This window comes from Thalassospira sp. MCCC 1A02898 (assembly GCF_001618185.1).
GTDB classification, from domain to species: domain Bacteria; phylum Pseudomonadota; class Alphaproteobacteria; order Rhodospirillales; family Thalassospiraceae; genus Thalassospira; species Thalassospira tepidiphila.
In genome coordinates, this window is sequence record NZ_LPXK01000014.1 from 57,122 (window position 1) to 114,792 (window position 57,671).

General features: G+C 54.8%; 55 protein-coding genes, 2 tRNA genes and 1 other RNA gene (2 of these 58 running past the window's edge). 26 read left to right on the top strand and 32 right to left on the bottom strand.

Features of this window, described 5'->3' with window-relative positions:
• Positions 1–418 carry the end of a DUF1513 domain-containing protein gene (locus AUQ41_RS19685; RefSeq protein WP_063090242.1) on the top strand. It extends 722 nt beyond the left edge of the window, so the window shows 418 of its 1,140 coding nt (coding positions 723–1,140); its start codon lies off the left edge, out of view; it ends in the stop codon at positions 416–418.
• A 458-nt stretch (positions 419–876) separates the two neighbouring features.
• Here the strand turns inward: AUQ41_RS19685 and AUQ41_RS19690 are convergent, their stop codons facing one another.
• Together AUQ41_RS19690 and AUQ41_RS19695 are read right to left on the bottom strand one after the other, a co-directional pair.
• Positions 877–1,635 (bottom strand): IclR family transcriptional regulator, encoded by a 759-nt coding sequence (locus AUQ41_RS19690; protein ID WP_063090244.1) that lies wholly within the window; start codon positions 1,633–1,635, stop codon positions 877–879.
• Positions 1,636–1,676: 41 nt separating this feature from the next.
• The gene (locus tag AUQ41_RS19695; RefSeq protein WP_063090246.1) at positions 1,677–2,063 is read right to left on the bottom strand and encodes a RidA family protein; all 387 of its coding nucleotides are present in this window, start codon (positions 2,061–2,063) and stop codon (positions 1,677–1,679) included.
• A 313-nt stretch (positions 2,064–2,376) separates the two neighbouring features.
• On the opposite strand from AUQ41_RS19695, the gene AUQ41_RS19700 reads away from it, so the two are divergent.
• Together AUQ41_RS19700 and AUQ41_RS19705 are read left to right on the top strand one after the other, a co-directional pair.
• The gene (locus AUQ41_RS19700) at positions 2,377–3,423 is read left to right on the top strand and encodes a D-TA family PLP-dependent enzyme (RefSeq protein ID WP_063090248.1); all 1,047 of its coding nucleotides are present in this window, start codon (positions 2,377–2,379) and stop codon (positions 3,421–3,423) included.
• Positions 3,424–3,444: 21 nt separating this feature from the next.
• Positions 3,445–4,356, top strand: a complete 912-nt coding sequence (locus AUQ41_RS19705; protein ID WP_063090250.1) for a sugar kinase — start codon at positions 3,445–3,447, stop codon at positions 4,354–4,356.
• Between the two features lie 81 nt (positions 4,357–4,437).
• Here AUQ41_RS19705 and AUQ41_RS19710 read toward each other — a convergent pair whose 3' ends face one another.
• Both AUQ41_RS19710 and AUQ41_RS19715 read right to left on the bottom strand, forming a co-directional pair.
• Positions 4,438–6,858 (bottom strand): heavy metal translocating P-type ATPase, encoded by a 2,421-nt coding sequence (locus tag AUQ41_RS19710; RefSeq protein WP_063090252.1) that lies wholly within the window; start codon positions 6,856–6,858, stop codon positions 4,438–4,440.
• Positions 6,859–7,037: 179 nt separating this feature from the next.
• Entirely contained in the window at positions 7,038–7,472 is a 435-nt protein-coding gene (locus tag AUQ41_RS19715; protein WP_063090253.1) for a helix-turn-helix transcriptional regulator, read from the bottom strand.
• A 177-nt stretch (positions 7,473–7,649) separates the two neighbouring features.
• Here AUQ41_RS19715 and AUQ41_RS19720 point away from each other — a divergent pair, with 177 nt between their 5' ends.
• The 4 genes from AUQ41_RS19720 (at position 7,650) to AUQ41_RS19735 (ending at position 9,852) form a co-directional block, all read left to right on the top strand.
• Positions 7,650–8,204: a DUF2975 domain-containing protein gene (locus AUQ41_RS19720; RefSeq protein WP_063090255.1), complete on the top strand. Its 555-nt coding sequence runs from the start codon at positions 7,650–7,652 to the stop codon at positions 8,202–8,204.
• The gene (locus AUQ41_RS19725; RefSeq protein ID WP_063090256.1) at positions 8,204–8,413 is read left to right on the top strand and encodes a helix-turn-helix transcriptional regulator; all 210 of its coding nucleotides are present in this window, start codon (positions 8,204–8,206) and stop codon (positions 8,411–8,413) included. Before AUQ41_RS19720 ends, AUQ41_RS19725 begins: the two co-directional genes overlap by 1 nt.
• A 130-nt stretch (positions 8,414–8,543) precedes the next feature.
• The gene (locus tag AUQ41_RS19730; protein ID WP_063090258.1) at positions 8,544–8,960 is read left to right on the top strand and encodes an MAPEG family protein; all 417 of its coding nucleotides are present in this window, start codon (positions 8,544–8,546) and stop codon (positions 8,958–8,960) included.
• 133 nt (positions 8,961–9,093) lie between these two features.
• Positions 9,094–9,852: an SDR family NAD(P)-dependent oxidoreductase gene (locus tag AUQ41_RS19735; RefSeq protein ID WP_063090260.1), complete on the top strand. Its 759-nt coding sequence runs from the start codon at positions 9,094–9,096 to the stop codon at positions 9,850–9,852.
• 227 nt (positions 9,853–10,079) lie between these two features.
• On the opposite strand, the gene guaA is transcribed toward AUQ41_RS19735, so the two are convergent.
• Positions 10,080–11,633: a glutamine-hydrolyzing GMP synthase gene (guaA, locus tag AUQ41_RS19740; protein WP_063090262.1), complete on the bottom strand. Its 1,554-nt coding sequence runs from the start codon at positions 11,631–11,633 to the stop codon at positions 10,080–10,082.
• A 290-nt stretch (positions 11,634–11,923) separates the two neighbouring features.
• On the opposite strand from guaA, the gene AUQ41_RS19745 reads away from it, so the two are divergent.
• The gene (locus AUQ41_RS19745) at positions 11,924–12,217 is read left to right on the top strand and encodes a hypothetical protein (RefSeq protein ID WP_063090264.1); all 294 of its coding nucleotides are present in this window, start codon (positions 11,924–11,926) and stop codon (positions 12,215–12,217) included.
• A 131-nt stretch (positions 12,218–12,348) separates the two neighbouring features.
• On the opposite strand, the gene AUQ41_RS19750 is transcribed toward AUQ41_RS19745, so the two are convergent.
• From AUQ41_RS19750 to AUQ41_RS19770, 5 genes are all read right to left on the bottom strand, one after another.
• Positions 12,349–13,686 carry an RsmB/NOP family class I SAM-dependent RNA methyltransferase gene (locus AUQ41_RS19750; RefSeq protein WP_008892167.1) on the bottom strand — a complete coding sequence of 446 codons (1,338 nt, stop codon included), beginning with the start codon at positions 13,684–13,686 and terminating at the stop codon, positions 12,349–12,351.
• Positions 13,687–13,885: 199 nt separating this feature from the next.
• Entirely contained in the window at positions 13,886–15,352 is a 1,467-nt protein-coding gene (gene guaB / locus AUQ41_RS19755; RefSeq protein ID WP_063090266.1) for an IMP dehydrogenase, read from the bottom strand.
• A 197-nt stretch (positions 15,353–15,549) separates the two neighbouring features.
• Positions 15,550–16,074 (bottom strand): PAS domain-containing protein, encoded by a 525-nt coding sequence (locus tag AUQ41_RS19760; protein ID WP_040824713.1) that lies wholly within the window; start codon positions 16,072–16,074, stop codon positions 15,550–15,552.
• 188 nt (positions 16,075–16,262) lie between these two features.
• Positions 16,263–17,069, bottom strand: coding sequence for an RlmE family RNA methyltransferase (locus tag AUQ41_RS19765; RefSeq protein ID WP_082923611.1), 807 nt, complete (start codon positions 17,067–17,069; stop codon positions 16,263–16,265).
• Positions 17,070–17,129: 60 nt separating this feature from the next.
• On the bottom strand, positions 17,130–18,320 hold the full coding sequence (locus tag AUQ41_RS19770; RefSeq protein WP_232308479.1) for a Ppx/GppA phosphatase family protein: 1,191 nt from the start codon (positions 18,318–18,320) through the stop codon (positions 17,130–17,132).
• A 245-nt stretch (positions 18,321–18,565) separates the two neighbouring features.
• Here AUQ41_RS19770 and AUQ41_RS19775 point away from each other — a divergent pair.
• The 3 genes from AUQ41_RS19775 (at position 18,566) to AUQ41_RS19785 (ending at position 19,280) form a co-directional block, all read left to right on the top strand.
• Positions 18,566–18,639: transfer RNA gene (locus AUQ41_RS19775), tRNA-Gln, on the top strand.
• Positions 18,640–18,719: 80 nt separating this feature from the next.
• Positions 18,720–18,793, top strand: a tRNA-Gln gene (locus AUQ41_RS19780).
• A gap of 121 nt (positions 18,794–18,914) precedes the next feature.
• Positions 18,915–19,280: a GFA family protein gene (locus tag AUQ41_RS19785; protein ID WP_063090268.1), complete on the top strand. Its 366-nt coding sequence runs from the start codon at positions 18,915–18,917 to the stop codon at positions 19,278–19,280.
• A 23-nt stretch (positions 19,281–19,303) separates the two neighbouring features.
• Here the strand turns inward: AUQ41_RS19785 and AUQ41_RS19790 are convergent, their stop codons facing one another.
• The 3 genes from AUQ41_RS19790 to AUQ41_RS19800 all read right to left on the bottom strand — a co-directional run bounded on the left by AUQ41_RS19790 (position 19,304) and on the right by AUQ41_RS19800 (position 21,221).
• Positions 19,304–19,975: a 5-formyltetrahydrofolate cyclo-ligase gene (locus tag AUQ41_RS19790; RefSeq protein WP_063090270.1), complete on the bottom strand. Its 672-nt coding sequence runs from the start codon at positions 19,973–19,975 to the stop codon at positions 19,304–19,306.
• A 141-nt stretch (positions 19,976–20,116) separates the two neighbouring features.
• Positions 20,117–20,323 carry a cold-shock protein gene (locus AUQ41_RS19795; RefSeq protein ID WP_008892097.1) on the bottom strand — a complete coding sequence of 69 codons (207 nt, stop codon included), beginning with the start codon at positions 20,321–20,323 and terminating at the stop codon, positions 20,117–20,119.
• Between the two features lie 199 nt (positions 20,324–20,522).
• Positions 20,523–21,221: a hypothetical protein gene (locus AUQ41_RS19800; RefSeq protein WP_063090272.1), complete on the bottom strand. Its 699-nt coding sequence runs from the start codon at positions 21,219–21,221 to the stop codon at positions 20,523–20,525.
• 622 nt (positions 21,222–21,843) lie between these two features.
• Here AUQ41_RS19800 and AUQ41_RS19805 point away from each other — a divergent pair.
• On the top strand, positions 21,844–22,818 hold the full coding sequence (locus AUQ41_RS19805; RefSeq protein ID WP_232308480.1) for a GGDEF domain-containing protein: 975 nt from the start codon (positions 21,844–21,846) through the stop codon (positions 22,816–22,818).
• A 211-nt stretch (positions 22,819–23,029) separates the two neighbouring features.
• Positions 23,030–24,064, top strand: coding sequence for a hypothetical protein (locus tag AUQ41_RS19810; protein ID WP_063090275.1), 1,035 nt, complete (start codon positions 23,030–23,032; stop codon positions 24,062–24,064).
• A gap of 85 nt (positions 24,065–24,149) precedes the next feature.
• On the opposite strand, the gene AUQ41_RS19815 is transcribed toward AUQ41_RS19810, so the two are convergent.
• Positions 24,150–24,482: a hypothetical protein gene (locus tag AUQ41_RS19815; protein ID WP_008892093.1), complete on the bottom strand. Its 333-nt coding sequence runs from the start codon at positions 24,480–24,482 to the stop codon at positions 24,150–24,152.
• A 130-nt stretch (positions 24,483–24,612) separates the two neighbouring features.
• Entirely contained in the window at positions 24,613–25,236 is a 624-nt protein-coding gene (locus tag AUQ41_RS19820; protein WP_008892092.1) for a LysE family translocator, read from the bottom strand.
• Between the two features lie 630 nt (positions 25,237–25,866).
• On the opposite strand from AUQ41_RS19820, the gene AUQ41_RS19830 reads away from it, so the two are divergent.
• From AUQ41_RS19830 to rodA, 7 genes are all read left to right on the top strand, one after another.
• Positions 25,867–27,417 carry a 2-isopropylmalate synthase gene (locus AUQ41_RS19830; RefSeq protein ID WP_008892090.1) on the top strand — a complete coding sequence of 517 codons (1,551 nt, stop codon included), beginning with the start codon at positions 25,867–25,869 and terminating at the stop codon, positions 27,415–27,417.
• 116 nt (positions 27,418–27,533) lie between these two features.
• On the top strand, positions 27,534–28,457 hold the full coding sequence (locus AUQ41_RS19835; RefSeq protein ID WP_063090279.1) for a S9 family peptidase: 924 nt from the start codon (positions 27,534–27,536) through the stop codon (positions 28,455–28,457).
• A 182-nt stretch (positions 28,458–28,639) separates the two neighbouring features.
• Positions 28,640–29,680: a rod shape-determining protein gene (locus AUQ41_RS19840; RefSeq protein WP_008892088.1), complete on the top strand. Its 1,041-nt coding sequence runs from the start codon at positions 28,640–28,642 to the stop codon at positions 29,678–29,680.
• A gap of 126 nt (positions 29,681–29,806) precedes the next feature.
• Positions 29,807–30,802: a rod shape-determining protein MreC gene (mreC, locus tag AUQ41_RS19845; protein WP_008892087.1), complete on the top strand. Its 996-nt coding sequence runs from the start codon at positions 29,807–29,809 to the stop codon at positions 30,800–30,802.
• Entirely contained in the window at positions 30,799–31,314 is a 516-nt protein-coding gene (mreD, locus tag AUQ41_RS19850) for a rod shape-determining protein MreD (RefSeq protein WP_008892086.1), read from the top strand. The genes mreC and mreD overlap by 4 nt, the downstream gene beginning before the upstream one ends.
• Before the next feature lie 165 nt (positions 31,315–31,479).
• A complete protein-coding gene (gene mrdA, locus AUQ41_RS19855) occupies positions 31,480–33,396 on the top strand; it encodes a penicillin-binding protein 2 (protein WP_063090281.1) in 1,917 nt (638 codons plus the stop codon).
• A gap of 3 nt (positions 33,397–33,399) precedes the next feature.
• Complete coding sequence (rodA, locus tag AUQ41_RS19860; RefSeq protein ID WP_063090283.1) at positions 33,400–34,563, top strand: rod shape-determining protein RodA; 1,164 nt, start codon at positions 33,400–33,402, stop codon at positions 34,561–34,563.
• A 52-nt stretch (positions 34,564–34,615) separates the two neighbouring features.
• Here rodA and AUQ41_RS19865 read toward each other — a convergent pair whose 3' ends face one another.
• The 5 genes from AUQ41_RS19865 to AUQ41_RS19885 form a co-directional block, all read right to left on the bottom strand.
• Complete coding sequence (locus AUQ41_RS19865) at positions 34,616–36,082, bottom strand: GGDEF domain-containing protein (RefSeq protein ID WP_063090285.1); 1,467 nt, start codon at positions 36,080–36,082, stop codon at positions 34,616–34,618.
• A gap of 47 nt (positions 36,083–36,129) precedes the next feature.
• The gene (locus tag AUQ41_RS19870) at positions 36,130–37,215 is read right to left on the bottom strand and encodes an ABC transporter substrate-binding protein (RefSeq protein WP_232308481.1); all 1,086 of its coding nucleotides are present in this window, start codon (positions 37,213–37,215) and stop codon (positions 36,130–36,132) included.
• 308 nt (positions 37,216–37,523) lie between these two features.
• Positions 37,524–37,724, bottom strand: a complete 201-nt coding sequence (locus AUQ41_RS19875; RefSeq protein WP_063090451.1) for a hypothetical protein — start codon at positions 37,722–37,724, stop codon at positions 37,524–37,526.
• Between the two features lie 237 nt (positions 37,725–37,961).
• Entirely contained in the window at positions 37,962–38,303 is a 342-nt protein-coding gene (locus AUQ41_RS19880) for an Hpt domain-containing protein (RefSeq protein ID WP_063090289.1), read from the bottom strand.
• An 86-nt stretch (positions 38,304–38,389) separates the two neighbouring features.
• Positions 38,390–39,283: a phytanoyl-CoA dioxygenase family protein gene (locus AUQ41_RS19885; RefSeq protein ID WP_232308482.1), complete on the bottom strand. Its 894-nt coding sequence runs from the start codon at positions 39,281–39,283 to the stop codon at positions 38,390–38,392.
• Positions 39,284–39,400: 117 nt separating this feature from the next.
• On the opposite strand from AUQ41_RS19885, the gene cobD reads away from it, so the two are divergent.
• Positions 39,401–40,501, top strand: coding sequence for a threonine-phosphate decarboxylase CobD (gene cobD, locus AUQ41_RS19890; protein ID WP_232308483.1), 1,101 nt, complete (start codon positions 39,401–39,403; stop codon positions 40,499–40,501).
• A gap of 6 nt (positions 40,502–40,507) precedes the next feature.
• Here cobD and AUQ41_RS19895 read toward each other — a convergent pair whose 3' ends face one another.
• Positions 40,508–42,118, bottom strand: coding sequence for a sigma-54 dependent transcriptional regulator (locus AUQ41_RS19895; RefSeq protein ID WP_063090293.1), 1,611 nt, complete (start codon positions 42,116–42,118; stop codon positions 40,508–40,510).
• 182 nt (positions 42,119–42,300) lie between these two features.
• Here AUQ41_RS19895 and AUQ41_RS19900 point away from each other — a divergent pair, with 182 nt between their 5' ends.
• Positions 42,301–42,606 carry an STAS domain-containing protein gene (locus AUQ41_RS19900; protein WP_063090454.1) on the top strand — a complete coding sequence of 102 codons (306 nt, stop codon included), beginning with the start codon at positions 42,301–42,303 and terminating at the stop codon, positions 42,604–42,606.
• A 3-nt stretch (positions 42,607–42,609) separates the two neighbouring features.
• The gene (locus tag AUQ41_RS19905; RefSeq protein ID WP_063090295.1) at positions 42,610–44,667 is read left to right on the top strand and encodes a SpoIIE family protein phosphatase; all 2,058 of its coding nucleotides are present in this window, start codon (positions 42,610–42,612) and stop codon (positions 44,665–44,667) included.
• Between the two features lie 12 nt (positions 44,668–44,679).
• On the opposite strand, the gene AUQ41_RS19910 is transcribed toward AUQ41_RS19905, so the two are convergent.
• The 4 genes from AUQ41_RS19910 to AUQ41_RS19925 form a co-directional block, all read right to left on the bottom strand.
• A complete protein-coding gene (locus tag AUQ41_RS19910) occupies positions 44,680–45,291 on the bottom strand; it encodes a hypothetical protein (protein WP_063090297.1) in 612 nt (203 codons plus the stop codon).
• Between the two features lie 164 nt (positions 45,292–45,455).
• Positions 45,456–47,408: a bifunctional diguanylate cyclase/phosphodiesterase gene (locus AUQ41_RS19915; protein WP_063090299.1), complete on the bottom strand. Its 1,953-nt coding sequence runs from the start codon at positions 47,406–47,408 to the stop codon at positions 45,456–45,458.
• A gap of 140 nt (positions 47,409–47,548) precedes the next feature.
• Positions 47,549–47,905, bottom strand: coding sequence for a TfoX/Sxy family protein (locus AUQ41_RS19920; protein WP_063090300.1), 357 nt, complete (start codon positions 47,903–47,905; stop codon positions 47,549–47,551).
• Positions 47,889–48,593 (bottom strand): YafY family protein, encoded by a 705-nt coding sequence (locus AUQ41_RS19925; protein WP_008892071.1) that lies wholly within the window; start codon positions 48,591–48,593, stop codon positions 47,889–47,891. The genes AUQ41_RS19920 and AUQ41_RS19925 overlap by 17 nt, the downstream gene beginning before the upstream one ends.
• Positions 48,594–48,717: 124 nt before the next feature.
• Between AUQ41_RS19925 and AUQ41_RS19930 the strand changes: the two genes are divergently transcribed.
• Positions 48,718–49,155: a VOC family protein gene (locus AUQ41_RS19930; protein ID WP_063090301.1), complete on the top strand. Its 438-nt coding sequence runs from the start codon at positions 48,718–48,720 to the stop codon at positions 49,153–49,155.
• A 67-nt stretch (positions 49,156–49,222) separates the two neighbouring features.
• Here the strand turns inward: AUQ41_RS19930 and AUQ41_RS19935 are convergent, their stop codons facing one another.
• Complete coding sequence (locus AUQ41_RS19935) at positions 49,223–49,969, bottom strand: alpha/beta family hydrolase (protein WP_232308484.1); 747 nt, start codon at positions 49,967–49,969, stop codon at positions 49,223–49,225.
• Between the two features lie 117 nt (positions 49,970–50,086).
• Here AUQ41_RS19935 and AUQ41_RS19940 point away from each other — a divergent pair, with 117 nt between their 5' ends.
• Complete coding sequence (locus AUQ41_RS19940; protein WP_232308485.1) at positions 50,087–51,202, top strand: AbrB family transcriptional regulator; 1,116 nt, start codon at positions 50,087–50,089, stop codon at positions 51,200–51,202.
• 18 nt (positions 51,203–51,220) lie between these two features.
• Here the strand turns inward: AUQ41_RS19940 and AUQ41_RS19945 are convergent, their stop codons facing one another.
• From AUQ41_RS19945 to AUQ41_RS19970, 6 genes are all read right to left on the bottom strand, one after another.
• Positions 51,221–52,654, bottom strand: coding sequence for a methyl-accepting chemotaxis protein (locus tag AUQ41_RS19945; RefSeq protein WP_063090302.1), 1,434 nt, complete (start codon positions 52,652–52,654; stop codon positions 51,221–51,223).
• A gap of 232 nt (positions 52,655–52,886) precedes the next feature.
• Positions 52,887–53,807 carry a DMT family transporter gene (locus AUQ41_RS19950; RefSeq protein ID WP_063090304.1) on the bottom strand — a complete coding sequence of 307 codons (921 nt, stop codon included), beginning with the start codon at positions 53,805–53,807 and terminating at the stop codon, positions 52,887–52,889.
• A 152-nt stretch (positions 53,808–53,959) separates the two neighbouring features.
• Positions 53,960–55,576 carry a fumarate hydratase gene (locus AUQ41_RS19955; RefSeq protein WP_063090306.1) on the bottom strand — a complete coding sequence of 539 codons (1,617 nt, stop codon included), beginning with the start codon at positions 55,574–55,576 and terminating at the stop codon, positions 53,960–53,962.
• A gap of 180 nt (positions 55,577–55,756) precedes the next feature.
• Complete coding sequence (locus AUQ41_RS19960; RefSeq protein WP_008892065.1) at positions 55,757–56,296, bottom strand: SspB family protein; 540 nt, start codon at positions 56,294–56,296, stop codon at positions 55,757–55,759.
• A gap of 139 nt (positions 56,297–56,435) precedes the next feature.
• Positions 56,436–56,803: a transfer-messenger RNA gene (gene ssrA / locus AUQ41_RS19965) on the bottom strand.
• A gap of 77 nt (positions 56,804–56,880) precedes the next feature.
• Entirely contained in the window at positions 56,881–57,441 is a 561-nt protein-coding gene (locus AUQ41_RS19970) for a putative glycolipid-binding domain-containing protein (protein WP_232308486.1), read from the bottom strand.
• A gap of 209 nt (positions 57,442–57,650) precedes the next feature.
• On the opposite strand from AUQ41_RS19970, the gene AUQ41_RS19975 reads away from it, so the two are divergent.
• On the top strand, positions 57,651–57,671 hold the start of the coding sequence (locus AUQ41_RS19975; RefSeq protein WP_063090308.1) for a thymidylate synthase. The gene runs 774 nt beyond the window's last position; 21 of the gene's 795 nt are visible here — the first part of the coding sequence; the start codon lies at positions 57,651–57,653; the stop codon falls past the right edge of the window.

Consider the following 57,671-nt stretch of genomic DNA (forward strand, 5'->3'; position numbering starts at 1 on the left):
GATTGCCGCTGGCTTCCAGTATCAGGGCGATCTGACCGATCAGGTGCCGCTTGTCGGCATCTGGCAACCGGGATCAGACATCCGCCCGATTGAGGCCCCGGATTCGGTTCAGTACCGCATGCGGCAATATTGCGGGTCGGTGCGATTTGATGCATCGGGACAGGTATTTGGCATTTCCTGTCCGCGCGGCGGACTTGTGACCTTCTGGGATGCGCAAACCAACGATTTTCTGACCCATATCGCCGCCCCGGATGGCTGCGGCCTTGCCGCGACGGATCGGGCCGGTGAATTTGTTGGCACCAGTGGCCTTGGCAATGGCTGGCGGATGGATGCGATTCGTCGCAAACGGGTGGAACTGCCCGACGATTCTTTGAAATCGCAGCATTGGGACAATCATTTACGGCGGATTATTGGCTGAACAAATCCGACGATAAAACCATTCAAAACCCGTAAAAACACTGCGGGTTTTTCTATTTCCGACATCTGAATATTGCGGAAATCCGGGCATAAACACCCCGCTTAACCAACTGTTTTTGTCGGGATATTTATATCAGAAAGGCATCAACCAAAAGTTTTTCGCAAATGAGAACGATTTTCACTTGCGTCGGTGTTTTTTCTTACCTATAACGGGTCTCGACACAGCCCGCGAATGAAACCCATTCGCACTTGTCCCCAAGCGGCTTGTCTCTCAGACCTATGGGTCCTCTCTCCCCATAGGCCTCTCAAGGTGGAAAAGCGGTGGTTATCGATGCGGGAAACGATAACCGCCGCTTTCTCTTTTCCGACCAAATTCCGCGACAGCACCAAGACACGAAAATAAAAAACACCCGGACGATTGATCCGGGTGATGTGGTTATTGACCGGTGCCTTATTGGATCAGACGGTTTTGGAAAGCTTGTCGCCCGCCGTTTGAAGCACGTTTTTATAGAGATCATAGTTTTTACGTGCGTCGTCCTTGGGGGCGACGATACACAGCGTGGCAGAACAGATACCGCTTTGATTATAGACCGGGGCGGCAAAGCAATGGGTGAAGGTATCCACAATGCTGTCGAACGAGAAAAAGCGTTCGTCATGCGCGCGACGGATTTCGGCGATATAAGCATCAATATCCATTTGACACCCGTCGGGCAGGATAAAGTCCTCAGCCGGGATCAGATCGCGGATTTCCTGATCACTCAGGTGCCCCAGCAAAAGCCGACCCGACGCTGTCCACGGAATGGCAGTCCGTTCCCCGACATCAGCAGAAATGCGAAACGGGCGGCTGCCTTCGCGTTGCAGGGCGACGGTATACTTGTTGCCATCCAGCATACAAAACTGGGAGGTTTCCTTGGTGCTTGCGGTGATTTCATCAAGCACCCCGGCCGCCTGCCGGGTCAGATCGAAATAATCACGATAAGCAAGGCCAAGGAAATAAACCCGCCGCCCCAAAAAGACCGAGCCATTGGCATCGGTCACCTCAAGCATGCCATGATCAATCAGTGTTCCGATCAGATCGTAAACCGTCGAGGTTGGCGCGCCCAAAGCCTGGGCGATTTCGGCAGGACGCTGAGAGGTTCTGACATGGCGCAGATGGTCGAGAATATCGAACGCACGATCAATGCCGCGCGCGCGCTTTCGTATCTGCTGTTCCGTCATAAACCCCTCATTTAACGTCTTAGCGCAATAATTGCAGACTGTTATGCCTTACGAAAGGCGATGCAGTCGACCTCTACTTTGCAGTCAACAACCATCGAGGACTGCACGCAGGCACGTGCGGGAGGATTTTCGCCGAAATATTCCTCGAACACGCCATTGAATGACCAGAAATCGCGCGCGTCATCAAGCCAGACACCAATACGCATGATGTCAGCAGTGCTGTAACCGGCATCTTCGACAATCTTGATCATGTTTTCGATCGCAATGCGGGACTGTTCGACAATGCCGTTGCCGACAACTTCACCATCACGCATCGGGGTCTGGCCGGACACATAAAGCCATCCATCGGCTTCGGTGGCCTTGGCGAATGGCAATGCCTTCTGACCGTTGCCCTTACCTTCGCCAACACCGTGTCTTTTAATCGTCATCGTAATTTTTCCTGCTTTCAAAATTTCGGGAGTTGCATGAAAGACCTGCAAGCCCCTGGTTCCCAACGGATCGAAAACTTCTTTGAATGAGACATCCTCGGGAACGTTAATTCGCCATCCTCGCGGATCTATCGAAGCACCCAAGGGGACATCCCGCTTTTTCGCAAAATCTATGGGAAACGCGTTACTGAATTCCTCTATAGCGGAATAAATACCGTTATTTCGGATTTACCCTAGCAGCGGCGTTCAAGATATGTCAATTTCGTTTTGCAAAAAGCTGAGAGCGCCAACCTCAAACCAATCAGGAACCAGCATGCTCGACACCCCCTGCCTTGTGATTGACCTCCCCGTCGTTGACGAAAACATTGCGCGTTTCCAAAACCTTGCCGATGCGGCGGGCCTTAAGACACGCCCGCATATCAAGACGCACAAACTGCCGTTTTTTGCCAAACGACAGATTGAGGCCGGGGCGATCGGCATCACCTGCCAGAAGATTGGCGAGGCCGAGGTTATGGTTGAGGGCGGACTCCGCGACATATTACTGACCTACAACGTCATCGGTGATGCCAAACTTGATCGTTTGGCGGCACTGGCACGCAAATGTACGCTGTCGGTCACCTGTGACAATCTGACCGTCGCAAAGGGTTTATCGGCGCGCTTTGCGGATGAAGAAACCGAATTGACCGTGCTTGTGGAATGCGACACCGGCGCAGGAAGGTGTGGTGTGCAAAGTCCGACTGACGCCGCCGAATTGGCATCAAGGATCAATGATCTGCCCGGACTGCGGTTTGGCGGGCTGATGACATATCCGCCAATGGATCATGCAGACAATGTCGACAAATGGCTGAGTGATGCCAAACAACGTCTCGAGGACGCAGGACTTCCTTGCCCGGTTGTTTCAACCGGCGGCACGCCAAATCTGGACGCCCTGCCCGCATTTGATCACGCAACTGAACACCGCGCCGGGACCTACATTTACAATGACCGGTCGCTGATTGCGCGCGGCGCATGTGGCGTTGAAAACTGTGCTGCGGTTGTTAAGACCACCGTGGTTTCCCGCCCAACGAAAACCCGTGCCATCATCGATGCAGGATCAAAGGCGCTGAGTTCCGACCTGCTGGGCCTGGAGGGCTTTGGCATGGTCCGCGAGGCACCGGATGCATCAATTGTTGGCCTGTCCGAAGAACACGGCATCATTGAGCTTGGTGACAGCGATTGGGACCCGGCAGTTGGTGACGTGATTTCGATTATCCCCAATCACATCTGCGTCGTGACCAACCTGTTTCCGACCGTCTGGATCAAGGATCAGAACGGCGAAATGACAGAAATGCCGGTCGCCGCACGCGGCATGCTGCGTTAATCCGCATCAGGGAGTTTTGTGATGTCTGTTGATGTCATTTGCATTGGCGAAGCCATGGGCGAGATTTCGTTCGACCCGGCAGGAAACGCCAGCGTCAAGGTTGGCGGTGATACGTTTAATACTGCGGTCTATCTTGGTCGCCTTGGGATCAAGTGCGCCTTTGCCTCTGCGGTCGGCGAAGACCCGTTTGGTGAGCAGATCCGGTCTGTGCTGAAAGACAACCACGTCAGTGATGCGTTCCTGATCACTACGGATCAGGCAAATACCGGACTATATTCCATCACCAACCGGGCGGATGGCGAACGCTTTTTCCACTACTGGCGCAATCAGTCTGCCGCACGCCAGACGATTTCACTGGCGAGCCCGGCCTACCTAAATGCGCTTGAAGATGCGCCGTGGCTGTATCTTTCAGGGATCAGCCTGCATGTGCTGGAAGACGACACAACGCCTCTGTTCCAGACCCTTCAGTCCCACAAAGACAAGGGTGGCAAAATTGCCTTTGATGGCAATTTCCGGCCCAAACTTTGGTCAGGCAAGGAAGATCAGGCACGCGAGACATACGCCCGCATCACCGCCCTTGCCGATGTCATGATGCCGACGTTTGATGATGAACAGATTCTATGGGGCGATAAAACGGCGCAAGACACCGTAAGCCGGATTGCCAAGCTGAGCCCTGCCCTGATTGTCGTCAAACAGGGGGAGCAAGGTTGCCTGCTTTATGAAGGTGGGGAAACCCGGCATGTTCCGATCCCGGAACCGGTCACCCCGATTGATACGACGGCCGCCGGTGACAGTTTTAATGCAGGCTTTATGGCAGGCTTGCTCAAGGGACAGGACGGCGTGACAGCAACCCTTGCCGGACACAAGCTTGCCAGCAAGGTCATCACCCACCGCGGGGCGATTATTCCAGCCGAGATGATGGCAGACCTTTAACCGCCGGACCAAACCAATATCACAGCATAAAGCCCGGCATCATGCCGGGCTTTATTTGTTTTTTCGTTTATTCTTTGTGATCTATGCCTTGCGCAGGGCAATCAACAATCTCAGCGAATTGATGGTCACCAGCACCGTCGCCCCGGTGTCGGCCAGAACCGCAAGCCAAAGGCCGGTTAACCCGGTGATCGATGTCACCAGGAAGACCGCCTTAAGCCCCAATGCAATCGTGATGTTTTCACGGATCACCCGGCGTGCCGCACGCGACAGCTTCACCAGATTGACCACATCACCCAGCCGGTCCTTGACCGCCACCGCATCGGCGGCCTCAAGGGCAATATCCGTACCCCCGCCAATCGCGATCCCCACATCGGCGGATTTCAGTGCCGGGGCATCGTTGATGCCGTCACCGACCATCGCCACCGGACCTGACCGTTTCGGATCATCCCGCAATTCTGCCAAGGCATTCAATTTGTCTTCGGGCATCAGTTCGGCGCGATACTCCATGCCAAGCTCTGCGGCCATGCGCTTGGCAACCCGATCCGCATCGCCTGTTAACATCACAGGCGTGATGTTAAGCCCGTTAAGTTCGCCAAGCGCGTTCTTTGCATCACTGCGCGCCACATCGCGCAAGGCAAGGGCACCGATTACCTGCCCGTCTTTCAGGATCACGACGGCAGTGCTGCCGTCATCCTCTTGCGCGGTAAGCCAATCGCCAATTTCGCCATCGGGCATACCGTTCAGACGTTTGGCGGCACCCACCTGATACAGTGCCCCGTCAATGCGGCCTTCGACACCGGCACCTGCGATGGTTCTGGCCTGTTCGACCACAGGCAGATCAAGATTGCGGTTTTCAGCAGCCGTGACGACAGCACGGGCAAGCGGGTGCGATGTGACGGCCTCAAGGGCTGCGGCAATCGTTAGAACACCATTCTCGCCATAACCATCGGCTGTTTTGATTGCGCTTAGTTTCGGTTTGCCTTCGGTCAGCGTGCCGGTCTTGTCAAACGCCATGGTGCGCACAGCCCCGATCAGCTCAAGCGCAGCCCCACCCTTGACCAGAAGGCCGATCCTGGTCGCGCGTGCGAGGGCCGAGGTGACCGCCGCCGGCGTCGAGATCACCAGGGCACAAGGGCAGCCAATCAGAAGCAGAGCCAGACCGCGATAAATCCATTCTTCCCATGCCTGTCCGAACAGGAGCGGCGGGATCACGACGGTGGCAAGTGCCAGCCCCATGATGATCGGGGTGTAGATGCGGGCAAACTTGGCAACAAAGCGCTCCACAGGTGCCTTGTGCTTTTCGCTTTGCTCGACCAGCTCAATCACGCGGTCCAGCAAGGTTTGGCCCGCCGCACGGGTCACGCGAATGCGGACCGGACTGTCGGTGACAATCGCACCGGCAAAAACATCTGTGCCGGCGTCGCTATAGACCGGGACCGATTCACCCGTCAGGTGGCTGTTGTCGATCTCGGCCACACCACTTTCAATCACGCCATCGGATGGCACCCGTTCGCCCGGGCGGACTTCGATGATGTCATCAACAACAAGATCACGCGGGGTCACGGTCTCAAAACCGGCATCGACAACACGCCGTGCCTGTTCCGGGGTAAGCTTCATCAAGGCCTGTACGCCGCTTCTGGCCCGTCCGGCCGCCACACCTTCAAGTCGCTCGCCAATGGCAAACAGCAAGACCACCATCCCGGCCTCAAGGCTTTCACCAATCGCCACCGCCCCAATCACGGCAACCGACATCAAAAGCTCGATCGAAAACACCGCCCCGTTTTGCGCCAACCGCGCCGCCTTTTTCATCACAGGCAGCGCTGCCAAAAGCGATGCCACCGACATGGCATAGGGCAACGTCACTGGCAAGATCGCACCAATCAGCCCGCCGAGTGCAAGGCAAATGGCGGCAAAGGCGATTTCATCATTTTCCGAGGACCATGGCGCAAAACGGCGCAGAAGGCTCTGTTTGGGTGCATTTTGCGCGTCATCTGCGGAATTCGATGCCGCGTCATTGGCGGCACTCGAGCCGCAACTGTTGCCAGCACAGCAAGACGATCCGCTTGCCTTTGCAGCCCCTGGTGCATTCTTTTCCTGTGCCGGATATCCAAGCTTATTGAGGGTTTTGGTGATGTCTGAGCGGGTTTCATCGTGGGCTTCATCAATGCCAAGCGTCACGGTTTCGCGCATCATCGATACATCGATGCATGAAACGCCCTCAAACTTGCCGAGGGCGGTTTCGATCTTGGCAACACATGACCCGCAATCCATCCCGCTCACTTGCCAATGGTAATGGTTCACCGCACCGCCATGCTGACGCAGGATTTCACGCATTTTTTCATCGTCGGCCTGACTGATCGGGGTGGCGGCCGAAATGCCCTGCGCATCACTGACAAAGCCATGATCAGGCACGGCCTTGTTCAGGGCATCAATCAGCGTATCGCGGCATTGCGTGCAATTGCCGATGGCTGGCAGGTCATCCCATTTGGCGACGAAAGACATTCAAGGCCTCTTACGATCAAATTTCTGTTCATATGTTATATTCAAACTATGGTTCATATGTCCTGCTGTCAACCACATTCAAACCGTCATTTGAATATAGCGATTGCGCACAGAAATGCCACCGGGCCATTCCCGGCGAAACAGCACGTCAAGATATTGAACTCACAAACGAAAAAGGCTTAGTCGTGCGTCACATGCGCAAACACATCGCGCACCACGCACGAGATATGCTCATCATCAATCTGATAGAAAATATGCCTGCCGCGCCGTTCGGATGCCAGAATCCGCTGATCGCGCAAATGGCGCAAATGATGACTGCACAGCGATTGCGACATCTCGGTCGCATCGGCAAGCTCCGAAACGGTTTGCGGCTTTTCCATGCAGCGCAATACAAGCTGAAGCCGCCCAGCATCGCCTAGCAGGGAAAAGATTTTCGCAGCCGCCTCGACATCAGGCAAAGCCAAATCCGCGCCAACGGCCCGCGATGCATCACGGGTGACGGCTTCGCCCTGTTCGGTGCTCAGACCAAGGCGGGCAGCCGCATCACATTCCTGGCAATCATCAGCATCGGTTGCGGGAACAGGCGTGCGAGGTTTGGTTTTGCTTTCTGACATGGGGACTATTTTCCACGCCTGCCCGCACAAGGCAAGCGACACATAAAAATTCACCTAAATCGCCGTCGCTTTTGACAGATCGAAAACAAACCGGATTGACTCATTTGGATAATTTATTAATGTTTTACATTAATTTTATAACTTGATTCGGAATTCCCCTATTCAGGAGCCCCACAGATGTCCTCCACCCAACACACTGATACGCTTAAGAATGTGCGCACCATCAGCACTCTTCTTTACTGGGTCTGTGCGATTGCCATCATTTTTCAGATCCTGGTCGTGCCACTGGTCTGGTATGCGCCGGGCTGGGTCGAAGCCAGCACCAGTCAAATGACCGTCAGCCTTGCCGATCTTCATGCACTTTCAGGCTGGCAGAAATACGCCACCATGGCGGTGATGATGATCCCGTCACTTGTTCTGGCCTATGGCCTGTATCGCTTGCGCAAGATGTTTGGCGCCTTTGCACACAACGCCATTTTCCAGCCTGAGCCGATCCGTCACCTCAAGGCATTTGGCATTGCCCTTCTGGCGCAAACCCTGATCAAACCGCTGACCGGTGCTGCCACCTCGGTCCTTGCGACTTTCCACCGTCCGGCGGGTGAACGGGTTCTGTCGATCGGGCTGAGCAATGCCGAGGCCAGCACGCTGTTTCTCGGCGGGCTGATCATTGTCATTGCCTGGGTGCTGGGCGAAGCCGCCCGCATTGATGACGAAAATCGGAGTTTCGTCTGATGGCCATTATTGTTCGGCTGGACGTCATGCTGGCCACCCGCAAGATGAAATCCAAGGACCTCGCCGCCCGGATCGGGATTAGCGAACAGAACCTTTCGCTTTTGAAGTCCGGCAAAGTGCGTGGCGTGCGGTTTGAAACGCTATCGGCCATTTGCAAGGAGTTGGATTGCCAGCCCGGCGACCTTTTGGAATATGAAACCGACAGATAGGAACACATGCCGGAGGCGATCAGTTGCCTCCGGCCTTCCTAAATCCGCACTCGAATTAACCCGCCATAACTGATCTATCACCTGCTTTGACAACGTAAGTCAGATACCGTTCTCAAAATCAGGATTTCCAGTGACTTACGAATTAACCATTCTGGTTCTCAATGCGTTTCTCTGCCTGGCTTTCCCATGGGCCTATAACTATGCCTACGCCAAGCAGCCCGGTGTCGGTGGCAAGCGCCTGATGGGCAACCGTGATTCCCTGCCAGAACGCACCGGAATGGCCGCACGCGGGGCACGGGCCCACCAAAACCATCTGGAAAACCTTGTTCCCTTTGCGATTATCGTGCTGACCGCGCATGCCATCAGTATCTCCAATACTGTTACCGTTGCGTGTGCTGCCATATTCCTTGCGGCGCGCATCGCCCATGCGGGCTTCTATCTTGCCGGTATCACGCGCATTCCGGGGATCAATGGCGTGCGCTCTATTGCCTATTTCGTCAGCTTGTTTTCGATGCTGGTTTACGCGTCCCAACTGTTTTTGGCCTAGGTCGAAGCGATCATTTACATCCTTGACTGATCGCGCGCTTGCCGGGCGCTGTGACTTTTGCCTTAATGAACGCCAATAATGCCGTGCACAAAGCAGTGGCAATAGGGAATGCTTCAGGATAAGGACGTTTTACATGACGCAGAAAGTCGCACTGGTCACCGGGGCCGCACGCGGGATCGGACTTGCCACAGCCAAACTGTTTATCGATCAGGGCTGGAAAGTCGCCATGATTGATCGCGACGGCCCGGAACTAAGCACTGCGTCAAAAACCGTTTCGGATGCGGCATCGGCCTTTGAGTATGATGTCTCAGACCCCGCACAGGTTGACCAGATGGTCGATGCCGTGCTTTCGGCCTTTGGTCGGTTAGATGCTGTTGTCAACAATGCCGGTGTTGCCGACTTCCTGCCGGTCGAGGAAACCAGCTTCGCCACCTGGCGCCGGATCATGGAAACCAACCTTGATGGCGTGTTCCTTGTATCCCAGGCGACGATACCAGCACTCAAGGAAACCAAAGGCGCGATTGTGAATATCGGCTCGATCTCGGGCCTTCGGGCATCGACACTCCGTGTGGCCTATGGGACGTCAAAGGCCGCGGTCATTCACATGACCAAACAACAGGCCGCGGAACTGGGGGAATATGGCATCCGCGCCAATTGCGTCTGCCCGGGCCCGGTCAAAACCAAACTGGCGATGGCCGTGCATTCGCCTGAAATCATCTCAGCCTATCTCGACGCCATGCCGCTGGGCCGCTATGGCAACGAAAATGAAATTGCCGAAGTGATACACTTCCTCTGCTCGGACAAGGCAAGCTTTGTCACCGGCCAAATCGTTGCCGCCGATGGCGGGTTCGAAACCACCGGCGTTGGCCTACCCGCCCTTCGCAGAGAGTAAAGGCAATGATCCCATGCGCCCGCTTCGCCTGATCATCGCATTGACCGCCATATTGGCACTGTCGTCCTGTCTGACATTTAACTGGCAGCGCAGCGTGCAGCAGGCCTTGTCAAATGCGTGCAACTCCACAGGCGACTGCGGGTCGGAGGGACCGGGTTCGAACTAACTCAAAAGCAAAACGGCGCGCCCATTGGACGCGCCGTTTGTTGTTTCCGGTATCGGAAAACTTATTCCCACTCAATCGTTCCCGGTGGCTTCGAGGTGAAGTCATAGGTCACACGGTTGATGCCGTTAACTTCGTTGATGATGCGGTTGGCAATGCGGCCAAGCAGTTCCGGCGGGAACGGGAAGAAGTCGGCGGTCATGCCGTCGGTTGAGGTTACCGCACGCAAGGCGCACGCGTAATCGTAGGTACGACCATCACCCATGACGCCAACGGTGCGGACCGGCAGCAGAACAGCGAATGCCTGCCAAATGGCATCATACAAACCGGCATTGCGGATTTCTTCGAGATAGATCGCATCAGCCTTGCGGAGCACATCAAGCTTTTCACGCGTGATCGGCTGACCCGGGATGCGGATGGCAAGACCCGGTCCAGGGAACGGGTGACGGCCAACGAAGCTGTCAGGCAGGCCGAGTTCACGGCCCAGATCACGGACTTCGTCCTTGAACAGTTCACGAAGCGGCTCAACCAGCTTCATGTTCATGCGTTCCGGAAGGCCACCAACGTTGTGGTGTGACTTGATGGTGACCGACGGACCACCGGTAAAGGACACACTTTCAATCACATCGGGATAAAGCGTTCCCTGTGCCAGAAAGTCTGCACCACCGATTTTCTTGGCTTCTTCTTCAAACACTTCGATGAACAGACGGCCAATGGTTTTGCGTTTTACTTCCGGGTCGGTTTCGCCTTCGATGGCACCGATGAAGGTGTCAGACGCATCAACATGCACAAGCGGAATGTTATAATGGTCACGGAACAGGGTGACGACCTGATCGGCCTCGCCTGAACGCATGAAGCCATGATCCACAAACACGCAGGTCAGCTGATCGCCAATCGCTTCGTGGATCAGAACCGCGGTGACGGAACTGTCAACACCACCCGAAAGACCACAGATGACCTTGCCATCGCCGACCTGTTTGCGGATCTTGTCGATCGCATCGTCTTTATAGGCATTCATGGTCCAGTCGCCAGAACATCCGGCAACACCATGGGTGAAGTTCTTGAGAAGCTGCGCACCATGCGGGGTGTGGACCACTTCCGGGTGGAACTGCACGGCATAGAATTTCTTGTCGTCATTGGCGATGGCGGCAAACGGTGCGCCTTCGGATTTACCAACAACGCGGAAACCATCGGGCAGCGCATCGACGCGGTCGCCGTGGCTCATCCAGACCTGTTCGCGGGCACCCTCGGCCCAGACACCTTTGAAAAGATCGCAATCCTCGATCACATCGACAAAGGCGCGACCGAATTCACGATGGTCAGAAGTCGCGACCTTGCCGCCCAGCTGATTGACCATGGTCTGCTGACCATAGCAAATGCCCAGAACCGGCACGCCGAGCTCAAACACCTTTGCCGGTGCCGAGGGGGCCTTGTCCCAATGGACAGACGCCGGGCCACCCGAAAGGATCACGGCCTTGGGGGCATATTCATCCAGGAACGCGTCCGAGATGTTGTTAAAAGGATGGATCTCGCTATAGACACCGCTTTCGCGCACGCGACGTGCAATCAGCTGGGTGACCTGGGATCCGAAATCAATAATCAGCACGCGATCAGTCATCGGGCCGTATCTCCGTCGAAGATTGGGTTGCGCCGTACATACGCCAAACCATCGTGATGGGCAACCCGGCGCAGATGGTCCCCCAACGATGCATTCAAAAAACTTGTCTTGTTGTTACGGGTGTCGCGGTGCAATTGCGGCGGATTTGCGCGCAGAGCACCCCGAAAACCCCACAATTGGTCCCTTTTTTCCGCGCAATGGGCGCGCAGTATCTGAGCTAACGGAACGCGGGAAACACCGCGTCCAAGCACGAGCATCAAACGATTGATCAACGCAAGGGACACATCATCATGAGCACTTCCACCGGTAGCAAAATTGCCATGGCCATTGCTGGCCTTATTCTGATTGCCGGCACGGCAACCGCAATCGCCATGACCCAGAAAGACGGTGGCACCAGCATGCCGCTTATTGGCACCGAGGAAACCGCACCGGCGCAAAACGGCAAAGACCTGATCCCTGATAGCGCCGAAGAAATCGTTCCGGGCATGAAAAACCTTGAGAACGGCGACGCGGCCAAAGGAAGCGACGGTAGCGCAACTGGCACCGGCACCATCTTTGACGAGCCGGTACAGACCACCGAGTAACGCGTAAACGCGTTGACGGTTAAACAAAATTGGCCCTGCGAGCATCACTCGCAGGGCCTTTTGATTTGCAGGCAGAACAAGGGCGGTGTGAGGCTGGGACTGGTTTCCATATGCCATTACCGCCAGTGTCATTACTTTACCTTGCCTTTTGCAGTGCGTTCGAACACCGCAACAAAGAAACCGTCCGTTCCATGCACGTTCGGCGACAAACGCAGCCACGGCTTGTCCTTGCCGCCCGGTACAGGCACTGATTTTGGCGCATCCGGCCAGATTTCATTAACCGGCACCGGCTTGAAATCCTTGCGATCGCGCATGAAGGTTTCGATCAGACGTTCGTTTTCCTCGGGCATGATCGAACAGGTCGCATAAATCAGACGACCGCCCTTGGTGACCTTGGCGGCACCGGCCTTAAGGATTTTGCTTTGTTCAGCCATCAGGCCGCGCAGATCACGCTGCCCAATCCGCCAGCGCAGAGCCGGGTTACGACGCAGCGTCCCAAGGCCCGAGCACGGCACATCGAGCAACACCCGATCAAAGAAGCCCGACTTGTTACGCAGCCAGCTGTCACGTTCATCGGCGATGATGCGTTGTTGAATGCAATCCCCTGCCCCGGCACGACGTGCACGTTTACGCGCATTGTCCAAACGACCGCCATGGGTGTCACAGGCAAGAATACGGCCCTTGCCGCGCATGTCTGCTGCAAGGCCAAGCGTCTTGCCGCCACCGCCCGCACACATATCCAAAATCGTCATGCCCGGCTTGGCATCGACCAGATGCACGCAAATCTGCGATGCTTCGTCCTGGATTTCAATCAGGCCGTCTTTATAGGCCGCCGTGACCAGCATGTTCAAACCAAGCGGCAAACGAAGGCCATTGGGTGCATACGGCGTGCGTTCGATATCCTTGATACCATCAGCCTTGAGCGACTTGATTGCGTCTTCGACAGTCCCGCGCAGGCGGTTCACGCGCAGATCAAGTTTGGCTGGCTGGTTATACGCCGCCATTTCGGCGGCAAGGTTTTCGTGATGCAGCTTCATCAGTTCGGTATAAAGCCATTTCGGCAATTCGGCCTTTACCGCACCGGGCTGCGCATCATGATCAAGTGTTTTGCCCGAAAGCTTGTTGATCAGATGCTTTTCATTGGGACGCAAAATATCGGGGCAGAATTGTTCGCCGCAGAAACGGTCTTCGATGTCGCTGGTTGTTAAACCGTCATGCAACACCAGATCGGCGATCATGCGCGCACGACCGTCCTGGAACTGATAATCGCATTCCGCCAGCCACCAGCCCAGACGCGCTTGATGACGGATCAGGTTATAGAAACGTTCGCTGATTTCACGACGATCCCCGCCGCCGATATACCGGCGTGATCCGAAATAGCCTGACACAACGCGGTCGGCGTCATCTCGGTTATGGGTCCAGCCATCGTAAAGTTCGATAACGGCTGCTATGCGGGCACCGGGTTTCAAAGCGTAAAATCCAACCTGTTTGCGGGTGAAAGACTGCTTCGCATATGGGAAGCAAACAATCACTCTACGATAAAAAAGCTGATGACGGCAGGAAGGCCTGCCGTCATCGAAATTTGAATGCGCCTCATATCATGGCAAAGACCATTCGCCAACAGCGTCAAACGCAAGGCTGGTCAGCCAATCAGCAGGCGCAAGTCCATCAGCCGCCTGGACGATAGTTCGGTGCTTCGCGGGTGATGGTCACGTCGTGCGCATGGCTTTCACGCAGGCCCGCATTGGTGATGCGAACAAATTCTGCACGTTCGCGGAAGTCCGCAAGCGTTGCCGAACCGGTATAGCCCATGGATGCCTTAAGACCGCCAACCAGCTGATGGATGATCTGACCAGCCGGGCCTTTGTAAGGAACGCGGCCTTCGATGCCTTCGGGAACCAGTTTAAGGTTGTCTTGAACATCCTGCTGGAAATAACGGTCTGCCGAGCCGCGTGCCATCGCACCGACCGAACCCATACCACGATAGGATTTATAAGAACGGCCCTGATACAGGATGACTTCACCCGGGGCTTCGTCGGTACCGGCCAGAAGCGATCCAACCATGCAGGTGCTGGCACCGGCCGCCATCGCCTTGGCAATGTCGCCCGAAAACTTGATGCCGCCATCGGCGATGATCGGCACACCAAGCTTGTGCGCCATCTCACCACATTCCAAAACAGCGGTCAGCTGCGGCACGCCAACACCGGCAACGATACGGGTCGTACAGATCGAGCCCGGGCCGATACCGACCTTGACCGCATCTGCACCGGCCTCTGCCAGCGCCTTTACGGCGTCTGCAGTGGCGACGTTACCGGCGATGATCTGGGTATCGCCAACCTGGGCCTTGATCTGCTCAACCGCCTTGATCACGCCGGCCGAATGGCCGTGTGCGGTATCAATGACCAGAACATCCACGCCAGCCTCGATCAGGGCTGCGGCGCGTTCAAAGCCGGCCTCGCCGACACCGGTTGCTGCGGCAACGCGCAGGCGACCGCTTTCATCCTTGCAGGCGTTCGGGTGGAGTTTTGCTTTTTCGATGTCCTTGACCGTGATCAGGCCGGTGCAACGATAGGCTTCATCAACCACAAGCAGCTTTTCGATGCGGTGCTGGTGCAGAAGTTTCTTGGCTTCGGTGGTGTCGACATTCTCGGTGACCGTGACCAGACCTTCGTGGGTCATCAGTTCGGAAACCGGCTGTGCGCGGTTGGAAGCAAAACGGACATCGCGGTTGGTCAGAATGCCGACCAGCTTGTTCGAACCAGGTTCAACAACCGGGATGCCGGAAATGTGGTTGGCATCCATCAGGTCGAGCGCATCGGCAAGCGTTTGATCGGGATGAATGGTAATCGGGTTGACGACCATACCCGATTCGAACTTTTTCACGCGGCGAACTTCTTCGGCCTGCTGTGCGATATCGAGGTTCTTGTGAATGACCCCCATGCCGCCATGCTGTGCCATGACAATCGCCATCGCACTTTCGGTAACGGTATCCATTGCCGAGGAAAGCAGCGGGATTCTGAGTTCAATATTCTTGGTAATGCGGGTGTTGGTCTGCACCTGAGCAGGCAGCACTTCTGATGCTGCGGGTTTGATCAATACGTCGTCAAACGTCAGGGCTTCGGCAATGCGGGTCATCTGGCCACCTCGTTAATCTGAGTTGGCGCGGAATTTATACACGTTATGCCCCAAATGCCAAGTTTTGTGCGCCCATAACAGCCCTGTGATTTTATTGATGCTTTATTTTGCGCATTCCGTTAGAAACTGGTCGATGGGGCTGCCGTCAGGCGAGCCCCTTTTTCATTTCCGCAAATGCAAGCCTTGGAAACGCGGGCCTAAAGGCTAAAGACAAACTGGTCGTAATCCATGCCAGCGTCATTCAGCAGGTCGGTGACCATCTTGATCCCGCGCGCCATGCCTTCCTTGCGGTTGGCTTCCTTCGCCTCTTCTTCACACAGCGCCTTGTAAAGCGGGATGACCTTTTCGACCGCATCACGACGCGGTACACGGCGGTTGGAATGATATCCGATGATCTTGCCATCCGGACCGAAGCTTGGTGTGACGTTTGCCAAGACCCAGTAATGGTCGCCATTGGCACTGCGATTGATCACATAGGCGAAAATCTCGCGCCCGGCCTCAATGGTTTGCCACAGCAGGGCAAAGACCGACCTTGGCATATCGGGATGGCGGATGATGCTGTGTGGCTGACCAAGGATATCGCGTTCACGATACCCAGCGACACGCAGGAACGTGTCATTGGCATATGTAATCCTGCCCTTGAGATCGGTCTTTGAGACGATGATCTCATGCTCGTCAAAATGACGTTCCACCCCTGTCAGGCTAAGATTGTCCTGTTTCATCAGATAAACCCCACAAGCAATGGCCACCCCACATGGCCCGTTCCACCCGGAATGCAAGATTAACTTCTTGCCACCTTGATCATTAACGCCTTGGGCGCGATCAGGGTTTGATGTAACGCAACAATGCCTGAAGAATTATAACTATTCCAGTCTATCCCATTGTGGATATTGGAATAATTTATTGATGCCTATTCGATCGGCGACCAGTTGTCGTCTTCGCGGATTTCGGCATTCCTGATGTCGTCCTCGGCGTTGTTCTGGCCGCGGAAGCCGGTTGCGATCAGGTAGGCCTCTGGACTTTCGGGGCGCGATGCTGGCGGTTTGGCGTGCTTGGTCACCCGGAAGTTCTTTTTGACACGGTCAAGAAGCTCGTTCTCGGTACCGCCCTTGAACACCTTGGCAATGAAAATGCCGCCCGGTGCCAGAACTTCCTCGGCAAACAGCAACGCATGTTCGACCAGATCAATAATACGAATGTGGTCGGTCTGACGGTGACCGGTGGTTTCCGGTGACATATCGGAAATCACAGCATCAACCGCGCCCTGCAATTCGTGCTTGATCATGTCCGGCGCCTTGGGATCAAGGAAATCGGCCTGCAAACAGGTCGCACCCGAAATGCCTTCCCATTCAAGGATATCAAGGCCGACAACCTGGCCCTTGCCATGTTTGGAGCCGACCATATCCACCGCCACCTGCGTCCAGCCGCCGGGGGCCGCACCAAGGTCAACAATGCGCATGCCCGGTTGCAGCAGATCAAACTGGTTGTTGATTTCGATCAGCTTGAAGGCCGCACGCGAACGATAGCCAAGACGTTTGGCTTCTTGCACATACGGGTCATTGAGTTGGCGATCAAGCCAGCGGGTCGAGGAAATCTTGCGCCCCTTGGCACTTTTTACACGCGTACGCAGGCCACGGCGTGCGCCGGTGTCGATGGCTGCAATGGCCGAACCCTTGCGGCGGCGCTGCCCGCCTTTTCCGCTGCGATTGTCGCTCATGATTTATCCTGAACTGAATTCTGTTTTGGCCAGACCTGCCGGGACATGGATGTCAACCGATCAGGAAGAAGCCGGAATATGCGACACTGTATGACGGCGTGCGTCGCATGGGTCAATAGCGTGGCCATCTGCGCGCATCAAATCGACCAGAATGCCTTCGCGAAGTCCGCGGTCGGCGACCTTCAGCGTCGCCAAAGGCCAGATATCACGAATCGCGGCAAAAATCGCCGCCCCGGCATCCATCAGTTCGGCGCGCTGATTGCCAATGCACGGATGGCCCTTGCGTTTGTCCGATCCCATGCGCAGCAAAAGCTCGGTCACGCGTTCGGCATCATCAAACCGCAGATCAGACCCATCGACCTTGTGACGTTCATACCGTTCAAGACCAAGGGCAATGCCACAGAATGTGGTGACGGTCCCCGAGGTGCCAACCATCTGGACCTTGTCATCATCGAGCATGTCCGAGCAGCAATTACGCTTGGCAAATTCTTCAAGACGCTGGCGGATTTCGGTACGCATGGCTTCAAACCGTTCGCGGCGTTCCTCGACCGTGGCATAACGTTCGGTCAGGCACAGAACACCGCATGGCATGGACAGGGTTTCAATGCACTGGGTCTTGCCGGTCTTGTCGACCTTGATCCAGCAGATCTCTGTACTGCCACCACCGATATCAAACACCACCGCATAGGGACGTTCATCCAGAAGGGCCGAGCAGGCCTGAAGCGCCAGACGGCTTTCTTCATCCGGATTGATGATATCAAGCGAGATACCGGTTTCATCGAAAACGCGACGAACGAATTCATCTCGGTTGTTGGCAGTGCGGCAGGCCTCGGTTGCAACGGCACGAAGCTTTGCCCCCGGATGGCGGCGCAGTTTTTTGGCACAGACCCGAAGCGCATCAATCGCCCGATCCATCGCCGCTTCGCACAGATAGCCCTTTTCACGCACACCTTCGCCAAGGCGCACGACACGCGAAAAGGCATCAATCACCTTAAAGCCATCATTGCACGGGCGCGCGACCAAGAGCCGACAGTTTGAACTGCCCAAATCAATGGCGGCATAAAGCGGGGCTGTAATGCAATCGACGATGCGCGATGATTTCGCGCCACCGTCGGGGACTTGAACGGCGGTTCCCGGTTGCGGCATGCCCGGTTTATCGGGGCCATCAAGCACGGCATGCCCGCCCATTGCAGCGCCGCCTGCCGGGCTGCTGCCCCTGTGCGAGTTGCTATGGGGGGATTGGTGCTTCACCGTTCGAAAACCTGCCTTCTGTTACGCGCATAATTTCTATATTGCGGATCATCATGATATTTATGTGACGATCTCGCGAATCAACTATATGAGTGTAACGACAATCCCCGGCAAGGCAAATCCCGTATGCGGTAATCGCATGGTTGACGAGATGGAAACAAAAAAGGGGTTGCCAAAACCGGGCGGGTTTTATACATAGCGGCCCACACCGCGCCGCACGTCGCGCACGGTGGACCAAGTTTTGTTGGGGAATAGGTTAACGGTAGACCTACGGACTCTGACTCCGTCAGTCCTGGTTCGAATCCAGGTTCCCCAGCCAACCTTTCCGGACATCGCAGCGCATTCTTCGTCCTGCAATTTGTACGTTCCGGGCTATAAATGACGTACGCAAAGTTCTGTTGGGGAATAGGTTAACGGTAGACCTACGGACTCTGACTCCGTCAGTCCTGGTTCGAATCCAGGTTCCCCAGCCACTTTGCCCACCCTTCCCACGACACTTGTCGACCAACCGCAATGCGGCTGAATTGCAGCGCGAACACGTTCGATTTAAAGTGCCTGATCATTGATGGCATCTATTTTGGACGGAGACATCGCATGAAGAAGGTTTCTGGTGGCTGCCTGTGCGGTAAAATCCGCTTTGAGACAGGAAATGAACCGCTTCGGGTCGGGCTGTGTCACTGTATGGATTGCCGCAAGCATCACGGGGCGTTGTTTCATGCCTCGGCCATTTTCCCGGAAACGGCGGTCAAGATCACTGGAAAGACCCAAAGTTATCAAGGGCGGCATTTCTGTCCTGATTGCGGATCGTCGGTGTTTTCATGCAGCGATGACGAGATCGAACTTCATCTGGGCGCGATGGATGCCCCGGATCAGTTCATCCCGACCTATGAGCTCTGGACGATCCGGCGTGAAAAGTGGCTACCGGAATTTCCTGTCAAACACCTTTACGATCGCGACTGAACCATCAATCGCCGCAACGCTGCCTAGTCACTTAAATGGCAAGGCGGTGATGTTTGATCGGGCTTGTCCGCATCAGCTGTGGCCTGCCCGTCAATATAGCGCGTCCCGTGTTCGGTGATCAGCACATCGACAGGCACATCATATTGATGCGGAAGAATGTCATCAAGCCGGGTGGCTTCAAATCCGACCCCAACCACCAACGGCTTTCGCGTAAGCGTCGCCAATGTCCGGTCAAAGAAACCACCGCCATATCCCAGACGATACCCTGCTAGGTCGAACCCGACCAACGGGGCCAGTAGCACATTTACAGCGACTTCCTTGCTATTGGCCGGCTCGGGGATCCGCGCAAAGCCCGGCACCATTTCGGTGTCGGGCGTCCAGTCATGAAAGATCATCGCCTGATCCTTGCCTGGAACCACTGGAAGGGCAGCGTTCCCGCCAGATTTGACATGCGCAGTGATCACCGGACGCAGATCAATTTCGTTCTGGATCGGCCAATAAAAACCAATTGTTGCGGCGGGACGATCCTTTAGGAAGGTCGTGAAATGACCACGGATTTCATCGGAAAGTTTTTGGTGGGTTTGCGCATCAAGTCCGGCGCGCCAGCCAAGCAAAACCCGCCTGACCGCGTGGCGCCATTCCGACTGTGTGGTTGCGTCACCGCCAACAGGTGCGGCAGGAAGGTCAAGGATCATGAATGCCCGGAAAGTTTGCTGGTTTTATAAAAGTCACGCGTTCAGGCAACACCACCAAGCGGTCCCCAAAAACGCATAACGCGCCGGAAGGCCGGCGCGTTAACGGTTGTCAGCAAAGAAAGCTGCAAGCCAGATAGAAATTTAGAGAATGGCGAGTTCTTCTGCCGACATGCGGCCGTTGCGACCTTCAATCAGCTCAAACTGAATTTTCTGCCCTTCATCAAGTCCCTGCAGACCAGCACGCTGAACAGCGGTGATGTGCACGAATGCATCTTTGCCGCCCTCGTCCGGGGTGATGAAGCCATAACCCTTGGTCGCATTGAACCACTTAACCGTTCCGGTAGCCATATCCGTAGTCGTCCTTAGTTTAGTATGCGCATCCCCAAAGTCAGGAATGCATGAAAACAGTCCCTGCATACACCGACCAAAAGCGCAACCACCATCAACCAGAGAGCGACCACACACTTGAAAGATGCACTGCATCGTTTCAATAATTACCCAATTTTCGGCTTAGTGCAATGGATTCATGCATGAAGTTCTTTTTTCGCTACCACGCGTAATCGACCATGTGACGCAGGTCACCATGCGGCACCTGCCCGGAACCAGACACACCCATAGATGAATCAAATGCCGAAACGAATTCCCGTAAGGGTTCTGTATCGCGGCAGATCAGCGAGATGTCGACAGTGATCACAGGGGGTAGCTCGGCCTCGATGATATCGGTTCGGCCAAACATGCGGATATTGGTGCTGTCACCGATGATCCCGGTCAGTCGCCCGGCCGCAAGCAGCTCGACAGCCTGCTCGAGACTTCCGAGATCATGCCAGACGATCTCACCACGCAGCGACAGACTCGGCCTTGGCAGATTGGCAAGAATTCCGATATCGACCTGCGGCAGGGTGCGGATATCGGCACCGATACGCTGGAACACGCGAAGTTCGAAGCGAACCTTGCTTTTTGAGGCAATGGTGTCCTCAAAACGTGCCGGGTGGGATGCAAGAATACAGTCGGTCAGCCCCGCATCAAGCGCATCGCGAAAACGGTTATAGGGAAAAACATCAAAGGCAACCGGACGCTGTTGCGCGCCAAGCAGGGTAATGAACCGCCGCTGACCGGGAAGAGCATATTGGCTCCATTTGGTGTCAAACACGATATTGCTGGCAACGCGCACCGCGTCAGCCGCGTTCGCACCAAAAAAACCAAGACAACAGACAACAAAAAGCCCGACAAACAGGGCTGCTCGCATCGCTATTCTGCTGGTAACAAGGATCAATTAAACGCCCTGCCCTAGTGGTTATTACAGATGCCGTCAGGCGCAAGCCGTTCCCGGGCAACATTCGACTAATAGGCATATAAGGTCGCCCGATCTGAATACCAGATAGTGGTAATAGAAAGACTGCCCCGCTCACTGTCAGGAAGGATGAAATGAAGTTCTTGCGCCAAATTGGGGCAGAAGGCCAGACAGCCTGAAAATGGATAAAATCAGCAGATTTTCATGGCAGGCAGAGTGATCATTCTACGATCCGGCGTCGTATATGCCAGTATCGACTTTTCGGGCGTCAAGCGCAAGACGCCGTTGTCACCTGACAATTAGAAAGCCATTCATTCGGGATGTCTGAATTTGTCATTGTCTGAGGGGTAGAAGTGCGTGACAAAGCCCCTTGCTTTAGACGATGATAGAGCAAGCCTAATATAAAAAGTATATCTTGCACCCAAATGTGCACGAGCACCCTAGAGCATCGGTTAGTAGCGATGCAGGGTCTAAGTTGGGACACGCTTGACTGAATGGATATGATATTCGGATCGGATAACAGGAAGTGACAGCGACAACCAAGATCGCAAACCCACGCGACATTGCGCATAACGTTATGGCGCTCGTCAACGAGCTCAACTTGCAGCCGACGCCACAGGTTTACCATGTTTTCTACAGCTACCTGACAGACGAGGTGCCCGAACTCAGTCAGTTGATCAAGGTCTTGATCCGCAATACGCAGGATCTTGATGAAGAGACTGTTTTCCGGATTTACCACAAGTACCTCGGCACCCACGCGATGCAACAGCATCTGAAGCAAGGGGTCGAGGGGCTGCAGTCTGCTGTCGAACGTGTCGAAATGGCGGTAACGTCGGTCATGCGGGAGACGGATACTTTCTGTGGCGATATCGAGGTCGCATCACAGCAGTTGCAGGCCTCGGACATCACATTGGAGGACGCACGGTCTGTCAGCCGTGGCTTGTCGGAAAGATCCAGCAAGGCGCGTGATACATACAGCTCCTTTAACGGCAGCCTTGAGGAATATCACAAGGAGGTTCTCAGGGTCCGTACCGAGCTTGAGCTTGTCCGCCGGGATGCCCTGACCGACACGTTGACCGGGATTGCCAACCGCAAGAATTTTGACACGTCGCTGCGCGACGCGGTGACGACAACGATGGAGTCCGGCGCGCCATTATCGCTTTTGATGATCGATATCGATCACTTCAAGGAGTTCAACGATAATTTCGGGCACCGTGCCGGTGACGGGGTCCTGAAGGCTGTGGCGCGGGTGCTGGTCAGTTCGACAAAGGGTGCAGACACCGTTGCCCGTTATGGTGGCGAAGAGTTTGCGATCATCCTGCCTGATACCGAGCTGGAGAACGCGGCAAAACTCGCCAACAAGCTGAGACAAAACGTGTCAAACCAACATATTATAAACAAAAAAACCGGCAAGGATTTCGGCAAGTTAACCGTTTCAATTGGCTTGACGGCTTATAATCTTGGAGAGAATATATTGGAGTTTGTGGACCGGGCGGACAAAGCTCTTTATATGGCAAAGCAGGAAGGTAGAAACACCTGCGTGATGCAATAGACAGGGCCCAAATGGAAAACACCAAATCAGGGCATCAATAAATGCATCTCTGAAAAAGAGATTTCGACGATAGAACCAAGATCCAACCAAGACACCGAGCTAACACACATGTCCGAATAGGCCAAAAGAGCAGAACCGATGACCTAACAATCGGACCTGCGATGTACAACATAGTAATGTGTTGCACCGGCTTTGCAGGGCGGAGAAGCAGATGAAGACACCCAATAGCGAACGTAAAATCGAGCTAGAACACAAGATTTTCAAAACGTTCGAAGAATGCCACTTTCAGAAGTCTGATATCTCAGACGAAGCTCTTTTTGTCCTGAAAATGGCAGAAGGATCGGTTGTGTCTTTGCCGCTTAAGGCGATTTGCCGTGAATTCGATATTGATCCGGAATCCAAGGATGGCGATCTGATCAGCCTGATCGACAAGTCGCTTAACTTTGTCAATGTCCTGCGCCCGGGCGACAACCTGCCGCTTGAAGTTCTGACCGGTGAAGCATCATGGGCTGTTGACGAAGATCACAAGGCGATTGCCTATAACCGTATTACCATGCAGTTGGTAACCTGGATGTCGGGGAGTGAAGAACTCATCACCGACCCGGACCAACTGATGCAGATCGCCGAGGATCCGAACACCAAAAAGAAGATCAACCAGGCTTTTGACGAAGTTGCCGAAAAGCTTGGGTTTGGCAAAGAAAACCGCGAAGAAGTCGTCAATCTTGTGCATCAGGTCGCTGATGAGTTGTCCTATATCGAGACGCTCCGCGTGAAGTATCGCAAGATCCTGATGGTGGACCGCAAGTTGCAGGACCTTCGCCGCATCTATGCACATGAAAAAGGTGTTCTGGAAACCGTTACCCAGGCCATCCGACTGCTTGACGACGCCAAAAAGAAATTCGAAACGACGTTTGACGAACTGGATGCCAATACCGGCGAAATCATGTCAGTTCTGCGTAACTTCACGTCGCAGCGCCAATATATCCGAAGCCAGCGTGATGACCTTTATAAACGTCTGCGCGCGTGGGAACCGCTGATCGAACAGTGGGAAGAACTTGAACTGGAGCGCGGTCCCAAGGCTGTCAATCTGGTCAAACAGACCTACCAGTTCCTAGCCCCGCGCTTCATGAAGGTCAAGCAATGGCTGCTGATGACCAAGGTGCAAGACGGTGTTTCCGAACAACACAGCTTCAAGAACGAAGACGAACGCATGGGCAAGCTCAAAGGCAAGATGATGCAGTGGTAGCCCTGCCCGCCGTGTTAGGGAATAGAAAAAAGGCGCGCTGTTCAAGCGCGCCTTTTGTGTTTCTAAGCTGCCTTGTCGACCTGACTTAGCGGGCCTTTTCACCGGTCATGGTGATTTTAAGCGCCACATGGTCATCCAGAACTGCAATCGACTTGGATGCATTTGCCGGCACAGGCACCTTACGATCAATGCAATAGGCAATCATCGCAGCCGCAAGTTCTGCGCCTGCGGTTGGAACAATCAGCTTTTGACCTTCATCAGAAGTAACCGTCATACGCGCGATGACTTCCGGTTTGCGTTCCACCTCAAAGCTGCTGATCTGACCGGGCGGAAGCGCTTTGCCGGTGCGTCGACCATGGGCCAGAATTGCCTTGATCAGTTCGCCGTCCTCGAAAACGATACAGCGTATCTCGCGCATGGTCGGAAATCCTCAAAACAGTTGTTTGATTACATATTGTTATGATGAAACAACAAAACAAACATCAAATTCAGGCAACGCGTTGAAATAATGCCCAAAGCACGACCAAACGCCGCGAACGGCCACCAGATCAGCTACTTGCCAACCAGACGCCCACGCCGATCATCAATGTTCCGGCGACACGGTTGAGGATGCGCACGTTACCGCTTTTTTCAAGGAAGCGACGCAACGACCGCCCACCGGTGGCATACATCGTCATGCAGATCAGCTCGGTCACCAGAATGATCGCAACCAGCACCGAAAGCTGTGGCGCGATGGGATGCTGCAAACTGATAAATGGCGGAAGCAGGGAAATCATAAAGGCCCAGCCCTTGGGGTTGGCAATCGCGGTCACAAAGCCCTGTGCTGCCAGCCCGGCGGCTGTTGCTGTCTTGGCACCTTCGACTTCGCCGGAAATTGCCATGCGCCCGCGCGAACGCCACAACTGAATGCCAAGCCACGCCAGATAGGCCCCGCCGATATACTTAAACACCGCGAACACGGCCGGATACTGCAACATGATCGCCGCCACGCCTAGTGCCGAGGCAACCACAACAATGCCCACACCGATCAGTTCACCCACCATCATCCAGAGTGTGCGTTTCAGACCGATTGTCATGCCAAGGGTCAGCGCAAGTGTCATGCACATACCCGGCGTAATGGAGACAAAGAAGGCCGTGGGGATAAAGGCCCCGATCAACGACAAACTCAGCATAATGGTTCCTGTGGCTTGGATGGCGTTCCGCCCTGACCGTCACCATTGGGGGCGTGACGTCATCAGGGACGAAATCACTACCCGATTAGTCAAATTCCGACCAGTATCTTTTTGGTATGGCCGAAATGACATTTCGGTTGCCGTGTAGCACGCTGCCAAAACAGCACAATGGCCCGAATATCGTAACAGAAACGCACAAGCCAAAGCTGGCCCCGCTAAATTCCACTCAAAAAACAGACCAAAAGGTACAAAAATTACTTGACCTGAAGGGGCCCGCCGACGAAATTGGGGACGTCGCCAGCAACAGCTGGCATTCAAAGCCAATTGATGAAGACCGATGACCGCAGACATTTGCAACATTGATGCATATGCCGACCGTGCCGAAGCCACCGCTTCGCGCGCGCTTGCGCTGTCTGCCCTCAACCTAATTTCCGGTCTCCTTGGTCTAGCAGAGCTAGGCGCTCTACGACTTACTCGCCCCTGAGCGAATCATGCCGGTCCGGATCACACGAATAGCTTGTCGATCCATTTACCGCAGCTCAGGGGAAAAAGTCGCGCCAGACGGCCCGCACTCCTTCCAGACAGAATTTACATACCGGGCAAAGACCCGTTTGATCAGGAAACAAGATAATGGCTAGTGCAAACGACAATCGCGTCATCATTTTTGACACCACCCTGCGTGACGGGGAACAGTCCCCTGGTGCATCAATGACGCTTGATGAAAAGCTGCGCGTGGCGCACGCACTGGCGGAACTGAAGGTTGATGTCATCGAAGCAGGCTTTGCCATCGCATCGAACGGCGACTTCCAGTCCGTCCATGAAATCGCCAAGCAGGTCAAAGGACCGACCATCTGTTCTCTGGCACGTGCCGCCAAGGGCGACATCGAACGCGCGGCAGAGGCATTGGAACCGGCTGAAAACAAACGTATCCACACCTTCATCTCCACCAGCCCCCTGCATATGAAATACAAATTGCAGATGGAACCGGAACGCGTTCTGGAAAAGGTGATTGAAAGTGTGACACTGGCGCGCAAATTCACCGACGATGTTGAATGGTCGGCAGAAGACGGTTCACGCACCGAACATGACTTCCTGTGCCGTTGCGTCGAAGCGGCCATTGATGCCGGTGCGACCACCATCAACATCCCCGATACGGTTGGCTACACCACGCCGACTGAATATGCCGAACTGATGACCATGCTGTTTAACCGCGTGCCGAACATCGACAAGGCGATCCTCTCGGTTCACTGCCACAACGATTTGGGTATGGCGGTTGCCAACTCGATCTCGGCAGTCAATGCGGGTGCGCGTCAGATCGAATGCACGATCAACGGTTTGGGCGAACGTGCCGGTAACGCCGCCCTCGAAGAAATCGTGATGGCGATCAACACCCGTAACGACGCCTTCCCGTTCACGACCGGCATTGATACCACCAAGATCATGAACGCATCGCGTCTGGTTTCCGCTGTTTCCGGCTTTGTCGTACAGCCAAACAAGGCAATCGTTGGCGCCAATGCGTTTGCCCATGAAAGCGGCATCCATCAGGACGGCTTCCTGAAGAATTCCGAAACCTATGAAATCATGAAGCCGGAATCGATTGGCTTGAACAAATCAAGCCTGGTCATGGGCAAGCACTCTGGTCGTCACGCGTTCAAGGAAAAGCTCAAGGAACTGGGCTTTACCGATTTGGGTGACAACGCGATTGAAGATGCGTTTGCACGCTTCAAGGACTTGGCCGACAAGAAAAAAGAAGTCTATGACGACGACATCGTCGCTCTGGTCGATGACGGCATGCGCGACAACGAACATATCAAGTTCGTTGGCCTGACCGTTACTTGTGGCTCCAAAGGCCCGCAGACTGCGGAACTGGAACTGACCGTCGACGGTGAAACCCGCACGGCCAAAACCACCGGGGATGGACCGATTGATGCGACCTTTAACGCGATCAAGGAAATCTATCCGCATGACTGGCGCCTGAAACTCTATCAGGTGCATGCCGTAACCGAGGGCACCGACGCCCAGGGCACGGTCACAGTCAAACTCGACGGCGAAGATCGCACGGTTGTCGGCAACGCATCAGATACCGATACCGTGGTTGCATCCTGCCTTGCCTATGTCACGGCAGTGAACAAGCTGATCGAAAAAAGCAAGAAAACCGCACCGGATGCGATGGCATCCTAAGCAAAGCTTACCGGTTTACATCCAAAGGGCGGCACCTGTGCCGCCCTTTTCTTATGTGTGAATGGTAGCACAGCCATAGCTGTGATAGAATTTGGCACCCGTGAATGGAGTTGCCGATGGCCCTGCCAAGCAAAGCTCTGCGTGCGTTTCCATATGCTCTAATCGTCACGATTGCTGCGGCCCTGTCTGTTGGCACGGTGACAACTTCCACAAACGCGTTCGCACAAACGCCGACAATGCAGTCGGGTCAGCCTGTCACCGTGCCGTCATTGCCCTACCCCAAAAGCGGTTTGAGGCAACGCCTGATCGCCGCCGGGAAAGCCATCCCTAGCGTTGATGAAAGCCTGCAAGCGGGTATTCCAGCAGTTTATTTCGAACCGGCTGCGGGCAATGGAACCGCAAAGCCACCTTACCCTGCCGTCGTCGCCCTGCCCGACTGTGACAACCATTTTCCCGAAACGTGGATCAATATCCTGCGACAAAGCGGATACGCGGTGCTTTTGATCTCACCACCTAACGCCCATCCGACGCAGGATTACTGTGGTGGCGGGGAACTTCAAACGCCAAAACACGGTCTGTCCTATTGGGCGTTCGATGCCATCAGCGCGCTTCATTACCTTGCCGGGGTAAAATCCATTGCGCCAGCAAACATTGCCGTCTTCGGTTACGGCTATGGTGCCGGCGCAGCTCAGCTGGCGATATATAGGGATGGCCATGCCAAGCACTACCAACACCGATTTAAGGCGCTTGTCGGGCTAAGACCGCAATGTATGTCGGAAATGGACAACTTTGTGCCCAGCCTGCTCGTGGCTGTCAAAAATGATCCGTTTAACCCGCCGGCATGGTGTGAATGGCGTATGGATCGCGACCTTTACGACGGGCGCGAACTCGTTCGGTTTGAAGTCGTTGAAAGCAGCGAAATGATTGAAAAACAAACGACTCGCAAAACGTTACAAATAGAAAACAGTCCGCTTGTAGTCTCACTGGTGACAGATTTCCTTTCTGCAATGGGCATCTCGGAAAATATAGGACGAAATTGAATTTCTCCGCCAAGACCATATTACTGATCATGTTTTTGATGCCTTATTTCAGGAAAATTACGCGCCTTAATTATTCCTCAATCCCCTGAGCAGATTATTCGTGCATCGGCTTATTCCTTACGCTATCAAAGCCGGTACATTCGCTTTTGAGATTTTACTTTTAACCGGGGCATAGGGCAGGAATGTTTTCCAAGCTTCTTGGGGTTTTATCCTCCGACATGGCGGTGGATCTGGGCACCGCGAACACACTGGTTTACGTTAAGGGACGAGGCATCGTTCTGAACGAACCATCCGTGGTGGCCATTACCGACGAAAAAGGCAAGAAACAGGTCCTTGCAGTTGGTGAAGAAGCCAAACAGATGCTCGGTCGTACCCCGGGGTATATTCAGGCGATCCGCCCGTTGCGTGACGGCGTTATTGCGGAATTCCACATCGCCGAGGAAATGATCAAGCACTTTATCCGCAAGGTCCATAACCGTCGCAACTTTGCCAGCCCGGAAGTCATCATCTGCGTACCGTCGGGTTCGACCGCAGTTGAGCGCCGCGCCATTCAGGAAAGTGCAGAAAGTGCTGGCGCGCGTAAAGTCTGGCTGATTGACGAGCCGATGGCAGCTGCCATTGGCGCCGGCCTTCCGGTGACGGAACCGACCGGCTCCATGGTTGTCGATATCGGCGGTGGTACCACCGAGGTTGCCGTTCTCTCGCTGGGCGGTATCGTCTATGCGCGTTCGGTACGTGTCGGTGGTGACAAAATGGATGAAGCGATCATTGCTTACATCCGTCGCACTCATAACCTTCTGGTCGGCGAAAGCACCGCCGAACGCATCAAGAAGGAAATCGGTTCTGCCTGTGCACCGGATGACGGTGATGGCGCAACTGTAGAAATCCGCGGTCGTGACCTGATGAACGGCGTTCCGAAGGAACTTCTGATTTCTGAACGTCAGATCGCAGAAAGCCTTGCAGAGCCTGTTTCGGCAATCATCGAGGCGGTGAAAGTCGCCCTCGAACAGACCCCGCCGGAACTTGCTGCTGACATCGTGGACAAGGGTATTGTCCTGACCGGTGGCGGCGCGATGCTTGGCAACCTTGATTACGTTCTGCGTCATGCAACCGGTCTTCCGGTTTCGATTGCAGATGATCCGCTTTCCTGCGTTGCACTGGGTACCGGTCGCGCGCTGGAAGAAAAAAAGATGCTGCGTAACGTCCTGCACACAGCATACTGATAAAAAAGCGGCCTTGAATATCATCACCGGGTCGTATCCTTACTGGACGCGACTCGGTGATTTCGTTATGGTTGAATATCCCGCACGGGATGAAGAACAACCTTTTGGGAATTCGCGGGGAATACATTGGCACAGCATGGTGGTCCGCAGCAGCGTATCTTTTCGCCGTTACGCACGGCCCTTCACCGCTTCGCTTTCATACTGCTGATTTTATCGGCTTTTGGCCTGATGCTTCTGGGCAAGGCCGATACTGTTCTGATCGAGCGGATCCGCGCCGCGTCGGCTGATCTGGTATCGCCGGTGATGAACGTCATTTCCCGCCCTGCGGCCAGCATCAACGAGCTGACCGACAAGATTTACAACCTTGCCCATCTTTACGAAGAAAACGAGCGCCTGCGCCGCGAAAACCAGCAACTGCTGGCCTGGCAGCAAGCCGCACGTAATCTTTCGCATGAGAATGCACGTCTTCGTGATCTGGCAAGCTACACCTCCCCGCCCGCCCTGCATCTGGTGACATCCCGCGTGATTGCCGATATGGGCGGTGCCTATGCCCACAGTGTGATGATCTCCGCCGGATCGCGCGACGGCGTTGCCAAAGGGCAAGCCGTGATTTCGGACGAAGGCCTGATTGGCCGCGTTGCCGAAGCAGGGTATCAAGCATCCCGTGTTCTTTTGATCACCGATATCAACTCGCGTGTGCCGGTTGTTGTGGAAAACTCGCGTGACCGTGCATTTCTTTCCGGTGACAACACCAACCGCCCGCTTCTGACCTTCCTGACCGCGGATGCGGCCGTGGCACCGGGTGACCGTATTTTGACATCGGGCCATGGCGGTGCGTTCCCGCCGGGCATTCCAATCGGGGTTGTCTCATCGGTTTCCGAAAATGCTGTTCGCGTTGCGCCGATGTTCCGCCGCCATCAACTGGAATATCTGCGGGTTGCTGATTACGGCCTTCAGGGCATCCTGAGCGAGGACCGTATTCGCCAAAGCCAACCGTCCAACGATGCGAACATCACAGAAGTATCGCCGGACCTTCCTGATGGCGTCGGCATTGTTCCCGCAGGCCCGACCGGCAATGACGGCACATCCCCCTCCACCAACGCGGCAGGGGAAGCCCAGTGAAACCCGGCGTCTGGCATCGACTGGACATTATTGCCCGCGGCCTTTTTCCTGCCTTCAGTGTTTTCGCTCTGTTGCTGATTAATCTTCTGCCGCTTAGCGTGCCGTTGTTATCGACGGCCTCACCGGCACTGGCACTGATGGCTGTGTTTTACTGGTCGGTTAACCGCCCTGACCTGCTAACTGCGGTCACGGCCTTCCTGCTCGGCCTGTTGCAGGATTTGTTGATGGGCTTGCCGCTTGGCGTCAGTTCGCTTGTGCTCGTACTGGTGCAGACCGGATCGGCAAGTCAGGGGCGCTTTTTCCACAACAAGCCGTTCAGTGTGATGTGGTGGGGCTTTGCATTGGTGGCCATTCCGGCACTTTTGGTTCAGTGGCTGCTGAGTTCGGCCCTGATCGGTGCATTATTGCCCTTCAAGGCCACTATGATCAGCTATGTGTTGACGGCTGCCTTGTTCCCGATTGTTGCCTGGGTTCTGGCGCGCGCACAAAATACCCTGTTGCGTTATGTCTAGGCTGCCATGCGCGAATGATGAACTGCGCAATATTGATGTTTTGGCAACGGCTACTAGCTATGATGGGGAAAGGCTGTTTTAATCCCTGATCAACCGGGATAGAACGGGCCAGAAATTGAACACTCGGCCTTGCGGCTACTGACGAAATACAGGTATCCAACGCCCATGTGGCATCGTGACTCAGACCGGTTCAGACTGTTTACCCGACGCGCCCTGATGCTGGGTGCGGGCAAGGGTGTATTGCTGACTGGTCTTGCCGCGCGCATGTACTACCTGCAGGTCCTTGAAAGCGACCGCTATCAGACGCTGGCCGATGAAAACCGTATTTCGCACCGCCTGCTGCCACCGCCGCGTGGACTGGTGACCGATCGTTTCGGTGCACCGCTTGCCGTAAACCGGCAGAATTATCACATCATGATCGTGCGCGAACAGACCCCCGATGTCCGCCGCACGCTTGAAATCCTGGATCAGATCATCGAGCTTGGCCCCGACACCATCGAGCGCGTCGAACGCGATGCGGCCCGTCGGCGTTCGTTTGTTCCGGTCACAGTGCGCGATAACCTGACATGGGATGAGGTCGCACGCGTCGGCGTTAATGCCCCCGACCTTCCCGGCCTGATCATTGATGCCGGACGATCACGCGACTATCCCGAAGGACCGCACCTTGCCCACACGCTGGGTTATGTTGCCGCGGTATCTGAAAAGGAACTTACAGGCGATCCGCTTTTGGAACTGCCCGGCTTTACCATTGGCAAAAACGGCATTGAAAAGGTTTATGACCTGGCACTGCGTGGCACGGCTGGCACCAGTCAGGTCGAAGTCAACGCACTGGGCCGCGTTATTCGCGAACTGGAACGCGAAGAAGGTGACAGCGGCAACACGGTTGTCATGACGCTTGATCTTGAATTGCAGCGCTACACCAATCAGCGACTTTCGGATCAGGAAAGTGCCGCCGCCGTGGTCATGGACATCCATAATGGTGAAGTGCTCGCCCTGTCGTCGCACCCGGCCTATGACCCGAACGCCTTTACCAATGGCATTTCGCACAAGCTTTGGAACAGTCTGGTCAACAACCCGTATGCACCGCTTTCCAACAAGGCTGTGAACGGCACCTATGCGCCCGGTTCGACCTTCAAGATGTGCGTCGCACTTGCCGGACTGGAAGCAGGCATTATTTCGCCCAACCAGAAATTCTTCTGCAACGGGCATCTTGATCTTGGGAATGCACGTTTCCACTGCTGGAAACGCGGTGGTCATGGCTGGATGAACATGCATGACTCAATCAAGCATTCCTGTGACGTCTATTACTACGAAATTTCCCAGAAAATCGGGATCGACCGCATTGCGGCCATGGCAAACAAGCTTGGCCTTGGCGAAGATACCGGCATTGACCTTCCCAACGAACGTAGCGGCCTGATCCCGACCAAGGACTGGAAGGAAATCCAGCTTGGCAAACGCTGGCAGGGCGGTGAAACACTTATCGCCTCTATCGGGCAGGGCTATGTTCTGGCAACGCCGTTGCAACTTTGCACAATGACTGCACGTCTGGCCTCCGGCAAGGCGGTGCGCCCGCACCTGACGCGTGACAACGTCACCCCCGAAGGCATTACCAGCCGCCAGGCCGAAGAGTTCCCGGAACTTCAGGTCAGTCGCGCCAACCTCGCCCGAATTCGTGACGCAATGAACGGCGTGACCAACGAATTGCGCGGCACAGGCCATGGCGCAAGGATCGCCATCAAGGGCATGGAAATGGCTGGCAAAAGTGGTACCAGTCAGGTTCGCCGCATCACCATGCGTGAACGCCAAACCACGGGCGTGCTTGATAACAATGACTTGCCGTGGAAATACCGTGACCACGCCCTGTTTGTTGCATTTGCGCCGGTCGATAACCCACGTTATGCCTGTTCAGTGGTGGTCGAACATGGCGGCGGCGGTTCGAGTGTTGCGGGCCCGATTGTCCGTGACCTGCTGCTAAAAGCGCAGGAACTGCAATCTGCGCGTCAGGGCATCTCGGCCGCTGACCAGCCCAATAGTGCAAATCTCCGGCGCAATCCGGCCCACAGCGATCAGGACGAGGGTTAAGCCATGGCAGGAAGCAGATTTCGCATTGGTGAAGACCCGGATTATGTGCCGATTGGCCGCCGGTTGTTGTTGCTGAACTGGACGCTTGTTCTTTTGATCGCAGCCCTATCTGGCATCGGCTTTGCCATGCTCTATTCAGCGGCCAACGGATCATTGCAACCCTGGGCCGAACGCCAGATGATGCGCTTTGCGGTCGGCGCGGCACTGATGATCATCATCGCGGTAACCGATATACGCGTCTGGCTGAAGCTTGCCTATTTCTCGTATTTTGTTGCGCTCATTTTACTGGTAGCGGTCGAAATCAAGGGCGATATCGGCATGGGTGCACAGCGCTGGATCAATCTGGGTTTCTTCCAGTTGCAGCCGTCCGAACTGATGAAAATCTCTTTGGTTCTGGCACTTGCAAGGTATTTCCATGGTTTGACGACCGAAGATGTCGGTCGTATCCCGCTTTTGATTCCGCCGATCTTGATGGTTCTTGCGCCCTCTGCCCTTGTTTTGCGCCAACCTGACCTTGGCACCACGTTGCTTCTGATTGCCGGGGGTGGTGTGATTTTCTGGCTGGCTGGGGTGCGCATCTGGAAGTTCGCGCTTGTTCTCGGCACGGCACTTGCGGCCATTCCGATTGGTTGGCAGTTCTTGCGCGAATATCAGAAGAACCGCGTTCTGACCTTCCTGAACCCGGAAAATGATCCGCTGGGTGCGGGCTATCACATTACGCAATCAAAGATCGCGCTTGGGTCTGGCGGGCTGTTTGGCAAAGGGTTCATGTTGGGCTCCCAGAGCCATCTGAACTTCCTGCCGGAAAAACAGACCGACTTTATCTTCACCATGCTGGGCGAAGAATTCGGCTTGGTCGGTGGCATGGCGTTGCTGGGCCTTTATGCGCTGGTGATCACCTATGGTTATGTCATCGCCCTGCGCTGTCAAAACCAGTTTGGACGCCTTGTCGCCATCGGTGTGACCTCGACCTTCTTCCTTTATGTCTTTATCAACATCGCCATGGTGATGGGACTGATCCCGGTGGTCGGCGTGCCGTTGCCGCTTGTGTCTTATGGCGGCACAGTGATGATGACCATTCTGGTCAGCTTCGGGCTTTTGATGAGCGTATCGATCCACCGCGACATCCGGATTTCCCGGCAAGGTAACGACGACGGCCGGAATTAAAGACACGCATTCCTGATGCACAAACATCCGGCGACGCATGCGCACTTTCCGATCAATGATCAAACGGGAACTGGTCTTTGAATTCCGAAAGCGTGCTGAAGTCAGCCAGCTTGCATTGATTACGCCCGGCTGCCTTGGCATCATAAAGTGCCCGATCCGCCAACGAGTACAATATCCCCGGGATATCGGTGCTTTCCGAGTTCCTCAGAACACCAAATTGCGCGGCAACGTCCTGATCAAATTCGTCCATACCCTGTGCAGACGGCAAGCCCGACACCCCAAAGCTTGATGTAAAGGAAAGCTTGCTACCGCCATAGTCGACACTGTTCTGCTCCAGGCCCTTACGCAAACGTTCAGCCAGGATCATCGCCCCCTGCAATTCCTCCCCCGGCAGCAAGACAGCGAACTCTTCACCGCCCATGCGCGCCGGAATATCAATGGAGCGCAGTGTTGTTCTAAGTGTTTCTGCCAAGGCAACCAGAACCGCGTCACCAGCCTGATGGCCATAGGTATCGTTCAGCGCCTTGAAACGGTCGATATCAAGAAGAATGAAAGATACAGGCGTGTTCCTGCGCCGCCAGACGGCAACAGCGTCTTCCAACCTGCCCAGAAAGGCACGACGGTTAGGTAACCCGGTCAATGGATCCGTTGACGCAAGCACTTCAAGCTTTTGCATCGCGGAATTGAGTTCTTCTGTACGCTGCGCGACACGTTCTTCCAAAGTGATGTTCGCATTCTGCAGTTCGTCGCGCGCTCTGCGCAATTCCCCTACTTGCTTGCGGATCATTCCGAAAAGCCCGACCGTCACCGAACCAAGCAACTGAACCTCGTCGTCATGACGATGTTCAGGCGGCATCTGAAGCGGGCGACTATCGTCTGTCGGGTTCGCGTTAACGATATAGTTTCCAAGCCGGATCACGGGTCGTGAGAAAACGAAGTAACTCATTGCCGCAAAACAAAGGGCCATCACCGCCGCCAAAATCATGGTCGCAAGGAAAGACCACGAAAGACGCGTCATGTAGGCGTTCACATAAACCTGTGGATTAAGCTCAATCACCATCTCGCCAATGGTGGCAACAGGTTTGCGTTCGGGGTCGCGCACCGGAACTGTGATGGTTTGCAGTCCGCCAAACATCTTCTCGGCCCAGCGCGAGACTGGTATTTCGCCAGCGGGCCGTTTTAACTCAAAAAAGATACCGTCATCGGCGTTGGTAAGAATAACGCGTGCAATGGACCGATTGTTGAGCATCCCGCGCACCATAATATTGGCCAGTTCGCGGTCGCGCTTGATCATGACTTCAGTTGCGACAGGCGCACTGGAGGAAAAGATACGCTGGTTGCTCTGCTGATAGACGCCTTCGAGCCAGAGATAATCCTGATATCCGCGAATGGCGACGATGATGAGGCCAAGAGCAACAGCCAGAAAAAGAGAGTATTTTAACTGACGAGCCGCAATTGTGCTGCCCAATCGCATCCCGGCAAGATCATCAAAATGCTTTTCGTCTGGTTCTCGTGCCAAGCGTCTCGACCTTGTCTTTCTAAAGAGTTACCTGATGATGGCTTTTGCTATTCACGCATGCCATCGCCAGGATGTAACACAAAGTTATACTCTGTGCCGAATGGGGAATTGGCAATACTAAAATCCTTGAAATCCAAGCTGTTCCAATCCCTGCTGCCCAGGACATCGACAAAGTGAGATATGTTTTCGCGTGTGATCGCCTCCATCCTGAATGAGATTTCGGGATGATGGGAAAGAAATTCAACGCCATGGATGTAATCATGAAGCAATACCATGACCCATGCGCCGGCAAAGAAGTGCCCCCCGTGGGTCATGGTCATCTTGCCGTCTGCGACGTTGCGCAACCCAGCCGGTGACCAGTTCAGCCCACCGACAAAGACATCTTTCCCGGGTTTCCGCCCTGCTTTCTCCAGAGCCGCAATTGCACCCAGCGCAATGTCATCATTGGCAGCCCAGACCGCATCGACGCACCCGCCCCGTCTAAGCCAGTTTTCTGTCTGACGATATGCCTCATCGTATGACCAGTTTGCCACCAGACGACGCTGTTCGCGAAGAAGCGGAAAACGACTAAGCGCGTGATCAAGTCCCTGCAGTCGCTGAAGCGAGGCTGGCGTCTTGCTGTCCCCGGCGATGGATAACAGGCATAGCGGCGCTGGTTGCCGATTTTCGGCTTGAAGACGTGCATTATCGATCAGGGATTTGGCGATGTCGTATCCAGCACGCTCGTTATCCGGCGTCAGGGAGAATATCCAGTGATCAAAGTCCCTGCCCGGATAGCCATATGCGTTCTTTTGCTCTTTTGTCAGGTCATTGAGCAACATGATGACCGGGATGCCCCGTTCTTCTGCTTCCAGAACGATGCGCGTTCCCTGCTGATGTTCGTTAACGGCAATGATGTAATTAGGCGCGGGTTCAAGGGCAAAAACCTTCTGCGCACTTTCGATCATCATCTTGCTGTCGCGGTTGCTATCAAAAACGATCAGTTCATAGCCAAACTGATCTGAAGCCGCCTGCATGGTGTCGCGCACATCTTTCCAGAAACCGCGATCCCCATACCCCGGATTGATAAAGGCGACGCGTGTTGGAACGTCAGTGGCGTCATGCTCCGTCGCTTGTGGGGTTGCCAATGGCATGCACCAAAGCATAAGCACGAAAAGCAAAACCACCGCGCACGACTTCAAACCAATTTTCTGTTCTTGCTCTTTTTGCTGCGGGCTACAGCGTCGGACTAAACAACCCACTTAGGCATACCTCGATTTATAATACATCGCTTCAAACCGGCAACGCGTGCATGCTCGCGCCATGCCACAGTTGCAAACGGTGGCGGAAGCAACAAGCGCCCTCCACCCCGACCGGCTAGTTATAATATACGATGGTATACATACTTGATGTCAGGATGGGAACCGGTTCTTTGCAAAATCGAGGTAAAATAAACGCGATATCAGCCGCCGGTTGATTGCGTACGCTTCAACGCTTCGACCAATTCCTTGTTCGACATTTTGGCCCGGTTCTGTATGCCTTTCTGCGCGGCCAAATGATACAGATCATCTCGACGCCACTTGTCATAACTTGGCGCAGCGTGAAGTCGCTTTGCAGAAGTTTCCTGATCTGTTTGCCCAGAAATTTTGTTAAAGCTCGCCACTGTTGCCTCCATGTTGGGACGGTCACAAGCAGTCTTGGCACTGTGTACAGTGCTGGTGGATGAAAATCCGTTCTAGATTTCATGTAGGGGGAATTGACTGATTTTCTATTCCCCGGAATGCATTTTTCATCGCTAAACGGCGTAACAAACTGAGTAATCTCGCAAAAATAATGAAAAAGGCAGATCCGGTTGATCTGCCTTTGGGGTTAATCACACTACTGAAACAACAGATAACAGCTATTGCGTGGCAAGAAGCGCGCGCATGGCGCCAACTGTCCGCTGTGTTATCCCGTCGAGTTCCTTGATCTTGTCATCAAGCGCGGGATCTAAATCACCTTCGAAACGCTCAAATGCCAATGCAGCTTCTGCAAGTTCGGGCGCCGCCATGTTTCTGGCCATCCCCTTGATGGCGTGTCCAGACCGCTTGATACCATCAAGGTCCTTCGTAGCCGCAGCCTCGATCAGTCGGGCGCGCTCTTCGTCGTAGGACGCCGGGAGCAAATTCACCAGCAGCAATACCTGATCCTTGCCAAGGGCCTGGCACAACTCGTTAAAACGGGCGTTATCAATCAATTCCATCGACAAACCTTTCTGTGTAGCCCATGGCAGTATCACGTCTGGCACAACACCACTCAACCCGTACCAATATCGGGGGATTCCGGCTTTTACTGCATATGGTTAATCGTAGCACAGGCGTCCACAACGTCATTTGCCCATTTTAGGGTTTCGGCATCCATTGATTGCATATGACGGTATTTTTCAAACTGCTTGGCAATCAACGCCAGACGATCCAAAAACACCGGAGGATGATCAAGACCCAACAATTGATCGGCAAGCGGATCAAAGGCAGCATTCTGAAATTCAAGCGACAGGCTGATCCTCGGTTCGAAAGCATACGGGCTTGCCCGCCCCCCCCAATGATAAAGATCCTGTCGCCAGCCCATCACCGCACCAGGCTTGGCCGGAAGGGCGCGAATGTCTTGAAGACGAACCTCCCCCGGCTCTGAAACCGGTGCCGGGTAACCTTTCTCGAAATTGCGGGGCAAAACATGCATACAGCCATTTTCAGGCGTGGCATTGCTCAACGGCACCCAAAGAGAAAGACTGATCAGCATCTCATCGCCAATCGTACTTTCACCCTGATAATCGCGATGCGGTGGCCAACCGCTTCCATCAGCATCGGGATCGACATGCCACGCCCAGAAGTGCGGCAAAAGCGCAATCCGATCGCCCAGAAAGTGGGTCAGAAGCGGGCGTAACCGACGAAACACATCCCACGCTTCATCATAAAGGTATATCAGCGCGGGTGGCAGGCCATTGGCAACAAGCACTTCAATCCCGCTACGAAGCTTTTCAAGCTCGCCTGCCGCCAAAACATCGTGGATCAGGAAATAACCCTCATCCCAAAACCGTTCAGAAAGTGCGCCCCCGTCAAAACCAGCTTTATCGGCACCAATTTCCGCGATTTCGGTGCCCGGACTTACACCGTTGGAAATCGACAGTTGCGGGTTAAGCTTCTGCCATACCTGAATGTCTGTGGCATTTTGGGCTGTGATCATGGGAAAATGTCCGGTATTGAGGATGGCCGGACGATACGCAGCACTCTCCGCGATGGCAAGCGCGGAAACTTGATCCAAACCACAGACAGTTCACTTTCGATCAGGCTTGGCCCCATCATGACAAACAGCCATATCACGCCAAAAAAACAACCGCCGATCAATCACGGTGGCGCAGTTGATCGGGCGGCAAACCGGTATGGCATTCCAACAAGCGACTGGTTGGATTTATCGACGGGTATCAATCCAATAGCCTATCCGGTTCCCGATATTGAAAATGCGCACTGGCAACGCCTGCCTCTCACCGCGGAGCTTGATGGCCTGAAAGCGGCGGCCAAGCAGTATTACACCCTGCCGACGACAGATCATCTCATTTGCGCCCCGGGGACACAGGCCCTGATCCAGATGATCCCGTTCTGGCTGAAAGACCGCATGGCAGATCAGGCAACCAAAAACGTCCATGTCATGGGCCCGACATACGGTGAACATGAACGGTGCTGGCGACGTGCCGGGTACCATTGCCAAACCCACCAAACCGATCCGGCTGACAGGATTGCCAAGGCCACCGATATTCTGAGCACTGCCGAAACGGGAACCGTCGTTATCCTGGTCAATCCCAACAACCCGGACGGGGCCATGTTTGCCCCTGACGATATCTTCAAGCTGGGCAAACTTGCCGATGCGCGCAGTTGCTGGCTTGTGGTCGATGAGGCCTTTATGGATTGCCAACCGGACCAATCGGTTTGTTCGCAGATTGATCAGTTGCAAAACACCGTTGTGTTGCGTTCATTTGGCAAGTTTTTTGGCCTTGCCGGGGCGCGGCTTGGCTGTGCCGTCATGGATTGCAACCTTGCAACTGATCTTGAAAGCCGCATTGGGCCATGGGCCATTCCTGGCCCGACGATGGTCGTTGGCGCACAAGCTTTTTCCGATACGCACTGGCAGCAGCAAAGCCGAACACGTCTGACGGCAGACGCAGCGCGGCTTGATGATCTCATCACCAAGAACAGCAGACTGGCTCTATCTGGCGGCACCGATCTTTTCCGCTACTACGACGGTAAGGATTGTGTTGCTTTGGCAGACCACCTTGGACACCGGGGTATTCTGGTCCGGCTATTTGATCATGATGCAAACAAGGTTCGGCTTGGCCTGCCCGGAACTGGTATAGACTGGAAGCGCATTGAAGACGCGATGGCAGATTGGCTCAACGCAAACCGCTAAAATGACCTAAAGGCCGCTTTCTTCCCAGGATTGCTTTTTACGATAGATTGTTGACGGGCTGACCCCCAGGGCATCGGCTGCACGCGGGATGGATCCGCCACAACGCTCGATCGCCTCTTCGATTGCCTGTTTTTCAACCTGCCAAAGCGGCTTGATCTCGCCAAATCCAAGCCTTCCGGACCCGGATGCTGAGGGCGACAATGCTGCTTGATCTTCGCCCCCAAAGTTGCCCCCCGCACCAGTACCAAGCAGTTGGTTACTGCGCCCGGAATTATGGTTTTCGACGACCTTTCGCATTTGTCGGGCACCGGCAAGAAAGGCCAGCGCCTCCGGATCACCGGCCCAATGACGTCCGGGGCCGCCCGGCTCATTTGAAACAACCGGATGGGGTGGCGGGGCTTCAATCGTCCCTGACCCGAACTGGTCACCATCAGTGCCGCTATTGACCGGTCTTGGCACCATTGAAAGCGCCACCTCGGTCCCGTTATTGAGCACAACAATGTTACGGATGATATTTTGCAATTGGCGAATATTGCCCGGCCAGGAATACCGTGCAAACAGGGCGGAAACTTCGGGACTGAACCGTTCGAAATCGCGGCCTTCCTCGCGCGTGAAGCGTTGCAGATAGAAATTGGCAATTTGCAGGATATCGTTATCGCGATCACGCAGAGGTGGCATGTGCAGCGGAATAACGTGCAAACGGTAATAAAGATCTTCGCGGAAACGACCGGAACGCACTTCTTCAAGTGGATCGCGGTTGGTCGCACAGACAAAGCGCACATCAACCTTTTCTATCGAACTGCCGCCGACTTTCTGGAATGACCCGGTCTGGATAAAGCGCAGAAGCTTGGTCTGCAGGTCCAGGTCCATTTCGCAAATTTCGTCCAGAAACAGCGTGCCGCCATCCGCACGATGTGCCGCCCCTTCGCGGTCGGAAACAGCACCGGTAAACGCCCCTTTGACGTGACCGAAAATCTCGCTTTCCATAAGATCTTTGGGAATGGCACCGCAGTTCAGCGGAATGAACGGATCCTTTGCCCGTTCCGAACGACGATGGATTGCCTCGGCGGCAAGTTCCTTACCCGTACCGGACTCACCGGTGATAAAGACAGTCGCACGGCTGGGGGCAGCATTTTCGATAATGCGATAGATATCACGCATGTTTTCCGACCCGCCGATGATGTCGAAATACATCTCGTCGGCATCGGGACTTTCCAGATCAATATCCGGTGCAGTCTGAAGGGCGGGCGCACCTTTGATCGCCTTTGTCACGGTGTCGCGTAACTTGTCAGCAGTGAAGGGTTTTAACAGGAAATCCCATGCCCCTTCGCGCATCGCCTCGACCGCGACATTGATCGACCCGTGGGCCGTGATAACAACAATTTTGCAATCCGGTGCGATTTGCGCGGCAGCGCGAAGAACCTCGCGCCCGTCCATATCGGGCAAAATAAGATCCAGAACAAGGACATCCGGCGGATCATGGCGCAAACGTTCTATGGCGTTTGTGCCGCTGACGACGTGATCAACAACATGACCATCGGCACGCAAGTAATCCTGATACACGCGCGCCAGCGACAGCGTATCTTCCACAATTACAATGCGTGCCTGCTCTGGCATTTTCTTGTTCGTATCCCGATATACCAATGTAGGTCAGCATACCGATAGTGTTGCTCATCTCACAACTACTAACATGTATTGCAGTCACTACCCAAACCATACACAATCAGATTAACGTTAAGAAAAGCATAGTCTTGGCCGGGTTTCCGCCACTGGCCAAACGCTTCAAGGAGAGTCCAGACTTGAATTACAAGACAGATTTCGCCAATGGAACAACCACAGTCGAAGTGACCGGTCGCTTCACATTCGGCGATCATTCGAGCTTTCGCAAACTGATCGAAGAAGTTCGCGGACATGGCTCGTCCACGCTTGTTCTGGACATTTCCGGTGTCGATTTCATTGACTCTGCCGGTCTTGGCATGTTGCTGCTTGCACGCGACGAGGGCGAAAAATCCAATACAAACGTTATCCTGCGTGGCGCACAGGGACAGGTCAAGCGCATGCTTGAAGTTGCCCGCTTTGATACCTTGTTCCAGCTGGAAAACTAATCAATGCCTGTTGGCCGAGACTCACGTGCAAAGTACTTGGTTGCCGTGCCGCACTCCGTCGCGCAAGACGACCTGTCAAAGCTTGTAGCTGGCATAAACCTTTGGGACGCGACGGAAGCTGCAGCCAAATACATATCCGGGCAATCGCCCGAGGATTTTTCCAGCCAACGGCGGTTTTCATTTTGTATTTTGCCTTCACAGGTCGGTCGCGACTGGCTTGGCAGCCTGATCCGTCTAAATTGCGACACCTTTGTTGAATGTTTCTCCGAACTCGACCTTGAAGACTTGGCACCGCTGGTCGGTAAGAAATCACTACCAAAACATGACCTGCTGGTCTGTCTTTCAACACGCAGCGCCTATCATTTGCCGGTGGCGCGCAAATTTGTGACCAGCCTTCGCCATCGCGGTCTGATTGGTGATGGCATCGCGTCCTCGGTTGAAATGGCCGTGCAGGAAGCATTCGCCAACTCGCTCATACATGGCAATCTGGAACTTGCAACCGGCGGCCATCTATCCATGGATCGCTTCAAGGAGCTCGGCGAAGAAACCGAACGCCGCCTTGCATCCGGCCATCATGGCGCCCGTGCAATTATCCTGACAGCGCGTCGGCGTAAAAATGGCCAAGTCGTCATCACCATCAATGATCAGGGCAACGGATTTTCACCGCCTGATGCAAACGCAACTGCCCCGATTTCGCGTAAGGACACGACCTTTGGCCGCGGCCTCCCCCTGATCAGAAGCCTGTGTCACTCTGTGAATTTTCTGCGGGATGGCCGAACGATCGAACTGACTTTTGATGACAGTCAAAGCACGACGGCGTTAGGCGACACGGCATTCCTCAATGATCTTGAAACGCGCCTGACGACGTCGCCCGATGCACTGCGCATTGCACAGAACGCGACGATCCTGATTGCCGACGATACCCTGTTATCGCGTGAAATCATTGCGTCCTATCTTCGGGCTGACGGGTTTACCAATCTGGTTTTTGCCAAGGATGGCGAAGATGCGATTGCCCAGATAAAGGCGCATAATCCCGATCTGATCATTCTTGATATCATCATGCCGAAACTGGACGGTTATGCCGTATGCAAGGCCGTCCGTGCTGATCCTGCCTTCGCAAAAACACCGATCATCGCCCAAACCGCCCTTGAGGAGAACGAAGGGCGCACGCGCATTTTCGATGACGGGGCGACGGACCTCATCCTCAAACCGCTCAACAAGGCAGAACTGATCGCACGCACCAAGATCCACCTCGAAAACCGGCTTTTGGTGCAGCAACTTCAGGCCTATCAGGCACGCACCCAGTCGGAACTGGAACTAGCGCGCAACATGCAGGAAAACCTGAACCCGACACCGGAACACTATCGTGGGGTCGGCATGGATTACGGCATGCGGATCAGTGCGACATTCCAGATGTCCTCGGAACTCGGTGGCGATATGTGGGGGTTAGTACCAATTGATGCCCATCGGCTTGGCGTTTATATCGTTGATTTCGCCGGCCACGGGCTTGGTGCGGCACTCAACACCTTCCGCCTGCATTCCCTGATATGGTCAGAACAAGTCGACGATCAGACGCCGGATGTGTATTTGCAACGGCTTAATCGTCATCTCAAGGGGCTTTTGCCTGTCGGGCAATATGCGACAATGCTGTATGGAATCGTTGATCGACAGAACAACACGTTCGCCTATGCCAGTGCCGCCTGCACGTCACCTGTTTTGGGCAACACTGCGACCGGCGAGGCACGCTATCTTGATGGTTCGGGGGTGCCACTTGGTGTTATCAGGGACGCCCGCTATGAAACCCGCGAAGTCCCGTTCGACAAGGACAGCTTCCTGCTGCTTTACAGCGATGCACTGATCGAAACAACTTTGGACAATGGTCAGTTTCTCTGTGAGGCAGGCTTGCTCAAGATGTTGCAAGACACCGTCCTGGAAGGCGGTCGTGACATTGACCTTGCCGCACAGATTGCCGATCAGTTCATGGACCGTGCACCGGCAAAGCTTGATGATGATTTCACGATCGTTTCCCTGCAAGCAGCCAATATCCCGTCTGCTGGCTAGGCACCTGCAAGATCAGGAAACGCGGCACCCACGACCGATCGTGGACTGGATGAGGTCGCCAAACGGCTGGACATCTCCCCATATGACCTGTGTGTGATCGAATGTCGGTTGCGGTCTGGTCTCGCGGTCATCATGCGAAACGGTATGCATACGGCTTGCAACCACGGTGCGTATCAGGTTGGCAAGCCCCTTGCGCGCACCGGCATGATCGGGTTCAGCGGCAAGAACAGCACCGAGTTGATCAAGTGCGCGCATTTTGTCCCGGCATCCCAGCAAATCAGCCGCAAGCACGCGCAACTCCCGCGCATCGGGGCGCAGGCTGATGGCGATTTCAAGATGTTCAAGCCCAAGGTCACGTCGGCCGGTCTGGATATAAACCCTTGTCAGGCCCAGATGGGTCGCCCCATCGAGATCATCAATCAGCAACGCCCGGCCAAACGCGTTCAGTGCAAAATCACAAAGACCAAGATCAAGCAAAACGTGGCCCAGCACACGAAGGCGGGCGGGTTGGTCGGGAAGACTGTCGATAAGACCGCGCAGACGGGTGCGGATTTCCAGGGCAAGCTCGATATTGCCCGTAATCGCCATTGCGGATGTTTGCAAAATCTCTGTCTGCGACGACATGGTCAACGGCCTCGTTCCCGCCAAAAATCGGGACCGGTGGTTGTGCCATTTCACAAAATACCGTTCCCGCTTTTGACAGAGTAGCGCCATCTGGTTGCAGGAAGATTAACCGAGTCGCAGCTTATCGCGTCCAAGGGCCGAGGTTTACGGCACTTGGCCCGAAGTCACTTGCCAACACCTTCGGCCAACGCATCAAGTTTGACTTCGCGAACAGGGCGGGCAAAGAAGTACCCCTGCATCAACCGACCACCCAACGTGATGATCACATCGCGCTGGCTGTCGTTTTCGATCCCTTCCAGCACGCAATCGATGCCAAGGTTCTGGCACATATCAATCACCGTCTTGACGATACGGCGGCTGCGTTCGTTATGCGACAGCGGGGCGACAAAGCTGCGATCGACCTTGAGCACATCAAATTCAAGTTCGTGGACATAGCGCAGGCTGGAATAACCGATGCCGAAATCATCAAGGGCGATGCGCGCGCCATGATCACGCAGATACCGGATGCTGGTCCGGGCGGCCTCAAAATCACGCAAGAACGCCGTTTCAGTGACTTCAAAGGTCAATCTTCCCGGGTCGATGCGATGCTTTTGGATCTCGTCGATGAGCCACTCGACAGTGTCGGACAGAACAATATCGCGCGCCGAGAGGTTAAACGATACAGGCAGGTTTTGCGGCCAGTCCTGCATATCGACCATCAGTTTTTCGAACAGAACCCGTGTCAGAAAACCGACCTGGCCGGTCTTTTCTGCCACCGGAAAGAACGTGCCTGGTGAAACCGCCCCCATCTGGGCACTTTCCCAACGCGCAAGCGCCTCAAGCGAGCTTACCTGCCCGGAACGAATATCAAATACCGGCTGATAATGCAGGCTGAGCTCAGTCGATAAATCCGCCTTGCGCAGCGCCTGTTCGATCTGGGAGTCATGGCGGATCAATGTTTCGTGGTGGGCGGCAAACAAAACCGCCTCGCCGCGTGCATTCTTTTTCGCATGGTAAAGCGCAAAGTCAGCACGTTCGAACAGGCCGTTCGGGCTGCGCGCCACTGTGGGATAGGTCGCAAACCCCAGTGATGCCGAAACCTGCACGGTCACACCATTCAGCACAAACGGGCGATTGAGCGCGTCACAAAGCTCCTTGCCGAGCGCAATCAGTTCGAGTGCGTCGTCATAGCCCTTAAGCAATAATCCGAACTCATCCCCGCCCAAGCGCGCCAGAAGCGTATCGTGACCAAGCACTTTGCGAAGCCGCCTGCCCGCCTGCTGCAACAGTTCATCGCCCGACGGATGCCCATGCACGTCATTGACCGGCTTGAACCCGTCCAGATCAATCATCGCCACCGCGAATGCTTCATTTTTGGTGGCGGCATTCACTGTATCTTCCAGCACGGAAAAAAAAGCCCGGCGGTTGGATAAACCGGTCAACGGATCAATCAGCGCCAATGCCTCGTTCTGGCGCGACAGTTCGATCATCGTCTGGTGCTGTGCTTCAAGGTCGTTCTGGGTCTGGATCAGGCCAGAAAAATTGGCATAGAAGCTTCGGATGATCTGAATGATCATCAACGACACAAGCGCCATATTGACCGCGATCGCGACATAGACTTCGTTGCCGCTGGTCCCGAAGAAGAACACGAAGGTGCCCAGCACAATCGCCACAACCAGCAATGCCGCAGGCGGGAAATTCACCAGACAGAAAATACAGCCAACAACGGTGATCGATATGAAATAGGCAACGTGACCGCGCTGATAGGCGTCGCCATAATCAAACATCGTGATCGCCCAAAGGGTGAACAGGACGGATATCACCACCGCCAGCACCCTGATGCGCTTCAGATGTTTGATACAGACATCAATGTCATCGATATCAACGCGGGCCCGGTTCCAGGCAACCGCCCGAAAAATACAAATGACACCGAGAACAATCACCGCATGGACTGTCATCCAGTCGGGTGCTGTTCCGTAATGGGTATAGGCAAGGGCAACTGCGTTGGCCAGCAGCAGCATATAAAGGACAGGTATCTGACGCGAAAGGGCACCAACCTGCGCGCGCAACAGTTCCGGCTTGTCTGTCCGAATTTTTAACGTGTCGGCAAAACCTTGCCAGAAACTACCGGCTGCCACTTGTCCCAGACCTAACGCGTTCTTTATCCCGAAAAAATACTATACAGGAAAAGTGCGACCGAACATCACTGATTGCAAGCGGCGTCTAAACACACCTGCCCGGAATATCCCGGGATCTGTTTGTTTTGGCCAAGGTCTGGTTACGTCTTGGCAGTTCGACCCTTGTGCGCCTGTGAACGGCGCGCAGCCCCAAGCGCCAAAGAGGCAAATTCAACAAGTTGTTCTTCGTTATCAAGCCATTCACCGGGCACTTCGAAATAAGACAGGGTCACCGGCCTTCCCGACGGCACGGCAAATGGCTGCATCCCCATCGCATCAAACCGGTTCTTGGTCCGTGCGTCTCCTTTGAGATACAGGACATCATCGGAAATGATCGCAAAGAAGGCGCCGTCACAATAAAGCCCGACGGCGCCAAACATCCGTCTGGGCCGGATATGCCCCAAAGGTGCCAGCAGCTCTGACACCAGCAGAACGAACTCGCTATCGACCGATGCCATTAAGGATCTCGCCTTCAACACCTTCGGAAATCAGATAATCACGCAATGACCGCCCCGGAACCGGGCGAAAGCGCGATGTCGATATTTCCATATGCGCAATACGGTCGGCCCGAAAAACGCGAAAGGCCTCGCGCAACTCGCACCAGCTGGCCAGAAGCCACGTACTGCCAAAAAACAACATGCCAAGTGGCCAGACCCGGCGACGGGTATTGTCGCCCTTTGCATCGGTGTAATCGATATCAATCAGAAACCGTTCTCGGATGGCGCGCCTAAGGTCCGGCATCGAAATGGCAATCGGTTCCTGCGCAATTTCGGCAATCGCAATCGGGACACCACCAACCAAACCACGGATTTTTTCGGGCAGCACCGCCTCGATCTTGGTCAGGGCATCACCGGCGGCACGCGCCATTTGCGGGTCGGTCCAGCTTTGAACCATGCGGGCGGCAACAACAAGTGCCTCGATCTCGTCGGCATCAAACATAAGCGGCGGCAGGTCATACCCATCGCGCAGGATATAGCCGACGCCCGCCTCCCCCTCGACCGGAACACCCGATGCGGCAAGGTCGCGAATGTCGCGGTAAATGGTGCGTTCAGAAACTTCAAGTTCCTCGGCCAGGTCACATGCGCGGCACAGTTTGCGTCGGCGCAAGATTTGAACAAGGCGAAATAATCGGTCAGCCCGTCTCATGATCACTCCTTTGTCATCCTGCCCGAAAAATTATCATACCGCTCCTGACAGGCTCCTGTCAGGAGGGATGTGCAACCATTGACAAATCGGGACAGGATTAACCCCCAACGTCAGGAGCATGACGATGAAAGTCACCAACGCCTATCAGATCATCATCACCGAAAAATTCACCCAAAGCCGCGCCTTTTACAAAAAACTCGGCTTCACACCGGTCTTTGACGGTGACTGGTATTGCCAGCTTGTCTGGCCGTCCGCACCATCCGTTCAGCTTGGCCTGATGAAGCAAGGTCACGAAACCCAGCCGCCCATGTTCCAGGCGGCCACCATCGGCGAAGGAACGGTTCTGACGCTGGAGGTTGAAGAAGCCCGCGATGCGGCAGATGAATTGCGTAAAGCCGGGTTTGAATTCGCCCTTGATCTTCGCGATGAACCATGGGGCCAGCGCCATTTTGCCCTTCTTGATCCCAATGGCGTACGCATCGACATCGCAAGTGCCACCGCCGAACTTTCTCCGGAGTATGCCCAGCAGTTCAAGGAAACCGGCGAAGGCGTACTTGCCTGACCTCCCTCGCGCACCAAGCCCCGCAAACCTTCTGCCAACGGCCTGCCCAAGTGGCGGGCCGTTTCTTTTAACCGAGCATCTTTGCAAAACGGGATATCGCCGTCGCGGCATCGGCGATGTTCTGGCTTTGGGTACGTCCGGAACTTTTGCGCGGCTTGAAGTCATGTTCGCCGTCTTCAACCCAGTGAAGGGCAATACGATCCGAAAGCCCGTAACCTGCAATCTCATCCGGACTGCCAAACGGATCGCGCGTGCCATGACAAATCAGGCTCGGCGTTTTCAGGGTTTTAAGATGTTCTGTACGCAGGTTTTCAGGTTTGCCCGGTGGATGAAAAGGATAGCCAAGGCAGACAAGACCGGCGACACCAAGATCATCTGCCACCATGCTGGCGATCCGTCCGCCCATGGATTTTCCGCCGATGATCAACTTCTCTGGCCCGCCGAGTGCGCGAACAACTTCACTGTAATACTCGATCAAAACCGGTGCCCGATCCGGCCCACGCTTTTTGCCATCAATTCGGCGTTTGGCCATATAGGGGAACTCAAAGCGTGCAACGCGCAGGCCCACCTTGGCCAGTTCGCCCGCCATTTCGTTCATGAACGGGCTATCCATGGCTGCCCCTGCCCCATGGGCCAGAACAATCGTTGCAGCTGCATTTTCATCGCCATCAAACTGAAAATGGATCGGATCGGTGCTCAAAACAGGTTCCCCACAATCTGCCGCATATTGCTTATCGTCATACAGAACCCGCCAATATTCTCCAAGTCCGACATGGCCTTCATCCGACGGGATCACGCAAATACTCGCATCCATCGCACAAGCTGGCTATAATTGTGATCCCCACCTTGACGCCGCCCCACAGGCGACAGCACGCCATCACATCGCGCCACCCGCGATCAGATGCCTTCCATAAATGACAAAGGCCGCATCGTGTCATCCGAACCAACGTCACCGATCATAAATCCCCCCAAAGAACGGCTTGGCCGTCTGCCGAAACCGGTCCAGTGGTTATTGCTGATTTCCACCTCCGTCGTGTTTTCGGTTCTGCTCCATCATTGGCAAGTCCCTGCCTCACTTCTGGTGGGGCCGATGATCATTGGCATTCTGATGGGCACCAACGGCGCAACCATTGCCGCCCCCAAGCAACTTTATCTTGGCGCACAATCGGTTTTGGGCGTGATGATCGGTGGCTCAATGACCATCGGGATTTTGACATCCTTTGCCACGGACTGGCCGATGATCCTTGGCGTTACCGGCATCACTTTGCTTGCCAGCAGCTTTTTGGGCTGGATCCTGTGCGTCAAACAGGTCCTGCCCGGAACCGCAGGCATCTGGGGATCAACGCCCGGTGCGGCATCGGCCATGGTGATCATGGCAGACGCCTTTGGCGCGGATGCAAGGCTTGTCGCCTTCATGCAGTATGTGCGCGTGGTGATCGTTGTCGGTGTCGCGTCCAGTGTTGCCAATTTCTGGGTTGATCCGGAAACGCTGGCCGCCATGGCCCCCCATGACTGGTTCCCGGCTTTTGACCCGGCCGGTTTTGCCCTGACACTCTGTCTGGTGCTTGCCTGCTGCTTTGTCGGCCAAAAAGTTCGCTTGCCATCCGGTCCGCTTCTGGTGCCGATCATTGTCACCATGATCCTGCATGTCAGCGGTTTCTTCGATGTCGTCCTGCCGGAATGGTTTCTGGGCCTGACGTACGCCATGATCGGCTGGGTGATCGGTTTGAAATTCACCCCGCCGGTCCTGCGCCACGCGGCGCACGCACTTCCCAAAATCCTGTTATCGATCTTTGTTCTGATCGGCTTCTGTGCCGGAATCTCGGGGCTTTTGGTGTATTTCATGGATGTTGATCCACTGACCGCCTATCTCGCGACCAGCCCGGGCGGCCTTGATTCTGTTGCGATTATCGCGGCCAGCACGAATGTCGACCTGTCCTTCATCCTCGTGCTGCAGGCAACACGCTTTTTCATGGTGCTGGCCTTTGGACCACCACTGGCACGGCTGGTCGCCCGGCGCACCCCCATCACGTCGAAAATCGGGTGAACGGATCAACCTAGGTCACTAGGCGATGCGTATCTTGCCAACAAACGCTTCGACGCGGGCGCTTAACTCTGCACCCTGTTTTTCAAGGTCATGGGCAGCGTTCCCAAGCTCGCTTGATACGTGCTCACTGTGTTTGATCGCCGCGGTAATTTCCGAGACACCCTCACCAACCAAGCGGGAGTCTGCGACCGCGGCATCGACGCATGATGCAACCGAAACGCAGGTTTCTGTTTGCTGATCGGCTTGTGTCGCTGTCGCCTCTGCCCGGTTCTGAAGATTATCCATCGCCACGGCAATCTGTTCGATATCGTTACCCGCTTTAGAAATCGCATCGAGTATTTCACTCATCCAGCGGGCGATATCCTCGGTCGCACTGGCAGACTGGCCTGCAAGCGCTTTGACCTCCTTGGCAACAATTGCAAACCCCTTGCCTGCCTCACCGACGCGCGCCGCCTCGATCGAGGCGTTCAAGCCCAGCATCTTGGTCTGCGCGGCGATGGCAGAAATGGAAGCCAGCATCTTCTCAGCATCGGCAGCCCGATCTTGCAGTGCGGCAAATCCAGCGCGCATTTCGCGGGCCTGACTGCCCATATCGTGGGTAATCTTGACGGTTTCGGACGCATCCGTACCAACGACGGCCAACGCATCCTTAAGGCTTTCCATCTGGTCTGCGACGTCTTCAATCCGTGAAATGGCCCGCCCGGTTGCATCATCAATGCCGCTACTGCATTTGCGGGTTTGATCTGTGCTGTCGGCCAAAACGTCAAGCGCACCGCGCATTTGACTGACAGCCGCCGCCACCATGCCAACAGTTCCCTGAACTTGCGACTCAAAGCTTGATGCCAGGGCCTCACGCGACCGAATGACGCGTTCACGTTCCAGCACACGCGCAACCTGCCCGCCAACAAACCCCAGAAGTTCAAGCATTTCGTCATCAAGCTGTGCAACGCCCGGACTAAAGAATTCAATGACGGCCTCTGTCTGCCCCTCCAGCTTGACTGGCAGGGCAAAACAGCCACGCAACCCGTTTCTGGACGCCGCCGCAGCACGCAAAAAGCCGTCTTTCACGGTGACATCGGCGATACACACAGGCGAACCGGTTGCCGCGACAGCGCCAATAAGACCCTGCCCGATCGCAAACACAGTCTGTTCGGACTGGGTGCGAAATTCGGCAATGTCACCTGCCGCAATCGAAGAACTGATTGACCAGATACCTGCAGACGAAAGTTTGTCATCCACACGCAGATACGCATGCCCAACCGGCCAATGACAATAATTGCAGACTGCCGAAAGGATTTGGGTAACTGCCGTTTCCTTGTCTGCGGCCTCATCGGCGACAGCACTGACCGTCCGCAACAGCCGCAGGACATCAGTCATGCTGGTTTTGCGATTGGGGCCGTTAAATTCCGGATCGTTTTCAGGGGAAATAGAACGAATAAAACCAGCAAGCATTTGACTAACTCCGAGGCATAACCGTCGAGCGTCACCAAAAGACGCTGACAAAGTTGCGCAAGCCTCGTTGCCTGCCGATAAATCATTGGGTGAGTGGCGCCGTTGCCATCACGTGCATTACAATAACCTAAAGCTGCACACGCGAAAAGAATATTTCGCACGTGCAGCACACCTAATTGATGTTCATCACATGGTGAAAATGTCCTGATTGAAAAACAATCAGTTCACGGGCCTAAATTCGTACGCGACGAAACACACCAGATGCCGTCATCACGCCAAGGATCACCAGAACCACTGCCAGAACCAGCGCAAGGTTGCCCGGTTCCCCCAACAGGATCACACCGCCAAGTGCGGTCAGGGCCGGGGTCATCGCGCCAAATGCGGACGCACCGGTCGATCCGATATGGCGCACGGCAAGGCCATAGGTAATCACAGCAACACATCCGGCCAGAAGTCCCTGGGCTGTCAGCAACATCATGATGTCGCCAGCCGGCGCATCGCCAATGGTGGTACCGGTAAACAGCGCGATAATCGCCATCACGACAAACGACCAGAAACCGACAAACGATGCGGCTTCAAGCGCGCCAAGGCCGCTTTGACGCATGGCATGGGTGTAGCACGCCCACATAAACGCCCCGGCCGATACAAGACCATAGCCCATCAGCATGTCATCACTGATGACACCGGCCGGTTTGAGCGCAACCAGGGAGGCCACACCAATCACCACGGCGGTATAACCAACGATGCGGACCTTGCCCGGACGTTCACCAAACAAAAGCATGGCAATCAGAACCGCCCACACGGCCATCACACCGGGCAAAAGAATGCCAACATGGCTTGCCGGGACAAACTCAAGGGCGCTTGCAACCATCAGGGTGTAAAACGCGCCGGAACCAACGATCATCAGAAGACCATTGGTCACGGAAAGGCCCTTGGGCCAGATGCCTTTTCTAATCCAGATCGGGGCAAGCAGGACAAAAGGCACAACAAAACGCATCAGGCCAATATCAACAGCGGTAAAGCTTGACGTCATGGCATAGCGGGTGGCAATCAGCCAACCGGCCCAGATGCAAACCGTCGCAAGTGCGGCGGTCACACCAACCAGTCGGCTTTCCGTCGCACCGGTGGCAGAGAGCGCGGAAGTTTCAGACATAACAGGTTATCCAGTAAGGGGTTGATTTTGCCCAAATCAGAGCATTTCTTGCGCACCGCAGCAACCCCTTTGACCTGGGGTCAGCTATGCAAAGCAAAAACGGCGCGAGGTTTCCCCCGCGCCGTTTGGATATTCAGTGAACTGATTTCTGATCAGATGCCAAATTCGGCGAAGAAATCGTTGCCTTTGTCATCAATGACGATGAAGGCCGGGAAGTCTTCGACTTCGATCTTCCAGACGGCTTCCATGCCCAGTTCCGGATATTCGTGAACGTCGACTTTCTTGATGCAATCCTGCGCCAGACGCGCTGCCGGACCACCGATGGAGCCAAGATAGAACCCGCCATATTTGGCACAGGCATCCTTGACCGCCTTTGACCGGTTACCCTTGGCAAGCATCACGAACGAGCCGCCAGCGGCCTGGAACTGTTCGACATAGGCATCCATACGACCAGCCGTGGTCGGACCGAACGACCCCGAAGGCATGCCCTCTGGCGTTTTGGCCGGACCCGCATAATAAACCGGATGGTTTTTAAGGTATTCCGGCATCTCTTCGCCGGCATCAAGGCGTTCCTTGATTTTGGCATGCGCGATGTCACGGGCCACAATCACGGTCCCGGTCAGTGACAGACGGGTTTTGACCGGATATTGCGACAGCTGCTTGCGGATTTCATCCATCGGACGGTTGAGGTCAACCTTGACCACTTCGTCATCAAGATGCTCGTCGGTAACCTGCGGCAGGTACTTCGCCGGATCATGTTCGAGATCCTCGATAAAGATACCGTCCTTGGTGATTTTACCCAGAATCTGACGGTCGGCAGAGCACGACACACCCAGACCAACCGGGCAGCTTGCGCCATGACGCGGCAGACGGATCACACGCACGTCGTGGCAGAAATACTTGCCGCCGAACTGCGCGCCGATGCCCATTTCGCGGGTCATTTCAAGGATCTTCTGTTCCCATTCCAGATCGCGATAGGCCTGACCATGATCGCCACCTTCGGTCGGAAGGTTATCGTAATAACGCGCCGATGCCATTTTCACGGTCTTAAGGCACGCCTCGGCAGATGTACCACCAATAACGACCGCCAGATGGTATGGCGGGCAGGCAGAGGTGCCGAGCGTGCGGATTTTTTCATCGAGAAACTTGCGCAGGCTTTCCGGGTTCAGAAGCGCCTTGGTCTGCTGGAACAGGAAGGTCTTGTTGGCCGAACCGCCGCCCTTGGCCATGAACATGAATTTGTATTCATCGCCCTTGGTCGCATAGAGATCAATCTGTGCCGGAAGGTTCGAGCCGGTGTTCTTTTCCTCGAACATGTTTTTCGGCGATACCTGCGAAAAGCGCAGATTGTGTTTCTGATAGGCCTGCCAGATGCCCTTGGACAGGGCTTCTTCATCGGAACCATCGGTGATGACCTTGCCACCGCGCTTGCCCATGACAATGGCCGTACCGGTATCCTGACACATCGGCAAAACGCCGCCCGATGCGATGGAGGCGTTTTTCAAAAGATCCATCGCCACGAATTTGTCATTCGGGGTGGCTTCTTCGTCATCAAGGATTTTGCGCAACTGTTCGAGATGCCCCGGACGCAAAAGGTGCGAGCAATCAAAGAACGCCTGAAGGGTCAGTTTCTCGATCGCCTCGGGTTCGACTTTCAAATAGGTCTCGCCATTGACGTCAACGGTCGAAACACCCTCGTCCCCGATCTTGCGGTAAGGGGTGGTGTCCTTCCCCTGCTCAAACATGGGTTTATAGACAAAATCACTCATCGGAAGGTTCTCGTCTCTCTCAAAAACAAGGTGGGTTTGTTCTTTGTGTGGCTGGTTTTAGCGCCAAATGGATCAAATTGCCACGATACATTAGCGTAATACGCCCTGCCCCGGACGCGGGAAACATCAACGGGGATCAGGCAAAGAAAAAGGGCGGATCAAGCCCGCCCTGTAAATCTTCTATTTCTTGCGGAACGCATCAAGTGCGATGACCTCGCCGGTTTCATTGGCATCCGGCTTTGGTTTTTTGCGCGATTTGGATGGCTCGGTCACGAGCGTCGGCGCACCGTCTTCGCCTTCAATCAGATCGGCATCAAGATCATCATCTTCGTCATAATCGAAATCTGCGTCATCCATTTCTTCTTCGACGCTGAATGTCAGCATGAAGTTGGCGGACGGATCGACAAAGGCCAGCATCGCGTCATAGGGCACGACAACCGTGGTCGGCATGCCATCAAAACTCATTCCGACCGAGAAGTGATCATCTTCGGATTTCAGATCCCAGAACCGGTGTTGCAAGACAACCGTGATGTTGTCTGGATGTGCCTTGCGCTGGCTTTCAGGCAGGGCCACACCGGGATGGTTGGTCTGGAAAGTGATGTAATAGTGATGCTCTCCGAAAAGGCCCTCTTCGGCCACACGCGCGAGGATATCTTTCACCACACCGCGCAGCGCCTGGTCGACCATAAGATCGTAGCGGAATTCTTCCGGTTCTTGCATCAGTAATCCTGTATCTGGCGGAACCACCGGCAATGTCCAGCGCGTCCCGTCATTGTCATATAGCATCTCTGCACGCCAATTACATCTTGGCGTGTTTGATAATCACTCTATTCATAACGAAGCGGGAAAGAAATACAAGAGTGGGGCGTTCTGTTGCTAGGTGCCCCGTCCCCCACCAAATTACCGCTCCCGGCAATCGGAATTTCGCTTTGGTGCTAGTACCGCTTAGGCGGCAACAGCAACCGGAGCATTGTTGTCGTTTGCATTTACAAACATTGGCCCGATGCGGTGGTACCATGCCGAGCGCCCACATTGACTTTTACTGCTCACGTCGATCCTATTTCGGCCCCACGAAGATTGTCTGAGTCGGACAACCGATAAATTTGGTGGAGCCGCCGGGTACCGCCCCCGGGTCCGTAAAGCCTATTCTGTCACGCAGTTTAGCGCCGTAGTCGGGTTGCCCCGACAGCCCCTATATAGGGCAAATGCCCCCCTTTTCACAAGGGGAATCGGGAAAACTTTTTTTGATTTTTGCGGGAACATTTCGGGGGCCGGCAAAGTCCGATTGCCCGTTTTACGCGACATCACACCCGGCGGAAGGTATCGGGATAATCGATCACAAGCCCCATATCATCGATCTCAAGCTCGGCAGAGAAATTGCGAAACAGCCCCTCATAGCGGTAACGACGATCCGGGATCAGGCAGGTGTAAAGCTGTGGCGCACTACGTGGCAGAAAATCACCCTCTATCTGGCTTAGAAGCGGGACATAGGCCGCCGAGATTTCCCGCGCTTCGCCCTCGGCGAGTTTTAATCGTTTGATCGGAAGCATGTTTGTCGCCGGCGTTATGCCGATATCGACATCAAAGCACCCAGCCAAAGACGGCAATTCCCGCTTTGCAATGCAGTCAAACCAGTTTCCCTTGCCGTCCGAGGTCACATGCATCTGCGCCCCGCCGACATAACTTACCTTGACCTCGCGTGTCGCGAACGCAGCATCCGTCACCACAAGGTAAGACCCGCCATAATGACCATGACGCGTCCCGACCACGACTCCTTCAAGCTCTATCCCGTCCGGATCAGACTGACAGACACAGTGCTCAAGCCCCTTTCCATCCCAATCAACCCACTGAACAGTTTTTTGCAAAATCAACACTCCCATACGGCAAACGCGCCCAAAATTCAGATAGTTGAGTATATCCACTGTTCTCAAGTTTACCTGACCTGTCCTGACACCTCCTGTCAGCAGAAACAGTTCAAGCAACGGTCCGGCAAAGATCGGATGGCGTCGCTTGCCCGTGACCATCGACCTGACTATGCTGCGACAAAAGTGATTCTTAAAATGCAGGACTGAGCATGCAGCAATATCTTGATCTG

Excerpts from the sequence above, each read along its gene's own strand:
- AUQ41_RS19690 (WP_063090244.1), bottom strand. The coding sequence starts at position 1,635 with ATGACGGAACAGCAGATACGAAAGCGCGCGCGCGGCATTGATCGTGCG.
- AUQ41_RS19695 (WP_063090246.1), bottom strand. The coding sequence starts at position 2,063 with ATGACGATTAAAAGACACGGTGTTGGCGAAGGTAAGGGCAACGGTCAG.
- AUQ41_RS19700 (WP_063090248.1), top strand. The coding sequence starts at position 2,377 with ATGCTCGACACCCCCTGCCTTGTGATTGACCTCCCCGTCGTTGACGAA.
- AUQ41_RS19705 (WP_063090250.1), top strand. The coding sequence starts at position 3,445 with ATGTCTGTTGATGTCATTTGCATTGGCGAAGCCATGGGCGAGATTTCG.
- AUQ41_RS19710 (WP_063090252.1), bottom strand. The coding sequence starts at position 6,858 with ATGTCTTTCGTCGCCAAATGGGATGACCTGCCAGCCATCGGCAATTGC.
- AUQ41_RS19715 (WP_063090253.1), bottom strand. The coding sequence starts at position 7,472 with ATGTCAGAAAGCAAAACCAAACCTCGCACGCCTGTTCCCGCAACCGAT.
- AUQ41_RS19720 (WP_063090255.1), top strand. The coding sequence starts at position 7,650 with ATGTCCTCCACCCAACACACTGATACGCTTAAGAATGTGCGCACCATC.
- AUQ41_RS19725 (WP_063090256.1), top strand. The coding sequence starts at position 8,204 with ATGGCCATTATTGTTCGGCTGGACGTCATGCTGGCCACCCGCAAGATG.
- AUQ41_RS19735 (WP_063090260.1), top strand. The coding sequence starts at position 9,094 with ATGACGCAGAAAGTCGCACTGGTCACCGGGGCCGCACGCGGGATCGGA.
- guaA (WP_063090262.1), bottom strand. The coding sequence starts at position 11,633 with ATGACTGATCGCGTGCTGATTATTGATTTCGGATCCCAGGTCACCCAG.
- AUQ41_RS19745 (WP_063090264.1), top strand. The coding sequence starts at position 11,924 with ATGAGCACTTCCACCGGTAGCAAAATTGCCATGGCCATTGCTGGCCTT.
- guaB (WP_063090266.1), bottom strand. The coding sequence starts at position 15,352 with ATGACCCGCATTGCCGAAGCCCTGACGTTTGACGACGTATTGATCAAA.
- AUQ41_RS19760 (WP_040824713.1), bottom strand. The coding sequence starts at position 16,074 with ATGAAACAGGACAATCTTAGCCTGACAGGGGTGGAACGTCATTTTGAC.
- AUQ41_RS19765 (WP_082923611.1), bottom strand. The coding sequence starts at position 17,069 with ATGAGCGACAATCGCAGCGGAAAAGGCGGGCAGCGCCGCCGCAAGGGT.
- AUQ41_RS19785 (WP_063090268.1), top strand. The coding sequence starts at position 18,915 with ATGAAGAAGGTTTCTGGTGGCTGCCTGTGCGGTAAAATCCGCTTTGAG.
- AUQ41_RS19790 (WP_063090270.1), bottom strand. The coding sequence starts at position 19,975 with ATGATCCTTGACCTTCCTGCCGCACCTGTTGGCGGTGACGCAACCACA.
- AUQ41_RS19795 (WP_008892097.1), bottom strand. The coding sequence starts at position 20,323 with ATGGCTACCGGAACGGTTAAGTGGTTCAATGCGACCAAGGGTTATGGC.
- AUQ41_RS19800 (WP_063090272.1), bottom strand. The coding sequence starts at position 21,221 with ATGCGAGCAGCCCTGTTTGTCGGGCTTTTTGTTGTCTGTTGTCTTGGT.
- AUQ41_RS19805 (WP_232308480.1), top strand. The coding sequence starts at position 21,844 with ATGGCGCTCGTCAACGAGCTCAACTTGCAGCCGACGCCACAGGTTTAC.
- AUQ41_RS19810 (WP_063090275.1), top strand. The coding sequence starts at position 23,030 with ATGAAGACACCCAATAGCGAACGTAAAATCGAGCTAGAACACAAGATT.
- AUQ41_RS19815 (WP_008892093.1), bottom strand. The coding sequence starts at position 24,482 with ATGCGCGAGATACGCTGTATCGTTTTCGAGGACGGCGAACTGATCAAG.
- AUQ41_RS19820 (WP_008892092.1), bottom strand. The coding sequence starts at position 25,236 with ATGCTGAGTTTGTCGTTGATCGGGGCCTTTATCCCCACGGCCTTCTTT.
- AUQ41_RS19830 (WP_008892090.1), top strand. The coding sequence starts at position 25,867 with ATGGCTAGTGCAAACGACAATCGCGTCATCATTTTTGACACCACCCTG.
- AUQ41_RS19835 (WP_063090279.1), top strand. The coding sequence starts at position 27,534 with ATGGCCCTGCCAAGCAAAGCTCTGCGTGCGTTTCCATATGCTCTAATC.
- AUQ41_RS19840 (WP_008892088.1), top strand. The coding sequence starts at position 28,640 with ATGTTTTCCAAGCTTCTTGGGGTTTTATCCTCCGACATGGCGGTGGAT.
- mrdA (WP_063090281.1), top strand. The coding sequence starts at position 31,480 with ATGTGGCATCGTGACTCAGACCGGTTCAGACTGTTTACCCGACGCGCC.
- rodA (WP_063090283.1), top strand. The coding sequence starts at position 33,400 with ATGGCAGGAAGCAGATTTCGCATTGGTGAAGACCCGGATTATGTGCCG.
- AUQ41_RS19870 (WP_232308481.1), bottom strand. The coding sequence starts at position 37,215 with ATGCCATTGGCAACCCCACAAGCGACGGAGCATGACGCCACTGACGTT.
- AUQ41_RS19880 (WP_063090289.1), bottom strand. The coding sequence starts at position 38,303 with ATGGAATTGATTGATAACGCCCGTTTTAACGAGTTGTGCCAGGCCCTT.
- AUQ41_RS19885 (WP_232308482.1), bottom strand. The coding sequence starts at position 39,283 with ATGATCACAGCCCAAAATGCCACAGACATTCAGGTATGGCAGAAGCTT.
- cobD (WP_232308483.1), top strand. The coding sequence starts at position 39,401 with ATGACAAACAGCCATATCACGCCAAAAAAACAACCGCCGATCAATCAC.
- AUQ41_RS19895 (WP_063090293.1), bottom strand. The coding sequence starts at position 42,118 with ATGCCAGAGCAGGCACGCATTGTAATTGTGGAAGATACGCTGTCGCTG.
- AUQ41_RS19905 (WP_063090295.1), top strand. The coding sequence starts at position 42,610 with ATGCCTGTTGGCCGAGACTCACGTGCAAAGTACTTGGTTGCCGTGCCG.
- AUQ41_RS19910 (WP_063090297.1), bottom strand. The coding sequence starts at position 45,291 with ATGTCGTCGCAGACAGAGATTTTGCAAACATCCGCAATGGCGATTACG.
- AUQ41_RS19920 (WP_063090300.1), bottom strand. The coding sequence starts at position 47,905 with ATGGCATCGGTCGATAGCGAGTTCGTTCTGCTGGTGTCAGAGCTGCTG.
- AUQ41_RS19925 (WP_008892071.1), bottom strand. The coding sequence starts at position 48,593 with ATGAGACGGGCTGACCGATTATTTCGCCTTGTTCAAATCTTGCGCCGA.
- AUQ41_RS19930 (WP_063090301.1), top strand. The coding sequence starts at position 48,718 with ATGAAAGTCACCAACGCCTATCAGATCATCATCACCGAAAAATTCACC.
- AUQ41_RS19935 (WP_232308484.1), bottom strand. The coding sequence starts at position 49,969 with ATGGATGCGAGTATTTGCGTGATCCCGTCGGATGAAGGCCATGTCGGA.
- AUQ41_RS19945 (WP_063090302.1), bottom strand. The coding sequence starts at position 52,654 with ATGCTTGCTGGTTTTATTCGTTCTATTTCCCCTGAAAACGATCCGGAA.
- AUQ41_RS19950 (WP_063090304.1), bottom strand. The coding sequence starts at position 53,807 with ATGTCTGAAACTTCCGCGCTCTCTGCCACCGGTGCGACGGAAAGCCGA.
- AUQ41_RS19955 (WP_063090306.1), bottom strand. The coding sequence starts at position 55,576 with ATGAGTGATTTTGTCTATAAACCCATGTTTGAGCAGGGGAAGGACACC.
- AUQ41_RS19960 (WP_008892065.1), bottom strand. The coding sequence starts at position 56,296 with ATGCAAGAACCGGAAGAATTCCGCTACGATCTTATGGTCGACCAGGCG.